We start from the raw sequence: 55,570 nt of genomic DNA on the forward strand, positions 1-55,570 counted from the left end.
TCAAATTTAGTGTTTAAGGCACAATGCTTTAGGTTGGGTGGGGCGTTGTTCACCCCTTAATTGGGCGTTATGTGCTTTTCGGGAAAGGTTAGATGGAAGAAGATAAAAAGTTGGTTGCTGCGATTTGTGGTGACGGGGCTGAGTACTTTGTAGCGTCTCAAATCATGCTTAATCTGAGGCTGTTAGTAAGTATCGCTCCTACATCTKCACCTAGTTGGGATTTAGAAGTTACGCATCCGCTAACTGGAAAATCTGCAAAAATTCAGGTGAAATACCGCTCTCGTATTGAGAAAAGCACTCCGCATTTGAGGCTACGAGGTGGTGTCAATTTTGACTTCCTTGTATTGGTTGAAACANCACCTAGTTGGGATTTAGAAGTTACGCATCCGCTAACTGGAAAATCTGCAAAAATTCAGGTGAAATACCGCTCTCGTATTGAGAAAAGCACTCCGCATTTGAGGCTACGAGGTGGTGTCAATTTTGACTTCCTTGTATTGGTTGAAACACCGTTAGAAGTGAAAGCTGATACTCATGGTCAAGCTTCTAAGCGGTGGTTCGATGGTATTGATAAAGTAGCATTTAATCTGTTTCCTACATGGGTAATTTCAAAGGAAACAGCAGATAGTTTAATGTATGTCAGCACTAATAAGAGCAAGGGAAATATGGTRCGTAGTTTTCGGAAACCAGAGCATTTGTTTAACTGGCAAATCATAAAAGACGCACTTGAATAGCACGCACATAACAAAGCATTTAAGAGTGACTCGCAACGCTTGGCAGTTTCGCTTCGCTCAAGTATAGCCAAGCGCCGCTCACACCTTAATGCGGCGTTATNACCAGAGCATTTGTTTAACTGGCAAATCATAAAAGACGCACTTGAATAGCACGCACATAACAAAGCATTTAAGAGTGACTCGCAACGCTTGGCAGTTTCGCTTCGCTCAAGTATAGCCAAGCGCCGCTCACACCTTAATGCGGCGTTATGTCACTTCGGAGAAACTGTAATCGCGATGGTTAGTAAAATTTATATACAAATTTCTCTATATGTAATAGCTATATGGGTAGCATTTTCTGTAGACGATAATGTGTTTAATGGTTTCGAGTTTATTGCTTTGGTTAGCTTGGTATGTCTGTTGATCGGTTTAATTGTATATAAACGGAAGAGCCCGTCAAAATTTTATCTTGAAGGAGAAGAGCACCGTCCTTTCTTACGTAGACAAGTTCCTTTTACTTACGCTGCAAGCGGTGTCATTTTGTCTGGAGTGACTGCACTCTATGGTGTTGTTGGTGAACCTTTTGAGATCATTGGCTATGTTGAACAAAAGCATCAGAGTCGTGGAAAAGGAGGTATTACTCATGTTTTGGGTATCAAGCATGAGCTCTATGGCGTCATACGTAGCCGCACCTCTGAAAAGCTTTGGTTGTCACAAAGTACCGGTTCTCCCTTACTGTTGAAAATTCAAAGAAATTTTTTTGGGCAACATGTAATTGTAAGTGTTAAGGCGTTGGACTCAAAGTGACATAACCAAGCGTTCAATTGGACAGCCAACGCTCGGCAGTTTTAGTTCATAGTTTAACATTAGTGTTTATGTCGCAATGGTTTTAGTATGTGGTAGCGTTGGCTGCCCATTAACACGGCGTTAGGTCGCTTTAAGCTTGTACGGTTTTTTAGTTTAGCGCTCAGCCACTTCAATAATCTTGTTTGTCGCGAATTTCAGCATCTACGTGGCTCGAACATTTTCATGTGAAAGTTTTATTCAACTGGCAAGTTTTGACGTTAGTGATTGAGTATTTTCTGTTTTTAAGTGCTTTTGTCCAAGCCTATTCACTGGAAGTTTGTTCTCTCAATTTGGCTAGCTTTTTTGTTTCAGCGAACCACCGCAAAAATAGTGACGTGGTTGTTGTCCGGCTTTGGTGGTTATTGCGGTGCATTGAGCTTTGTAGTTTCATGGCTTAGTCCTATAGTTCAAGCTAGCAAAGGTGTTTGTAGTGAGCATACCTAACAATCAGCTCAAGACGGACAACCAACGCTTTGCGGTTTTGTGTCTGGTTTGGTGCGGTGTTTACGGTGGTTTGTTTGAGTTTTATGGTATTGTTGGTAGCCGCTTAGCAAGGGCGTTATACGCCAATCGATGTTTAGGTCTAAGGGGTAAATATGATCAAGCGTTACGGGTTTATCATAAAGGCAGAAAGTTATAGTCATGTTCGTGATTCTACGGATTTGAATGCGCCGGAATTTTCGACTCATGTCGTTGGTGTGAGTAGTGATGATGAGGCTATTGTTGTGGCAAAAGCGATGATTGAAAGTGGAATACAGGTAATTGAACTGTGTGGTGGCTTTGGTGCTGACAGTGCTAGTTACATTATCGAGAGCTTAGATACCAATGTACCGATTGGCTACGTCACGTTTTCAGACCAAGAGATAAATAAACTAGAGCAGTTGCTAAAATAGCGTTCTGGCGTATAACAAACTGCTCAAGGTGGACTGCCAACGCTCGGCAATTTTGGCTCTAGTTCGATACAGTGTTTACGGTGGTTTGTTCAAGCAGAGTAGCTATGCGTTGTCAGCCACTTAGCAAGGGCGTTAGCCGTCATGGTTTGGAGGATAAATGGGCGAAATTACACAATCTTTTGAATTGAACACTAGCGATGAAAATAAGCATCGCCTGTATTGCAAGGAATGCAATGGTATGACTTTGCATTCGATCGTTTCATCCTTTGACGAAAATGGAAGTGAAGATTGTGGTGGTGGCCACTCAGTGGATTGGCACTGCAAAAATCAGACAATTCAATGTTTGGGTTGCCAAACAGTATCGTTCCGTACCGTATCGACTTTCTCCGAAGACTTTGAGTTTGATTATGAAGGTGTTTACCATCCGGAAACAATCAAGTATTACCCTGGGCGAGTTGAAGGGGTTAAGTCGTTGGAGTCGCATTTATTACCTTATACCATTCAGCAAATATACAAAGAAACCGTACTTTCACTAGAAAACGATCAGTTCATCCTCGCTGGTATTGGTATTCGTGCGATAGTTGAGACTATATGCAAAGATCTCGAAGCCGAAGGGCGGGATTTATACAGTAAAATCAACACGCTTAAAGATAGATCGATTGTGACTCAAGAAGGTGCTGATACACTTCATAAACTTAGGGTGCTGGGTAATTCTGCAGCTCATGAAGTTAAAGCTCACAACTCTCAGCAATTAGAATTAGCTCTTCAAATTATCGAACACATGCTTGAAGGTACGTATATTATTCCAAGTAGTGTTGAGTCTGTTTTCCCAAAAGACGGCTAACAAGGCGTTTAAGAGGGATTCACAACGCTTGGCACTTTTAGTTTGAATCAGCTTTAGTGCTTACGGCGCAATGGTTTAGGTTGGGTGGTAGCGTTGTTCACCCCTTAACGCAGCGTTATGTGGAAATGAGGAGTATCGAATTGAGTCTAACAAATCATGAATATGTAAGGTTAGCACTACTAAACTTAGGAGGTAGCGCTAACTTATCTGATATCTATAGTGAAGTTCTCAATATATTAAAGCGAGAGGGGAGTGATTATAAGCCTAGTAGGGCTACTTTAAGAGATGCAATGCATAAGTTTTCTCGCGATGTTCCCTCTAAATGGAATGGTAAAGCAGATAAAGAGCTATTTAGACAAGTCGTTCCTGGTGAAAGAACCGGAAATACTCACCACAATTGAAGATGACATACATATTATACAGAATTCTCCAGAGCTAACTAATACAGAAAAGCAGCAAGAAATATCTGTAAGAATGGTGCAAGGGAAATTTAGACAAAATTTGATCAAAAAATGGCGTGGTTGTGCTATTACTGGTTGTAAAGAAACATCGCTATTGGTTGCAAGTCATATTAAGCCTTGGCGGGATAGTAATAGTCGGGAACGATTAGATATAAATAATGGCTTGCTTTTGATTGCAACGATAGATAAAGCGTTTGACAGTGGTTTAATTACTTTTGATGAAAACGGGGAAATAATAATTTCTCCTTATTTTAAAGATTATGAGGTATGCAGTATCAAGCCTGGAATGGCAGTGAAAATTAACGAATGTAATAAACGTTATTTAAGCTACCATAGGGAGCATATTTTCAAATCCACATAACAAAGCATTTAAGAGTGATTCGCCACGCTTGGCATTTTTGGCTTGGGTTTAGTTTAGTGATTGCGGTGGTAAAATTAGGTTCAGTGGTCGCGTGGCTCACACCTTAATGCGGCGTTATGTGCTTAGGAGTAAAATGGAAATTACGAAAGCGAAAGTAGGTCATCAAGACCAGTTTAAAGACTATGTTGAGTCCTGCATTGCTGATGGCTTAGAGCTTTATGAAGAGGCAAAAACTGACAGTAGTGCGTATCTAAAGAAGAGAATCGCATACTCCAAAGGTTTAGGGTTGCCTGACGGTTGGGCTCCAATAACAACTTATTTTTGTATGGAGTCAGGTGTAATTCTCGGGTCAATCAGAGTTCGACATGGTACAAACGAGTACATTGAAAATGTTATAGGTCATATTGGTTATGAAACCAGACCGACAGCTCGTGGTAAAGGGGTCGCCTCATTTCTTCTCGCTTGGGTTCGTGACAATGTTGTACCTGACTCTGCTATTGTGACCTGTTCAATCGAAAACTCAGCATCACAAAAGGTCATCGAAAGCTGTGGTGGTGTATATCTGGGCAACTACACAGATGAAAGTGAAGGTACAGTAAGGCGCTACCGTTTGGTACGCACATAACAAGCAATTTAAGAGGGATTCACAACGCTTGCCATTTTCAGTTTGATACAGCTTTAGTGTTTACGGCACAATGCTCAGATTCGGTGGTGGCGTTGTTCACCCCTTAATTGGGCGTTATGGTGCAGCAAGGCTTAGTTCTTATTTGGCTTGTTGGTTCAGCGTTTGCTGCGAGCTTAATGGCCATTCTTACATGTCGATTAGGCTCAAAATCTTTATCTCTGGTGAAAAGCCGCTTTGGGTATTTAGTTCTGGCTAATCTGCCGTTTGCATTTGGCTCTCAAGTGGGTTTGTTGTAGCGGCAATTAGCTGGTGTATGGCTCCAGTGGGGCGGCCCTTCTTTGTTCTAGTTAGCTTTATCGTTGTTGTTAGGTTCCTTCTTTGGACTTCATTGGGTTGCTGCATACTGGTTTGTTGAGTTTTGTGGTTGCAAAGCGCTCGTATTTTGCGGTGAGTGTAGTGGTTGTCTTAGGTTTCCATAACCAAGCGTTTAATCGGACAACCAACGCTTGGCAGTTTTGGCTCACAGTTTGGTCTTTGTGTTTATGGCACAATGGGTTAGGTTTGTGGCCGCGTTGCTTGCCCATTAACGCGGCGTTAGGTTGCTTTTATATTGTACGGCTTTGTGGTTAGACCTCAGCCACTTCGAATCTTTCCTTGTCGCTAGTTCCAGCGGTCATGTGGCTCGAACATTTTCAGGTGAAGGTTTCATTCAACTGGCAAGCTTTGATGTTAGCGATTGAGTACTGCCTGTTTTTTAAGTGCTCTTGTCCAAGTCTATTCATTGGAAGTTCGTTATCTCAATCTGGTTGGTTTTTTGCTTCAGCGAACCACCGCAAAAATAGTGATTTAGTTGTTATTCGGCTTGGGTGGTGATTGCGGTGCAGTTGGCCTTGGTGTTTCATGGGCTGGCCTTATAGCTCAAGCTAGCAAAGGCATGTTTGATGGGCATACCTAACCATCCGCTCAAGACGGACAACCAACGCTTGGCGATTTTTTGTCTGGTTATGTTTAGTGTTTACGGTGGTTTGTCTGAGCTTTGTGGTATTGTTGGTAGCCGCTTAGCAAGGGCGTTATGTGAATAGGGGAAATCGATGATTACTGAGGCTGCTACGATTGAGAGCTTAGCAAACTATATAGAATCAATGGAAATAGCTCCATTGTTCGGACACAAAGTTTTATTTAGAGGGCAGCCAGTTAAACGTAACTTACTTCCAAGTATTGCGCGTAACGATAGAACTAAAGATACAACTAGCATAGAGAAGCACTCCCTTGAACAAATGCGGTTGATTGGCTCTAATTTGTTAACCTCAAAAGATGAGGATGATTGGCACGCTATTGTTAAAGCACAGCACCACGGACTAAAAACACGTTGTTTAGATTGGACATCTAACCCAATGGTCGCGTTATGGTTTGCTTGCTCAAATAGTCCAGATGTTGACTCTTATGTTTATATGCTAGTGGCTGATGGTGGCGCTCCTCCGGATAGAACCAAGTCCCCGTTTGAGCAGGAACATACTTGTATCTTACAGCCAAGTTATGAAAGTCCACGAGTGAGTGCTCAGCACGGTTGGCTTACAGTTCACAACTATAAAAATGGGCAATTTACATCATTGGAAGATAGTCAGAACGAGCAGTTGTGGGTCTGTGAATACCTCATTCCAAAGGAAATCAAAAGTGAGCTAATTAACAGCTTAAATAGGTGTGGTATTAACCAGAGCACTATTTTCCCTGATTTAGACGGGTTGTGCGGACACCTGAATCAGAAATTCACATAACAAAGCATTTAAGAGTGATTCGCAACGCTTGGCAGTTTCGCTTCGCTCAAGTATAGCCAAGCGCTGCTCACACCTTAATGCGGCGTTAGGTTGCTTTAATTTTTGTGCGCTTTTTTAGTTGAGCGCTCAGCCACTTCTATTGTTTTTTGTCATGAATTTAAGTGGTCATGTGGCTCGAAGGTTTTCATGTGAAAGCTTCATTTAACTGGCAAGTTTTGACGTTAGTGATTGAGTGTTTTCTGTTTTTAAGTGCTCTTGTCCAAGTCTATTCATTGGTAGTTTGTTCTCTCAACTTGGTTAGCTTTTTTGCTTCAGCGAACCACCGCAAAAATAGTGACGTGGTTGTTATTCAGCCTCGGTGGTTCTTGCGGTGCAGTTAGCTTTGGTGTTTCATGGTTTAGTCCTATAGCTCAAGCGAGCAAAAGCATTTGTAATAAGCATACCTAACCATCAGCTCAAGACGGACAACCAACGCTTGGCGGTTTTGTGTCTGGTTATGTTTAGTGTTTACGGTGGTTGGTTTGAGTTTTGTGGTATTGTTGGTTGCCGCTTAGCAGGGGCGTTAGGTTGCTTTAAGCTTGTACGGCTTTTTAGTCTTGATATCAGCCACTTCAATAATCTTGTTTGTCGCGAATTTTAGCGGCTACGTGGCTCGAAGATTTTTAGGTGAAAGTTTCATTTAGTTCGTAAGCTTTGACGTTAGTGGCTGAGGCTTTCCCGTTTTGAGTGCTTTTAGCCAAGTTTGTTCGTTGAAAGTTCGCTATCTCTATCCGGTTAGTTTTTTTGCTTGAGTGAACCACCGCAAAAAAGTGATGATTTTTATTCAGTTTCGGTGGTTATTGCGGTGCAATTGGCTTTGGTGTTTCATGGCTTCGCCCTATAGCATCAACGAGCAAAGGAACTCGAAATGAGCATACCTAACAATCCGCTCAAGACGGACAACCAACGCTTGGCGGTTTTGTGTCTGGTTATGTTTAGTGTTTACGGTGGTCTGTTGGAGTTTTGTGGTATTGTTGGTAGCCGCTTAGCAAGGGCGTTAGGTTGCTTTAAGTTAGTACGGTTTGTAGTTTTGCAATCAGCCACTTTGAATCCTTTTGTAGTCACTAGTGTCAGTGGTCATGTGGCTCGAACTTTTTTAGGTGAAAGCTTTCTTCAATTAGCTAACTCTGGCTTGGATGACTGAGTGTTTTCTGTTTTCAGTGCTCCTGCCCAAGTTTATTCATTGGAAGCTCATTATTTCAATGTGGTTAGCTTTTTTGCTTCAGTGAACCACCGCAAAAATAGTGACGTGGTTACTATTCAGTTTCGGTGGTGATTGCGGTGCAGTTGGCTTTGGTGTTTCATGGCTTAGTCTTATAGCACCAACGAGCAAAGGCACTCAAAATGAGCATACCTAACCATCCGCTCAAGACGGACAACCAACGCTTGGCGATTTTGTGTCTGGTTGAGTTTAGTGCTTACGGTGGTTTGTTGGAGTTTTGTGCTATTGTTGGTCGCCGCTTAGCAAGGGCGTTAGGCTTACCTAGTCTTGCGACAATAGTTTAATTATGGGGCTATAGTTGTTCTCAGTATTGGATTTGTAGGGAAACTGCTATGCAAAGAATATTGCTTCTACTTCTATTGGTACTAGCACCATTATCCATTGCTTCAGGATCAATTTCCGAAAGTTTTCTTCTAGTTCAGATCGAGGAATATAAGCCGAATAGTGTTAAACGTAGAATAGAAAGTCGTAACATCATTGCGTCTTGGGTTGTTCGGAAAACAGATGAAATTCAACACCCTTTTATGTGTTCAACGCTGCTAGCCGGCTATTTAGACTCAGAGAAAGCGAAGCGTCAAAATATTACTCGGTTACGAAAAATGCTGTCTGAATCAGAAGGTGTCACAAAACTATTTACTAACAGTGAAAGTACGGCTCTTATGCTGGACTCAAGTCGCAAAAAAGTAGAACTGAAAATTAAAAATATTGATCAGTTTAGCTACAACGTTAACTGTTTAGAGATTTTGCCTAACTCAGATATTAAAAAATACTTTAACTTTGGTGATGAATAAGAAGCCTAACCAATCGTTCAAGGGGACATCCAACGCTTGGCAGTTGTGGCTCACAGTTTGATATTAGTGTTTATGTCATAATGGGTTAAGTGTGAGGTAGCGTTGTCTGCCCATTAACGCGGCGTTATAAGCTTCGAGGAAAATTATGGAAAGTATCATCAAACAAGCAATTGAATTGCGGAAACAGGGTAAGTATCAAGAGTCGAGAGCTTTGCTAAAAACGCTGCTAAACGATGAAACTTGTTCTGCTAAAGCTCATTTGCAAATTGCTTGGTCATACGACAACGAAGGTAAAGAGCAAGAAGCGATTACTCATTATCTGTCATCTCTTTCAGGTCTTTTATCGTCGGTAGATAGGTTTGATGCTTTGTTTGGGCTAGCGAGTACTTATCGAAGCCTTGGCATGTATTCGGAGGCTTTAAGCTACTTTGAGCAAACTCTAAGAGAGTACCCTAGTTCCATTGAAGTTCAGCCTTTCTATGCCATGTGTCTCTACAACTTGGGACGCCATAAAGAAGCAACATCATTACTACTCGAACTTTTAGTATCAACCACGAACAGTGATGCAATTAAAGAGTACCAGCGAGCTATTTCTTTATACGCAGAAGATTTAGATAGAAAGTGGTAAAACGCAACACGCTTATAACAAAGCATTTAAGAGTGATTCGCAACGCTTGGCAATTTCGCTTCGCTCAAGTATAGCCAAGCGCCGCTCACACCTTAATGCGGCGTTAGTTTACCAATCAAGATCATCACCCTAGTTTTTATTTCGGGTGATGTCTTAGCTACAAGTGGTTTTGTGGGAGTTGTGATTGACTAAGTACAGCCACAACTAAAATAAAACCGTCTTGTTTTGTAAAGTAAGCTGTGTGTTTTCCTACCGGAAAATAGAAACCGCTTGGATAAATCTCATCGCAACTGCGACCTACGGCTGGATTGTCGGCAAGCATTTGAAACCCAGCTAGCAATGTATCTTTATAGTTGTTCCACTGCATTTCAGAAAAGTTGTTGACGGTATAGCTTTTAATTTTTCGTAAATGCGCCTGAGCCAATTTACTTAGTTTGTATTTACTCTTTTGCATAGTGGGTTACAAGGCGCTTAGGAAATCTTCACCATCAACTACATTGCCTTGTGCTAAGTCTTGTTTAGCTGACTCGAAACAATGTTTAAGGTAATCAGTTTTCATTGCCTCTAGTTCTTCATAGTCTTTTATAGACATTACCACTACGGCATCTTTACTGTTTTTGCTAATCTTTACTGGCTCACGTTGGGCGCTTAGAAGCAGCTCACCAAAGTTACGCTTTGCATCATTTGCTGTTAGTGTGTGCATACTCAATCTCCAAACTTGGAATTACAGTAAGATTATAGTTTGTAGCACAAAATGGTCAATATAATTAAATCGTGCGATTTGTATGAAGAGCAAACTAACAAAGCGTTTAAGGCAGATTCGCAACGCTCGGCATTTCCGGTTTGATTCAGATTTAGTGTTTACGGCACAATGGGTTAGTTTGGTGGTTTGCGTTGCTCACTACTTAACGCGGCGTTATGTGTTTTTCATAGTTTTGAGGTATAGATGAAGAAATTTTATACGGTGGACAGGCTTGGAACTCTGTCTAGTGGTACCGTAATTGATATCACAAAATATGATGATGTTAACCCTGAAGTATTACAGTCGCACGTGGATGAGCTCTTTCCAAATGGAGTGTCAGCTCACGGCGAAAACTACCTTCTAAAAAATGGTAGTCATGGGCAAATCTCTAGCTCAGCGATAGAGTTATTATTTGAATACGTCAGAAGAGCGCACTTCCCAGAAATTAAATCTAGATTTGAGTGTTCTTTTGCTTGCGAATCTATAGATGAAGCCATGGCTTTTCGTAATAGATTCGGTCAACCAAGTGACAGGATCTTTGAAGTGCTTTCTGATAAACCATACTTTAAAGGAAATATGGTGCTCTTAGATAACAATCAAACTTCACTTGTCTGTTCATACTTTGCAGATGAATACTGGAAAGGAAATCAAGGACCAATTCCCGAAAGTTTCTGGGAAATTCTGCTTGAGCTACCTGTTACTATCGGTGACCAAGTAGGGTAATAAACACATAACAAAGCATTTAAGAGTGATTCGCAACGCTTGGCGCTTTCGCTTCGCTCAAGTATAGCCAAGCGCTGCTCACACCTTAATGCGGCGTTAGGTTGCTTTAAGCTTGTGTGGTTTGTAGTTTTGCAATCAGCTACTTCAATTGCCTTATTCGTCACAAACTTGAGCGGCTACGTGGCTCGAACTTTTTCAGGTGAAGGTTTCATCCAACTGGCAAGCTTTGATGTTAGTGGCTGGGTGTCTTTTGCTTTAAATGCTCTTGGTCATATTTGTTCGCTGAAAGTTCGTTATCTCAACTTGGTTAGCTTTTTTGCTTCAGTGAGCCACCGCAAAAATGGTGACGTGGTTGTTTTCAGCTTCAGTAGTGATTGCGGTGCAGTTGGCTTTGGTGCTTCATAGTTTATTCCTATAGCTTAAGCGAGCAAAAGTGTTTGTAATGAGCATACCTAACCATCCGCTCAAGACGGACAACCAACGCCTGGCAGTTTTGTGTCTAGTTGGATATCGTGTTTACGGTGGTTTGTCTGAGTTTTGTGGTATTGTTGGTTGCCGCTTAGCAAGGGCGTTAGTTTAAGTTTGGAAAAATATAGGAGATAGCATGAAAAAATATTATTTGGAACTTTGCTTTGTGTTTCATTGGGGGCTCATGCTGCCAGTGATGTTTGGACGAGCGCTAAAATCGACATGGTTTTTGCGGGCTATCCAGATGAAAGCGTCTCGTTTCTACCAATTGAAGGGGCTGAGAATCCTGCGAATTGCAATGAACCAACAGCATACGCAATACCTGCTCCTTATGACTCAAAAGCGGCGCTAAGTGTTTTGCTAGCGGCTAAAATGGCAGATAAGCCTGTATATTTCTCAGTTCGAGGCGATATCTGCCACACCATTCAACAGACCGACGCTAAAGGTATTACTGTTCCAGTAATACAGAGGATAGCTGTGAAATAAACTAACAAGTTGCTTAAGACGGACTGCCAACGCTCGGCGAATTTACTTCAAAGTTTGCCCTGTGTTTACGGTGGCTTGTTTTCGTTTTGTGGCATGTTGTCAGCCACTTAGCAAGGCGTTATGTGTTTGGAGGTGAAATGGTTAGGGAAGCGACAAAAGGTGATTGCGTAAAATTAGCGGCATTGTCCATTAAAGTCTGGCTAGATACATATGCGAGAGAAGGTATCAAAGCTGAATACGCTGAGTATGTCTTGTCTACTTTCACTGCAACCTACTTCTTAGAAATATTGGATAAGATTAATTATCGTGTGTTTGTAAGTGAAGAACAGGAAGTGATCCAAGGCTATGTAATGGTTAATCTTGAATCGCATTATCAAACGTCCAGTAATGGCTTTGAAGTCGAAAAACTATATGTCGATAACACTTTCAAAGGGAAAGGTTAGGTCGAAAGCTTTTGAATGAAGTCGAAAGTCAGTTGGGTAATAAATACTGGCTTTACACTTGGGTTGAAAATGAATCCAATGGATTTTATGAGCATTTAGGGTTGCGTCGAATAGGGCTTCTGACCTTTGAATTTGCAGGGGCTTCAATAGAAAATAACGTGTATCAGTCAGCCCACACATAACAAGCAATTTAAGAGGGATTCACAACGCTTGGCACTTTTGCTTCTACTTCAGCTTTAGTGTTTATGGCACAATGCGATAGGTTGGGTGGAGGCGTTGTTCACCCCTTAATTGGGCGTTAGGTTTATAGAATGTATGAAGTAGTATTCGATATTTCTCAAATGGCTAAACCATGGGCAAATATACTCAATATTATCCCACTGATTTTTTTGCCATTTTTATCTTGGGCACTTTACAGTTCACTAAAAATCAAAGAGGGTAACAATAAATTATTCAAGGCTTTCATCACTTCTTTTTGCCTTGTTGCGATGAGTATAGTTTCAATTAACCTAGTGAGGCCTTTTTATAGTCACAGTCAAGGTGTCAAGAAACTGAATAATGGTGACTATAAGGTTGTTGAGGGGGGTGTTTATGACTTTAAACCGCAAGTAAGCAGTGGTCAAGGAGTTGAAATTTTCAAAGTTGGTAATCGTAAGTTTTCTTATGATTATTATGCATCAACCAGTTGTTTTAATAGAACTAAGGCATTTGGTGGGAAGGTTGAGAACGGAAAAAGAGTTAAAGTATACTTCGATAATAACTGCATCCTAAAAATTGAGATGCTAAAGGTTGGTAAGTAGATAAACCTAACAAACTGCTTAAGACGGACTATCAACGCTCGGCGATTTTGGTTCTAGTCTGGTACAGTGTTTACGGCGGTTAGTTTAAGTATCGTGGTTGCGTTGCTAGCCACTTAGCAGGGCGTTAGGTTGCTTTAAGTTTGTACGGTTTTTTAGTTTGGCAGTCAGTCACTTCAATAATCTTGTTTGTCGCTAGTATCTGTGGCCATGTGGCTCGAACTTTTTTATGTGAAAGTTTCATTGAACTGGCAATTGTTGACGTTAGTGGCTGAGACTTTTCCGTTTTCAGTGCTCTTGGCTGGCCTTGTTCATTGAAAGTTCGTAATCTCAATTTGGTTAGCTTTTTTGCTTCAGTAAACCACCGCAAAAATAGTGACGCGGTTGTTGTTCGGCTTTGGTGGTTATTGCGGTGCATTGAGCTTTGTAGTTTCATAGCTTAGTCCTATAGTTCAAGCTAGCAAAGGTGTTTGTAATGAGCATACCTAACCATCCGCTCAAGACGGACAACCAACGCCTGGCGGTTTTTTGTCTAGTTGGATATCGTGTTTACGGTGGTTTATCTGAGTTTTGTGGTATTGTTGGTAGCCGCTTAGCAAGGGCATTATGTGGTTGGAGAAAATTATGAATCCATCAGCGGTTCTTATTCATGTCCCTGATGTAGCTAAAGGGCTTGAATGGTACAAGAAAGCTTTTCCTGAAGCGGTTCCTGTTTACTACCCTGATTTTGACTTCACGGTACTCGACCTAAATGATTTCTCGCTAGAAATAGTCCAAGCTGACGAAAAGGTTGGTACAGGTAAAAGTGGCACTGTTGTTTACTGGTCAGTAGATAATTTAACTGTTGCTTTAGCTCATTTTGAAACTCTAGGTGCTTATATCTATCGTGGACCAATGGAAATTGAAGATGGGCTGTCGATGTGCCAAGTTGAAGACCCGTTTGGAAACTTAATAGGACTACGTGGGAAAACCACATAACCAAGCGTTCAATTGGACAACCAACGCTCGACAGTTTTGGTTCACAGTTTAGTTTTTGTGTTTATGGCACAATGGTTTAAGTTTGTAGTAGCGTTGTCTGCCCATTAACGCGGCGTTATGTGCTTCAGGCCTTTGAAAGGGAAGTTTTATGTTTCGAGTTGTCTATGAATGGCGTGTGCCAGTTGAGAAAATGGATGAGTTTCAAGATGTCTGGCGCTCGGCGACAGAATTAATTCATGATTCAGTTGAAGGTGCGCTCGGTAGCTTTATGCTTCGCTCCTATGACGTACCTGAAAAGGTTCTGACCATTGCTAAGTGGAACACGCGTGAAGATTGGGAGTTGTTTTGGGGAAATCGTAACCCAGAAAAAATGCGACAGATGCGTAAAATTGCTGAACGTGTTTCGGTTGAAGCATTCGACGAAATAGAAGACAGAACTAAATAGCGGAAGCGGCACATAACAAAGCATTCAAGAGTGATTCGCAACGCTTGGCATTTTTAATTCCATAGTTGAGTATAGTGTTTACGGTGGTAAGGTTAAGTTTTGTGGTTGCGTCACTCACACCTTAATGCGGCGTTAGGTTGCTTCAAGTTTGTACGGTTTTTGGTTTTGTGATCAGCCACTTCGAATCCTTTTATTGTCACTAGTGTCAGTGGTCATGTGGCTCGAACATTTTCAGGTGAAAGTTTCATTCAACTGGCAGACTTTGACGTTAGTGGCTGAGGATTTTCTGTTTTAAGTGCTCTTGGTCAAGTTTGTTCGTTGAAAGTTCGCTATCTCCATCCGGTTGGTTTTTTTTGCTTCAGCGAGCCACCGCAAAAATAGTGACGTGGTTGTTGTTCAGATTCGGTGGGGATTGCGGTGCAGTTAGCTTTTGTGTTTCATGGGTTAGTCCTATAGCTTAAGCGAGCAAAAGCGTTTGTAATGAGCATACCTAACCATCAGCTCAAGACGGACAACCAACGCTTGGTATTTTGTGTCTGGTGAGTATAGTGCTTACGGTGGTTTGTTGGAGTTTTGTGGTATGGTTGGTAGCCGCTTAGCAAGGGCGTTAGGTTGCTTTGGGTTTGTGCGTTTTTTAAGTTTGGCAGTCAGCCACTTCAATAACCTTGTTTGTCGCTAGTTTCAGCGGCTATGTGGCTCGAACTTTTTCAGGTGAAGGTTTCATTCAGCTGGCAAGTTTTGATGTTAGTGGCTGAGAGTCTTCCGTTTTAAGTTGTGGTATTGTTGGTAGCCGCTTAGCAAGGGCGTTAGGTGATGAGGTGCACCACTGAATGACAAGGAACTTAGATGTCAAAACTTAGATTGTGTCTTATACCTATTATCCCACTAATGACAGGTATAATTGTCGGATTATTGTTTCCCTATGCCGAAAAGAACCAGCAGGAAGAAATGGTGTCCTTCATGGCTGATTTTGCGCAAACAGGTCTATTCAACATCTTAGCTCCATTAGCTGTTATTGTATTTGCGATTTATGTCTTCATATTTGGTCAAATCCCCAAAGACATTTCAGGTAAAAGAAAAATGCTGTTACTTTGGCTACCAACAATAGCATTGGGCTGTACATTACCTTTCTTTATTGTGTTGCTCGGTTTTTTCTTAACTTATAACGGTGTTATCGATACAACTAAGTTAATAGTAGTAGGTATCGTTGGTTTCGTTTATTCCATCGTGTTTTTCGTAGGTATGTTGCTACCTGCAGTAGAAGGATTTTGTCCAAAGGATGTATCGAGCAAACGTAAAGTATACGTATTACTTTTGGTATCGTTAGGTTTGGTTATCCTTTGGCAAAACTTCACATAACAAACTGCCTAAGACGGACTATCAACGCTCGGCGATTTTAGTTCTAGTTTGGTACAGTGTTTACGGTGGTTAGTTTAAGTATCGTGGTTGCGTTGCTAGCCACTTAGCAGGGCGTTAACATATGGAGGTCGAAATGGAAACTTTCGGAACAATTTATGCGAAAGCAATTGATGACCAGTCTTCGAAAATATTCATCCCCGTGTTTATTAGTGCGTTATTTGTGGAACTCTCACCGTTACTGCACCCAAAGATGAGCTTCTGGGAAATTTATGCACCGCTTTGTGTGGTTGGTATAGTGATAGCGTCATTAGTCTTGCTGGCGATTTCCTTCGCTGAAGTCTACATCAGAGATTTTCGGACCTACGTTGGTATATTTTGTATGCCACTTGGAGCAATTGGATTGCTTCCACAATATCTCGACGCCGTATCAGTTCCTTATACGCAGGTGACAGGCTTTTCTCTTTTAGTATGGTCATTTGTTTTAGCTAATCCTTTGCGGTTTATTCAGCAATTATTGGATTACTAGCGCATGAAATATATGCATAACAAAGCATTCAATGGGACAGCCAACGCTTGGCAGTTTTATCTCACAGTTTGGTTTGTGTGTTGATGTTGCAATGGTTTAAGTATGTGGTAGCGTTGTCTGCCCATTAACGCGGCGTTATGTTTCCGAAAATACAGAATACTTGACTTACGTATATGAGAACAGAAATATGGTCAGTTTAAAAAATAATGTTCAAATAAATGCAGGAGACATCGTATTGATGAGTACCAATACAGCTCCCGGCTTGCTGATTAAAATAGGGACAGTTTCAACTATCACCCATGTTGCCCTCGCGATATCTCATAGCGAGGTTTTAGAGTCCACTCCAGATAAAACCAATCAAGACTTAAGAAAAGTGCCCATTTCAATAGCTTTGAAAGACGCCAATTCTGCCGTCGTCTTTAAGCGTAGACCCCCCTTAAATCAGGATGAGATAGATATACTTGAAAGGAAGTATCTTGACTTAAAAAAACACCCGAAGAAAAGCCGTTACCATATAGGAATTGCAGGTGCGGCAGGTGTACCTGCTATCGTCAATGTTGTAAGTATTGTGGTTATATCAGGGGCCATTGTAGCTCAAGTAGTTTATGGAGGTGCGCTTCCATATCTCGCGTTTATGGTACCACTTGCGATCTGGGGATTACCAATAGTTCGAAAAGTAGGGCGTGCGTTGTCAAAATCTAAGCCGGATAATTGTTTAACTAAAGAGCTAGAGGGGTCTTATTGTTCAGGGTTCGTTGCGAAACTAGAAGAGGAGATTAAATCCGACATTTGGAAATTCATAGATAAAAAACCATATGACCCTAGACCTAAAGACATAGCGTATGCATGTAGGAAGCACAAGATGCAATGGATTGAGTATAAGTTCAAGGAAACTCCAACTTTAGTTGGAAATGTCTTTAGGGCGTTAAGAGGTGTTCGTTAGTATAACATAACAAAGCATTTAAGAGTGATTCCCAACGCTTGGCATTTTTCATTCCATCGTTGGGTTTTGTGTTTACGGTGGTATGGTTAGGTTTCGTGGTAGCGCTGCTCACACCTTAATGCGGCGTTATGTTTATTTGGAAGTCAGAATATCTAATTTTTTTGAACTATAAACCTGCTACTTTTCTCTTTTGGTATTGCGTTAATTAGTTATTAATAAATAACCTAAAGCTCTTTGGAGAACTTTAGGTTTTGTACTATACTTCCACCGTTAAATTAGTTTGGAAGGATAGTAATTTTGGGATCAATTTGATACCACCCTAACACCTTAATGTTATCACTGTCACTTAAATCAAGTTTCGCTACTTTCAGATAATAAGTAACATCCACTCGTTCCGAAACGTTTTTCACAGTTGTTGTACATATATTATTAGGGAAGGTTACAGCCTGAAAATCTGGTTCTTCATTGGTGTCAAAATTTGAGGTTATATATACGTGACTTGAATTTTGGGTTTTACCTTTTAATTCGGTTAGGCCTCTGTCCCATGATGCTTGATGAGGAATATACATTCCGTAGACTACAATATCGATATCTGGACTTGAGCCTTTGTTTCTTAGTCCTTGAGATATAGGTGTATCCAACCAATTGATAACATCTCCTGGTTTTACAGTGATATGCAAATTTGAGGTCGCATTTCCACCGGTCAGGCCAGAACCTGCATTTGTGATCATGAAAACCTCATCTCTCCAGTGTCGACCACCACCTGTTGGATCGTTAAAAGAACTATGTGGAGCGTTTTCGAATCCGTCTGCCTTGAAAACAGTCAGAATATTATATACAGCCATTGTGTTTTTCCTCTAGTTAGCGAACTGACGCACTAAAGGTATAGTACTGCATTCCTAACCAAACAAAATTAGTCATATAAATCATTGAGTTTATGAAGGTGTCGTCACGCATCTATTGTATCCAAATGTAATTAACACAAATGTCTAATTTAAAATAAAATAAGCACATGGAACCCTCTCTTCAGTTTTATAGAGACATATTGGAATTCACTACGCAAGTGAAGTGACAAGGGAGCTTACTTTGCTTTAGGTTGAATACAAACAGATGATCGAACGACTGAAGGTATAACAAAGCGTTCAAAGGGACAGTCAACGCTTGGCAGTTTTGGCTCTTATTTTGGCATTAGTGTTTATGTCACAAGGGTTTAAGTATGTGGTAGCGTTGCTCACACCCTTAATGCGGCGTTAGGTTGCTTTAAGTTTTTGCGGTTTGTAGTTTTGTAATCAGCCACTTTAATAAACTTGTTTATCGCGAATCTTAGCGGCCATGTGGCTCGAACTTATTCAGGTGAAGGTTTCATTCAACTGGTCAGCTTTGACGTTAGTGATTGAGTGTTTTCTATTTTTAAGTGCTCCTGCCCAAGTTTATTCATTGGAAGCTCGTTATCTCAATTTGGTTAGTCTTTTTACTTCAGTAAACCACCGTAAAAATAGTGATGTGGTTGTCATTCAGCTTGGGTGGTTGTTGCGGTGCATTTAGCTTTGGTGTTTCATGGTTTAGTCCTATAGCTTAAGCGAGCAAAAGCGTTTGTAATGAGCATACCTAACAATCAGCTCAAAACGGACAACCAACGCTTGGTGGTTTTGTGTCTGGTTGAGGTTGATGTTTACGGTGGTTTGTGGGAGCTCTGTGGTGTTGTTGGTAGCCGATTAGCAAGGGCGTTAGCTGGTAGAAGGCTATACGGAGTTTAATACCAACTTTGAGAAGATGAGCTTTGATAATGTGTCTATCAAAGAAGTTTCCAGAGTTGGCTCCAAGGTTATCATGCTCTCAGTGGTATTTTCATCAGCAAACAGCACCCACGTACAAATGGAAGCGACCTAATTGTTCAAAATGGGGGAGATGACTCTATATAACGTGTCTGATGAAAAAAGCCTCACTTGGTTAAATAACATTGCACCTGTCGCCCACGAAACACCAGAGTGCCCGATTGATCAAATTATGAACGCGAAGTTTGATGGCAGTAGATCCCACTTTGAAGGTTTTAAGGAATCGATGCATTGGCATGAGTGGTTTATTCAGGCAACAAATTTCAATTTGGTAGCTTTGGATGTCGTGGAAACGACCAGCTAACAAGAAGAAAACCACGATCATAGGCGTTGCCCTAGCCATTAAGGCGATATAAATAGGTGTTTATTGAAACTCAAAGCTGCTTTCTAATAGAGAACTGACGCCTCAGCAATTTAGGCATTTTTGCCTCAACAATCTCCATGTGTCGTGGTATTGGAATCTTGCAGTGGCCAATTTTAGTTGGCCACTGCATAGAGATAAGCAGTAAGTCTATAGAGCAACCGCTAATGGGTAAATATAGGCAGCTGCTCCTCAGTCAATAAGCTGTCTTTAGCAAAATTGGGATACCAAGTTACTTGGCTAACATTCCAATTGCTAATATCTTGGCTAAAAGCTTTCGCACCAAAAAACATTGACCCCATACGTGTCACATTAGAGGTATCCCAGCGACCTATATCTTGGTTAAAGGCTTTAGCCTCCCAAAACATATATTGCATATTAGTCACATTCGAGGTATCCCACTGACCGATATCTTGATTAAAGGCTTTAGCCTTATGAAACATATAACCAATGTAAGTCACATTAGAGGTATCCCAGTGCCCAATATCTTGGTTAAAAGCTTCAGCACCATCAAACATAGCAACCATACTAGTCACATTAGAGGTATCCCAGCGACCTATATCTTGGTTAAAAGCTTCAGCCTCTTTAAACATGCTATTCATATGAGTCACATTAGAGGTATCCCAGTTTCCTATATCTTGGTTAAAGGCTTTAGCCTCCCAAAACATATATTTCATATTACTCACATTAGAGGTGTCCCAGTGCCCGATATCTTGGTTAAAAGCTTCCGCACCATAAAACATATATTCCATATCAATCACACTAGAGGTATTCCACTGACCTATATCTTGATTAAAAGCTTTAGCACCAAAAAACACTTGGTTCATGGTTCTCACATTAGAGGTATCCCAGTGCCCGATATCTTGGTTAAAGGCTTTCGCCTCTTTAAACATCGAACTCATCCAAAGCACACTAGACGTATCCCAGTGCCCGATATCTTGATTAAAAGCTTCAGCACTATCAAACATCGAAAACATACTAGTCACATTAGAGGTATCCCAATCGCTGATATCGGCATTAAAGGTGGCTCTTTTATAGAACACATGAGACATATTAGTGACTTGGGTGGTACAAAAGCCAATATGGCCTTGCTCTAGGTTATCGAGCATAATTTGGTTTTTAATCAAATCGTTATCGACCACCACATACACCTTGCCGTTTTCGAGTATCACGGAATTGACGGGCTGATCTGGGCATTTGACTGAAATATCGATGGCATAAGCCTGCTGGCTGACGAGCGCCGCCGCCCCAACAAGCAGTGACAGAAGATTCTTTTTCATGGTTATTTCCTAGGTTGAATCGACATTATTAAGAGAAATTAGTGCGAAAATAGCGGCAGGTAATAATTAGGTAGGCCACTTTGCAGGGCGAAGTCTTTATGGCGAGTGACCTTTTCCACCGACCAATTGGATAAATCTTGCTTAAAGCGCGTTGCCCCTTTAAACATACGATCCATATTGGTCACGCGGCGCGTGTCCCATTGACTGATGTCGTAATTAAAATAGGGTGATTGAGCAAATAAATCGCTCATATCAGTGACATGACTTGTACACAGCTCTATCTTGCCGTTGATAAAGTTTTGCCAGTAATCTTGTTGGCGCAATAGCGCATTATCGACCACCACGTATAAACGCTCATCGATAATCACCACACTACCGGGACGGTTAGCATCACAACGAATTGTATGATTTTCTTCGGCAAAACTGGCTGTACTACTCAAAGCCATGCAGGCTAAAATAACAGACGTTATTTTCATGATTAACATATTATTTATTATGATTAGTTTTAATATTATATTTATTTAAATAATCAAAGTTAACGCTATTTTTTATCTTGATGCATGCCAAATATAATAATGATATCAATGTCACGCATAGGGTGTGATTTAGTGTTATTTAAGTCATTTATGGATGATTAAATTTAATATATTAATGACAAGCTATATTGACTTTCTAAAAGTTTACATTTAATCGAACACTTATTAACTCGGCGTTATGTGCATGAGGGGGTTTGTGGCTATTAATAAGCATGAAATACTAAGGGAGGCCGCTAAGTTCAGGTAGCTAATTCAGTCTTGTGACCCAGAGCAGACAGATTTAGTAACGGCTGATTTTCCTGCAATGAATTGCAAACTGACGTCAATGATCCTTGTCTATCATTTCCTCAAACTCTATCCAGAACTTGAAATCAAAAGTATTACAGGTGTTCGACCTGAAAATAGGCTTATCACGCATTATTGGATAGAGATTAACGGTATCGCTGTAGATATAACAGGAGACTAATACAATTTAATCGATGACAATGAATTAGACGACTTTCTTATTGCTCTTAGGCCATGTTCACCTATTCATGTAGCCAAAACTGAAGATAGTTTTTTATATGATGTTTTTGAAAAGTCGTATGTTAATACCTTTGCTTCTGGTCTTCCGGACAAAAAGAGTCTTTCATTGAACGTTTAGAACTCTCATACGGTCAACTGACATCTAACGAAAAATGCACATAACAAGGGGTTAAAGAGGGATTAGCAACGCGTGGCATTTTCACCGTGCGGTGGTTTAAGTGATTAAGGTGGTATGCGGCAGAATCGGTATTGCGTTGCTCACACCTTAATGCGGCGTTATAAGGCTTTGTGCTTTTGTACTCTAATTCTAAATTTTTCCACCTGACCTTCTATCTAGCTAGCCAAATCTCGTTGTTGTGGTCTTGGTTTGTGTGTTGAAATCGATGGTTACTACTGGACACCTTGCCAAGTTTAGCGGTTCACAATTGCTGGCATAGTTTCACTGTGGCGTAGCGGTCAATATTTATCACCGTTCTATCAATGTGTCTTAACTTCTGTACGTACTCGGCTCGAGGGCTCAGCGATGAATCCGGTGTTCTATGCTTCACAAAACTCTCCCAACCACTGTGCGCTGGTTAAAAATCGGTGGCAGAATAAGCCCTTATAACAAGGCGTTCAAATGGATGTCTAAACGCGCTCTGGACTCGTTTGCTCAAGCATCGCGCACGTCTAGTCACCACTTAACTTAGCGTAGCTTTTAAGGTTTTTTAGTATTAATAAAGGGGTAATAATATGAAGAAAATAGCGTTTATCTTTGCTTTATCGATCTTTATATTTGGGTGTAGCGGGCTTGGTCAAAGTGAAGAAACGGCTTCTAGTAGCTTAGTTGACTTCCTCTACCCCAATACTAAAGATTATCAAGAACACCAGCCGACAATTCCTCATTTGGTTTTACCAGTTAACGTTGGTATCGCCTTTGTACCTAGCTCAAAATACGGCAAGTTGGATTTGTCTAGTAAGCGAAAGCATGAAATTTTGTCAAAAGTAAAAAATGAATTTTTAGGGCTCGACTACGTAAACAGAATAGAAATTATATCCGACCCCTACCTAAGAAGTGGCGGTGGTTTTGATAATTTAAAGCAAATTTCTAGGTTGTATGATGTACAAGTTATGGCGCTAGTTTCGTATGACCAAGTGGCGCGTAGTAGTCAAAACAACGCTGCTCTACTTTATTGGACCATCGTTGGTATGTACTTAATCCCCGGAGACCAAAATACAACTCAAACTTTCGTAGATACTGCGGTATTCGATATTAATAGCAGCAAGTTGCTATTCAGAGCTCCTGGCTTGAGTAATGTTGGGTCTTTGTCCACGGCCGTCGGCATTGAGGAGACCTTCTACGAAAACTCTGAAAAAGGTTTTGACTTGGCAGTTACAGATATGGTGAACAATCTTGGTTCGGAACTCGATTTGTTCAAAATCCGTATCAAAGAAGAAAAGGTAGCGAATGTTAGCTACGGCAGTGATTATAGCGGCGGTAACATCCATTGGTTTGTTTTAGTTGTTCTGGCATCACTTCCACTGTTTCGAAAGAAAGCTAACAAAGCGTTCAAGACGGACTCACAACGCTAAGCACTTTTAGTTGCAGATTGAAGTGCAGTGTTTTCGACGGTTTTCTAGAGCATAGTGGGGGCGTTGTTCACCACTTAACGAGGCGTTAGGTTGCCAATGGACATTTGCAACCTGATATTTATTTTATTCAGTCATGGAGCGTTTTATGAGGTGGAAATAAGTCAAACTATGAAATTGGATCTAGACATTGATAATCGACATGCTGTCATCCAACGTTGTTATGAGGCCTTGGGAGCAATCAATGATTTGCTAATAGCGATTTGGTTTTTAGTTGGTAGTCTTTTCTTTTTGAATGAGCCTCTTGGTGAAAGTGGTAATTGGATGTTTGTTATAGGTGGTTGATTTCTCTGCCAATAGATACCCAGTATAGTTGAAAAGATGTCTATGAATCACACCTAATGTGACCCCGAGTCTTGCTGAAGCAGATCACTCAGGCGATGTAAAGTATCCACACTACTTTTAATGAGTTCTGAACTACGTCCCGACATGTAAGCGGTTGTAATAGCGCCTTCTTTTAGCAAACAAATCGCGTTTAGTAACTCCTCTGAGTTTTCACTAAGTTTGTACTGAATAAATTGACGGACTTGTTCTTTGTGAAAGCGGCAATAGCTCGATATTTCACTGTCAGTATCGCGAAACTCCGCAGAGGTATTAATAAAGAAGCATCCATTAAAGTCGCCTAATTCAGGCTCCTTACTATTAAACCAACTCTCTAAAGAAGAAAACAATGCTTCAATCAACTCAGAATTGGTTGTGGCGTGTTCGAGTTTAGACTCCAACCAATACATAAAAGTTTGGTGCCTTCTTTCTAAAGCCTTAAGTATTAAGTCCTCTTTACTATTGAAGTGGCTGTACAGTGTTTTTTTCGCTACCCCAGAAACGTTGATGACTTCGTTTATTCCAATGGAGTTAATGCCATGTCGATAAAACAATTCTAGTGCTGTGCTTAGCAATAAATCTCGCTTCTTGCTCATAAACGGTACCTCAAAAATCGTGTTTTCTATATTGACGCAGGTAGAACAAATTGTCTACCCTAGATAAGTAGACAGAATGGTCTACTTTTGCAATGGAGAGGTTTATATGAATCATTATTTGTCTGCGTTGATATCGGGGGTTGGAGCATCACTTGCCATTGGCTTTCTTTTGGTGCTGGAGAGTAATATAGAAAATGTGATGTTGGTAATTGCTCCATTTGGCGCTACAGCCGTTCTGGTTTTTGGTTTACCGCAGAGTCCGCTTGCCCAACCGAAAAATGTTATTATGGGTCACTTAATCACTGCGATCATTGGGGTGATTTTTTCTCAGTATATGGATGTAAATCCAATGAACTTAGCTATCGCCACTGGGCTGGGAATTACATGCATGCTGGTCTCTAAAACGACGCATCCACCAGCTGGAGCGAACCCTATCTTAATCATGCTGGCTGGTTATGGGTGGTCGTTTTTAATTACGCCTGTTTTGGTCGGATCTATCGCTATCGTGTTTATGAGCAAAACTCTTCAAAAAATCCAGTCATACAGCTTTAACACGGAGCGTTAACAAAGTAATCAAGTCACGTGATAGTGCCGCAGTGGCGTTGATGAAACATCTTTTAGTGAAGGGCTTTGTCATCGCCAAATATTGTTTTGCTTTGCCCCTTAGGAGCTCTATACCAAACACTAGATTGTGAGTGAAAAGTTGCAGGTATATGCTCTTTTGTAAATAAAATGTTACTTTTGTTTTTGTCTAATTATTTGTTTCTAATGCTATTTTTTTTATTTTCCTGTCTTGTTACGCTTTGTTTACAAAATCATGCGTTTGACTTTTAAAATCGATTTAGAGTGAGCTTATTCCCTTAGTGGTCAAGTTGGTTCAAGTTAATTAGGAAAGGACGTAACTAATCACTGAGGGAAAAACAATGACTCAAGCATATAACCCACTTGGAACTGATGGATTTGAATTTGTCGAGTACACCGCTGCGACAGATGAAGGGATCGGGCAGTTGAAGGATTTGTTTGTTTCTCTAGGGTTCGCGGAAATTGCCAAACATCGCTCAAAAGAAGCGTGGCTATACCGCCAGGGAGACATCAGCTTTATTGTCAATGCACAGCCCCATAGCCAAGCGGAAGCGTTTGCTAAGGTACATGGTCCATCTGTGTGTGGTATGGCATTCCGTGTGGCAGATGCTGCCAAAGCCATGGCTCATGCATTAGAGAATGGTGCAGAAGAATACAAGACGCAAATTGGTCCAATGGAGCTTAGCATACCAGCGGTTTATGGTATTGGTGAAAGCTTGCTTTATTTTGTCGATCGTTATGGTAAGCAGAGTATCTATGATGTCGACTTTAATTTCTATGATGATGCTGAAGCGCGTTTGAAGAAAGCGGATGTTGGCATGTACGAAATTGACCATCTGACGCATAACGTTAAGCAAGGTAACATGGACACATGGGCCGGCTTCTATGAGCGTATCGGTAATTTCCGTGAAATCCGTTATTTCGACATCGAAGGTAAGTTGACTGGTCTAGTCAGCCGAGCGATGACGGCTCCGTGTGGAAAGATCCGAATCCCAATTAACGAGTCTTCTGACGACAAATCACAAATTGAAGAATTTATCCGAGAATACAATGGCGAAGGTATCCAGCACATTGCGATGACAACGGATGATATTTACCAAACCGTACAAACGCTGCGCGACCGTGGTATGGACTTTATGCCAACACCGGACACTTACTACGAAAAAATCGATTCGAGAGTTAAAGGCCACACGGAAGATGTTGAGAAACTAAAAGATCTGCAGATCTTGATCGATGGTGCGCCGATGAAAGATGGTATTTTGCTGCAAATCTTTACTCAAACGGTCATTGGTCCAGTTTTCTTTGAAATCATTCAGCGTAAAGGTAATGAAGGTTTCGGTGAAGGTAACTTCAAAGCGTTGTTTGAATCGATTGAAGAAGATCAGATCCGCCGAGGAGTACTGAGCGATGCATAAATGGATTACATTCCCTCACCGGGAGGGAGTGTGCTCCAAACAGGCACATGCTGATTTTCCGGAAGAGGCAATTTATGAGCGCGAAGCAGGTCGAAGTGGATTCTTCGGCCCTGCAGCTCATTTCCATCACCAGCACGCACCAACAGGCTGGACGGAATGGGAAGGGGAGCTAAGGCCTCGCGCGTTTAATTTTAATCTGGTTGAGAAAGCGGCACAGGTTTCACCATGGGCAGTGCCGAATCTTCTGCATAACAATGACTGTAAAATTCGTATCTGGCGTATGGATGACAAGATGGACTTTCTTGTGCGCAACGCTGATGGCGATGAGCTTCTGTTTATCCATCAGGGCAAAGCTGATCTGTATTGCGATTACGGTCATCTAGAAGTTGGCGAAGGGGATTATGTGATGATTCCACGCTCGACCAACTGGCGCCTAGAGCCTTCTGAGCCAATGTTCATTCTGATGGTCGAGAATACCGATGCCGCTTATTCATTGCCTGAAAAAGGTATGGTTGGTAATCATGCGGTGTTTGATCCTGCCGTGTTGGAAATTCCTTCAATTGATGATCATTTCAAAGCGCAATATTCGGAGAAGCAAACTCAAGTGCAGGTGAAAAGACACGAGCAAGTGAGTGTGATCACTTATCCGTTTAACCCGCTTGATGCGATTGGTTGGCATGGAGATCTCTCTGTTGTGAAGCTTAACTGGCGTGATATTCGCCCATTAATGTCTCACCGCTATCATTTACCGCCGTCAGCGCATACGACATTTGTCGGTGCCGGGTTTGTTATTTGTACTTTTGTACCAAGGCCAATAGAAAGTGACCCTGGAGCACTTAAAGTGCCTTTCTATCACAACAACGATGACTACGATGAAGTGCTTTTCTACCATGCCGGTGACTTTTTCAGCAGGGATAACATCGAAGCGGGCATGGTGACATTCCACCCTGCTGGATTTACGCATGGCCCTCATCCTAAAGCATTCAAAGCGGGACAGGAGTATAAGAAAAAGTTTACCGACGAAGTTGCTGTGATGATCGATACCCGACATGCGTTAAAGTTCAGCGATGAAGCGCATGCTGTAGAGAACCCAGAATATGTTTATAGCTGGAAAGCACATCCAGAAAAATAAAAGGGAACAATGATGAAGTTAGCTACCCTGAAAAACGATACTCGAGATGGTCAGTTGGTTGTTGTCAGCAAAGACCTGACGAAATGTGTGGCAGTTGCAGACATTGCTGCGACTTTGCAGTCTGCGCTCGATCAGTGGTCAAAAGTAGAACCTCAACTTACCGAAGTTTACCAAGCCTTGAATGAAGGCACGCTGGTTGCTGAAATGCCTTTCGAACAGAGCCTGTGCGAGTCTCCTTTACCGCGTGCTTATCAGTGGGCTGATGGCAGTGCGTATGTCAATCACGTTGAGCTGGTGCGTAAGGCCCGTGGTGCCGAAATGCCACCGAGTTTCTGGACTGACCCACTTATGTATCAAGGAGGTTCTGATGCGTTTATCGGTCCTAGAGATGATATTCCTGTAGGCAGTGAAGAGTGGGGGATTGATTTTGAAGGTGAGGTGGCTGTGATCACTGATGATGTCCCTATGGGGGCGACTGCGGAAGAAGCAGCGAAGTCGATCCGCTTACTGATGTTGGTGAATGATGTTTCATTGCGTGGGCTGATCCCTAATGAGTTGGCAAAAGGTTTCGGTTTCTTTCAGTCAAAACCTTCCTCTGTCTTCTCTCCAGTTGCTGTAACGCCAGATGAATTAGGTGATGCATGGGATGGGGGGAAAGTCACTTTACCTCTGTTGTCGTTCTATAATGACGAAGCATTCGGTTGCCCCAATGCAGGGGTTGATATGACATTTGAATTCCCTGACCTAATAGCTCATGCTGCAAAAACTCGTCCGTTATCAGCAGGGGCTATCATAGGCTCAGGAACCGTCTCCAATAAGCAAGGTACAGAATATGGTACTTCTATTGAAGAGGGAGGAGTAGGTTATTCATGTATTGCAGAAGTTCGTATGATCGAGACGATTCGGGATGGTAAACCTTCGACTGGCTTTATGAAGTTCGGTGACCGAATCAAAATGGAAATGAAGGATGCCTCTGGCGCTTCCATCTTTGGTTCGATAGATCAAAAAGTGGTGAAGTACTGATGTCTGATTTGACATTGTATGGGTACTGGCGTTCATCGGCAGCTTATAGAGTTAGAATCGCTCTGAATCTCAAGCAGTTGCCGTACATACAGAAGTCTATTCACTTGGTGAACAATGGCGGAGAGCAACACTCCGCCCAATTTCAAGCCCTGAATGCCAGCGAACTGGTCCCAGTGCTGATTGATGGTGATGTTAGGTTGAATCAATCACTAGCTATTATTGATTACCTTGATGAGCAGTACCCTAGTTATCTTCTGACGCCACTGGATAAGCAGAAACGCTATATCGTGAAAGCGTTGGCGCAGGATATTGCTGTAGATATCCATCCTATCAATAACTTGCGTGTACTGCAGTACCTAAGTAAAGAGCTGTCGGTTGTAGAGGAACAAAAGTCTCAATGGTATCGTCATTGGATCGATGTGGGCTTTCATAGTTTGGAAAAGAAACTGGCGCAAACACATGGTGCTTATTGTGTTGGTGATGATATCAGTCTAGTCGATGTTTGTTTGGTTCCACAGGTTTATAATGCAGAACGATTCAGTGTGGATTTGAGCCGTTATCCTCTTATTCATAAAGTGACAATGTCACTAAGGGAGCATCCAGCCTTTATTTCCGCAGCGCCGGAACATCAACCCGATGCAGTGACGAGCTAAATAATTACCCTCACCACAAAAACAAAGCCACCGCGAAAACGGTGGCTGTTCTATTTCTTCTCATAGAGCATGGCAACAGCGGATACTATGATTGTGCAAGGCGCTCCCGTTGCTGGGTTTCTGCGATATTGAATTGGCGAACGTCTAATTTGGCTAGATCGTTACACTCTATACAGGAGTGGTGGCAAAGGCCGTCAATATACTCATGTTTGGTAACTAGGCTAGGCTTTTTGCACCAATCGCAAATACCTTCGATAGTAAACATAGATTTCTCCTCACCTTGTTTTACCAGGTGTTATTTTCGGCGAAGAGTATGACATACATGATGAAGGTAAGTTAACTTTTTGTTACTTGAAGTGGGAGGGAGATCGATTGCGTAAGTGAGTGAAACTAAGGGGCCTGTCTGTTTTAAATTCAACGAGTTTTAAATTGTAACTATCTATTAACATTAGCAAGGATGACTTTTAATGCATTGTTAAGGCGTTTCATTTCCTCATCACTGCCCTTCAAATCTGGGTGGTAAATTTTACATAATTGCTTATATCTGACTTTGATGTCTTTTTCAGCAGGAATGGCCTCTACTTTGAAGCCAAATAGAGCGCACGCGAGCGAGAGTTTTTGTTCTGTAACGAGAGTATCTGACTTGTGTTTAGGTATGTGTTGTGCTTGAGACGATTGCATCTTCTTAAACTGGCGATACAAGGTTTCCAGCTGTTTTTTTTGTTGTCTCAACAGGTTATCTTTGTCTTTTAGTTTAGACTCTAGTTTGCGTTTCTCACCAGACAAATCATCATGTGAGAGCTTTGAATATGCTTTTAACTTACGTACTTTGCGACCCAGCCAGAATGCTAATACTGATAATGCACCTGAAATGATCATCAATGCATAAATGATGTCATTACTCCGGTTACTGGCACGGGACTTACTTTTAGCGACAGGGCTTAGCTCAATAGTCGAATTATCAAAAGCGACGTCTAACTGGCCGATCGATGACACTTGTTTCGCTCTTTGGGCATTGAATTTCTTTTCCAGTACCCTGGCATAGGCTTGTTCTGCCTCTTCATTGGCTGATGAGGCCGTACGGTACCAAACTTCGGCTAGATCCAAATTTTCAGGTGAGTCAGGCATGTTCTCGTAAACCTTGCCCAGATTGAATTGAGCTTGGGTATTTCCGGATACAGCGAGTTTAGTGAGCCAATATATGGCTTCTTGGGTATCTTTAGTCTCATTTTGAAGATAAAGAGAGGCGAGTTGTACTGCAGCTTCAGTGCTGCCGTTGTTGGCTGCTTGTTCGAGCCAGTAGAGTGCGTCTTCTTGTGAGGGTTGAACATCTTCACCGTTAAGGTATTGGTTGGCTAGTTGTATCTGTGCTTCTACGTCATTGCTTTGAGCTTTATTCGTTAAAACTTCGATAGACTCGGCCAAGGTGATTGGGGAGAGCATTAACAATAAAAGGCTGATAAATTTCAAGATATTCCCCAAACCATTAAAAATGACTACCTGATCTATAGTGTAATGTATTTATCTAACAAATAAAAAAATGGCTTCTAGAGAAGCCATTTTCATCGATAGAATCCCGAGCCTTATTTAAGAGGCAGAATCTTAATTTCTACTCTTCGATTGCAAGCTCGACCGTCTGAAGTGCTGTTCGAGCATAGCGGGAAACGTTCGCCGTTGCCTCGTGCAATCGCGCGGCCAGCCGCAACACCTTGTGATAATAGATAAGAGCGAACAGACTCAGCTCTGCGTTCAGATAATACCTGATTAGTCGTATCGCTACCTGTGCTGTCGGTATGTCCTTCAATGACTAAGCTGGTATCTGGATACTCAACCAGGATCTTAGCCACGCCGCGTAGGGTATTGTGGATGCTAGGGTCTAGGTTGTACGAGTTGGTTTGGAATCCGATACCATTTTCCATACGAAGCAATAACTGATTTTCACCAACACGCTCAACCTGAACCCCTGAATTGAGCAACTCTTTTCTAAGAGCCGCTTCTTGTTGATCAAAATAGTAACCTACACCACCGCCGACGGCGGCTCCTCCGGCAGCACCTATTAGTGCATGTTGTCGGCGCTCTGTTGCATCATCACCTGTCGCTAACCCGACTGCAGCGCCTGTCAAAGCGCCGAGCAGTGCCCCTTTGGTAGCTGAATTTGTCTCGGATTCACCGGTGGTCGCATTCTGGCGCTGTGTTGCTTGACAGCCAGTGAGTGCGATCGCTACCGCAAGTGCTAAAGTCATTTTTTTCACGAAAACATCTCCATGTATTCTTTCACTTTCATTGTCAGCATAAGTCAAAACTGACCTGTGGACTTATACGGGGAGTAGAATTAACCCTCTAGTGTTTGTTATGTCAATTAATTATACATCAATTGACTGAATGTTAACGTTGGCTGAACGTAACTGGTGAGAATTCAGCCTAGTTAATTTAAGAGAGGGGAGAGTTTATCGTAGCATTTTAGGGGCTTGGGCCCCATCAATTGGACGACTGACTGAGACTGAACGACCTTTCTTTAGGCCGACTTCATAGTCTTCTGTGAGGTTTTTCATTGCTTCGCGAAGTTGCTTTTTGAACGTTTCGCGATCAATGTTTTTGAATTCTTTATCGATATAGTCGTCGATTTTTTTATTTGAGTCATCATCAGGGCTGATGATCGGCAGTTTCTCAAGCGCCCCTTCAACCCAACCCGAAACGAAGGAATTGACCCGACGAGAAACCTCACCAGTAGACGTGCCTGTACCCGCAAAGCTGTTGCGAAACTTACCTGTTTGCTCATTCATCTCACGATAGATGATATCGAATGCAAAAGCTGCAAAGATGGCGCGATCAGCCTCACCAATGAATTCAGCACGCTTGAGGCCTTTGTGGTTGGTTAAGACGGCTTCTACACCAAATTTGGTATTAATCCCGCGAATAATACGGAGTAGGGTAGAGCTAATGTTAGAAGGCAGTAAGTTTGTCGATTTAGTTTTGCCCATTTTGATGAATTCAATGTCATCTTTATCTAAGCCATATTTGAGCATGAGGCGATGCGCCATTTTTATCGCGTTCGCCGCTTCATTAACATTGGCTGAGTTACCAAGTTCTAAACACTTAGCAATTTTTTTGAGGGCTTTTTGTTTATCCATCGACAACAGAAAATCTCACTGATTTTTACAAAGTCGACCATTTTAACGCTTCTGACATCAAAACGAAACTCTTGGCTTGCCAGAGGATAAATTTTGTTTTGAAACTATATATTCAAAAATAAAAAGCCGCTGAAATTACAGCGGCTTAGTCAGATTTAGTTGAGAAAGATTAGATACCTAGCTCATCTAACAAATCGTTGCCGTTATCGGCCTGTTCTTTTGGCGATTCTTTCTTAGATTTCAGCTTTTGTTGTGCTTGTTCAAGAATCGAATCTGGTGTTTCATCTTCGTGAGTTTCAAACTCTTCTAGTTGAATGAACTCCGTTTTGTCCATAGCAAGCTCAAGATAGAAAATGTTGCCGTTTTCGGTTGAGAAGGTCACACGGCGAGCCTGAGGGCGGTCTAAGTTCGTGTCAACGGAAAGGATGACTTGCTTATTCAGCGTCAGCATCTTAGGTTGGTTCTGCGTAATATGTGTTTGCAGGGCTTTCCTCACTTGGTTGGTGAAGTCACCGACCAACTGGTTCATCAGCTCTCCAAGCACATCACCTACCTCATCTGAAGTATGTAGGACGGCCAATTCTTCCTCAGGCATACCCATGTTGCGCATGTAATTGGTATAAATCTCCAAAGCGGCTTTTGAAGTAAAGTTGATGACAACCAGCCCAGAGAAACCACCATCAAACAGTACAAAACAACCGAAGTCAGGTTTGAGACTCGTTTTGGTGATTTTTTGTACCATAGCGGAATAGCTGATATCAGAACTGGTTGCTGAAGTCAGCACACTCGATACGGACTGGCAAAGCTTTAAAAGGATATCTTCTGTGGTAATGACTTTATTTTTTTTCATTGATGATTCGCTCATGAAAGACACTTACTAATTTTAGGTATAATTACTAAGTGTGGATAAGAATTGCAATTAGTGCCATTCTGACATTGCATTTCTGTTTTATTCACCCTTTCAAATGTTGTAAAGTGACGAAAATCAAAAAAATATTACTCATTATATTGAACCCAATGCTGATAGGATCAGCGCAGTAGGGGCAGGAAGCAAATGTTACCAAGATTACACTCTCAATCTGATGTGGATCCCGTCGTACTCAGTTTTTTGGAAGATCTCAGACAATCGGGTTTTACCGGAGATATCGAAAGCCAATACTCTAGCCGCTTGGCTGTCGCGACGGACAATAGTGTTTATCAACAACTCCCTCAATCAGTCGTTCACCCTAAGTCTACTCAAGATGTTGTTCTCATTGGCAGACTCAGTACCCAATCTCAATATGAGCGTATTACGTTTTCACCACGTGGTGGAGGCACAGGCACCAATGGTCAGTCGTTGACCAAGGGTATCGTGGTGGATTTATCACGCCATATGAACAAGGTGCTGGAAATCAATGAGAAGGAAGGTTGGGTACGCGTTCAGACTGGTGTGGTGAAGGATCAGTTAAACGATGTTATCAGGCCTTATGGCTATTTCTTCTCGCCTGATCTTTCGACCAGTAACCGTGCGACTCTAGGCGGTATGATCAATACTGATGCTTCCGGACAAGGCTCTCTGAAATACGGAAAAACGTCTGATCACGTATTGTCTTTACAAGCCGTTTTTGCTGATGGTTCAGTGCTTGAGTCGGATATGTCACAAGGTCGCCCTCAGGAGGGAGAGTACGCATACCAAGCATTGCAGGTTACAGAGCAAGTTTGCCGTAGCAAGCGTGAGCAAATCAACGCGAAATTTCCCCCTCTCAATCGCTTTCTAACGGGTTATGACTTAAAGAATGCAATTGATGAAGAGACACAGAGCTTCGATTTAACTCGAGTATTATGTGGCGCGGAAGGCTCTTTGGCATTTATTACAGAGGCTAAGCTTAACCTCACTCCAATCCCTAACGCTCGCACGTTAGTGAACGTGAAATACAACAGCTTTGATTCCGCACTGCGTAACGCCCCATTTATGGTTGAAGCTAACGCGCTTTCAGTAGAAACCATCGACTCAAAAGTACTCAATTTAGCTAAGCAAGACATTGTCTGGCATACCGTCAGTGATTTGCTGACTGATGTGCCCGGCAAAGATATGCAAGGCATCAATATGGTGGAGTATGCAGGCCAAGATGTTGAGGAAGTCGAGCAGCAGGTCGAGGCGCTGACCAAACGTTTGGATCAAATGATGGAAGCCGAGCAAGCGGGCATTATCGGCTATCAGGTGTGCAGTGATGTGGCCAGTATTGGTCGTATCTACAACATGCGTAAAAAAGCGGTTGGTTTGCTTGGCGCTGCGAAAGGAAGAGCTAAGCCTGTCGCATTTGCAGAAGACACTTGTGTCCCGCCTGAAAACCTTGCTGACTTTATTGTTGAATTCCGAGAGCTACTGGATTCCAAATCTCTCAGCTACGGTATGTTTGGTCACGTTGATGCAGGCGTTCTTCATGTTCGACCTGCGTTAGATTTGTGCGATCCTAAGCAAGAAGCCTTGATGCATGAAGTGTCTGACGAAGTCGTTAAGCTCGTCGCCAAATATGGTGGTTTGATGTGGGGAGAACACGGCAAAGGCTACCGCTCAGAATATGGCCCTGAGTTCTTTGGTGACGAGCTGTTTACTGAGTTGAGAAGAGTTAAAGCGGCGTTTGATCCTCACAACAAGATGAACCCAGGTAAGATCTGCACACCACTAGAGAGCCAAGAAGAACTAGTCAAAGTCACAGATACAAAGCGCGGCTACTTTGATCGCCAGATCGACGTTGAAGTGCGAGACAGCTTTAAGCAGGCGATGGAATGTAACGGTAACGGTCTTTGTTTTAACTACGATACATCTTCGCCAATGTGTCCTTCGATGAAAGTGACGGCAGATCGTCGCCACTCTCCTAAAGGTCGTGCTGGCTTGGTTCGTGAGTGGCTGCGTCAGCTTACAGAGCAGGGTGTGGATATTCTCGATTTGGAGAAGCAGGCTTTAGAAGAAACGTCATCCATCAAGTCGATGCTGGACAGAGTGCGTAATTCTTTAAACAAGCGTCATGAGTATGACTTTTCCCATGAAGTCTACGAAGCGATGAATGGCTGTCTAGCCTGTAAAGCTTGTGCCAGCCAATGCCCGATTAAAGTCGATGTACCAAGCTTCCGTTCAAGGTTCCTCAATATTTATTACTCGCGCTATCAGCGTCCTGCAAAGGACTATTTGGTTGCGAATATAGAATCAGTTTTACCTGTCATGGCGAAAGCACCAAAGTTAGTAAATGGTGTCCTCAACCAAAAATGGGTCCAAAGCCTTACGGCTTCTGCGGTGGGGTATACTGATGCGCCATTTATGTCAGTGCCAACACTCAAGTCGAGATTGCAGCACCATCAACCTTTTGATCTGCAATACTTGGCGGCTTTGTCTAAAGAAGATAAAGCGAACCATGTGGTGATCGTACAGGACCCATTTACTAGCTACTACGATGCTGAAGTGGTGGAAGACTTTGCTAAGTTGCTGACTAAACTTGGTAAAACGCCAGTTTTGCTGCCTTTCAAACCTAATGGTAAGGCTCAGCACGTAAAAGGTTTCTTACAGCGTTTTGCCAAAAGTGCTAAGAGCACAGCGATGTTCTTACAACAAGTGGCCGATCTAGAAGTGTCTATGGTTGGTGTCGACCCGGCGTTGGTGCTCTGTTATCGCGATGAGTACAACGAAGTACTTGGCGATAAGCGTGGTGATTTCGAAGTGTTGACGGTTCATGAATGGCTGCAACCTAGGTTGGGTGAGTTCGAGGCCTCTGGTACGAGTGAAGAAGAACCTTGGTATCTTCTGGCTCACTGTACAGAGAAAACCAAAATGCCAAACGCAGAGAAAGAGTGGGGAGCAATATTCTCGCACTTCGGTTCTCGCTTGAATACGGTACCTGTTGGCTGCTGTGGTATGGCAGGAACGTTCGGCCATGAAGTTGATAAATTGCAGATGTCGAAAAACATTTACGGGCTGAGCTGGAAGCCTCAACTAGAACAATTGCCAAAAGATCGTTGCCTGATAACAGGCTACTCCTGCCGAAGTCAGGTGAAGCGCTTTGAGGGAGTCAAAGTGAAGCATCCTTTACAGGCACTACTGCAAATTGTGTGATTAGACCTAGCCCAGCGTTGAAAGCTGGGCTATTTTTTATGAACACCTGCAAAGCTCTTGAAGATTATGGAAAAGTTAGAAAGAAAAATCCCACCTGTCGCGCTGTTTATCCTTATTGGAGTGTTGATGAATCATACTGGCCATGAGTTCCACACTTTTTCAATTGGTTTGCCACTACCTTGGATAGTTTTATTGGCGTGCTTCGTTATTTCAGGGTTTGTTGGGCTATCTGGCGTCTATGAGTTTCGCAAAGCGAACACGACTGTCAATCCAGTCAAAGTCAAAGAAGCTTCAAAGATCGTGGATAGTGGTGTCTTTGCTTACTCAAGAAACCCGATGTATTTGGGGCTATTTTTGTTGCTGTTTGGTTTCGCTTATTGGCAACAAAACTTGTTGTGTATTGTGTTCGCTTTCGGATTTGTTCTATATATGAATCGATTTCAAATTCGTCCTGAAGAGCGCGCCCTTGAAGAGCTTTTTGGAGCCGCTTATTTAGACTACAAGCAACGTGTCAGACGCTGGATATAAAAGAACCCCGCTCAAGTGAGCGGGGTTCTTTTGAGAAATCTAAGGTTATGCGGCTTTGTTGAACTGCGCTAAGAATGCCTCTTTGCGCTCGTTAAAGCGAGCGACCAAGCAGTCGATGTCTTCTTGGTTGTATGGTTTCAAACCACTCGCAACCATGCGCTTAACGCCTTTACCGACAACCTCGTCGCCTTCTTTAAAGTCGAAATTTAAGGTGACGACACCACGTTTGCCTTTAACATCAAACGTTGCGCCTGCAAACTCGACTTCTGGATGTGAGAGATTTAAACGAGTGAACTCCACTTCCATGCTCTCGTAAATGACTAATGGGCGCTGGCAGTTGATCATCATCTGCTGTTCTTCCATTAATGGAACCATGATGTGTGGAAAGTTCATGCCTGAGAACTGAACGTAATTTGTTACGACATGCTCAATAAATGCGGCATCACGATTCACTTCGCCTTCGCGGTTCATGTGTAGGTATTCTTTACCGTTTTCGTCAACAACAGCGGCTTCTTTGTCACACTTGTTTTCAATGTGCAGAGCAACACCGTCACTGACCATACCTGAGAAATCAAAACGCATTTTCTGGCTGACGCCTTCTTTCTGTAGCAAGACAGCGAAAAGCAGGTCGCCTGGAACGCAGAAGCGTTTATTATCTTCATCGTGAATAGGGTTGAAATCACCCGCGACCATCTTTGCAAAATGGCTTGCTTGCTGACGAGTGAACTGGAACTGCTTGTCGTTGTTAGAAAAATATGGTTTTAAAAACATAATTTACGGTAAATAGCCAAAACTGAAATGGATTATATATGACGATTCTTTTTGAATGGTCCATCCAGTCGAGTTGTAACTGAATAATGATGATAAATTCAAGAAAGGGCTCCGAATAGGAGCCCTGCAAACAGTGATCAGAGACTAGGTAAAATCGAATCTGGCATCAGATGATTGTGCACGGCAAGCTTGAGTAAACTGTTTGCTTGCTCAATGTCTGGCGCAAAGTAACGGTCTTTATCGTAGAACGGTACTTTTTCACGCAAGATCTGTTTTGCTTCTTCGACTTTCGCAGACGACTTGTTTGGAGCACGGAAGTCTATCCCCTGAGCGGCCGCAAGATACTCAACCGCTAAAATGCCGCGAGTATTCTCTGCCATCTCACGCAGACGGCGCCCAGCAAAGGTTGCCATCGAGACATGATCTTCTTGGTTTGCCGATGTTGGCAAGCTATCAACAGACGCAGGGTGAGCTAGCGTTTTGTTTTCACTTGCTAATGCGGCGGAGGTGACCTGAGCAATCATAAAGCCTGAGTTAACACCGCCGTTGTCGACTAAGAAAGGTGGTAGCTTACTCAGCGCGCTGTCGATCAACAGTGCCATACGACGCTCAGAGAGGCTGCCAATCTCAGCAATGGCTAAAGCTAGGTTATCTGCTGCCATGGCGACAGGCTCAGCATGGAAGTTACCACCGGAGATGATGTCACCGTCTTCAGCAAAAACCAGAGGGTTATCAGAGACAGAGTTGGCTTCCACCTCCAGAATGTCTGCGGCGTTACGGATTTGTTGTAAACACGCGCCCATAACTTGAGGCTGACAGCGCAGCGAGTATGGATCCTGAACTTTCTCACAACCTGTGTGTGAGTCACCGATTTCACTATTGGCGTCCAAAACGTGGCGGTACGCTAGTGCAGCGTCCATCTGACCTCGATGACCACGCACGCGGTGAATACGAGGGTCGAATGGACGGCGGCTTCCTAGTGCCGCTTCTACAGACATTGCGCCACAGGTTGTTGCTGAAGCAAACAGATCTTCAGCCGCAAATAAGCCTTCAAGTGCGAAGGCAGTTGATGCTTGAGTGCCGTTAAGCAGCGCGAGGCCCTCTTTGGGTGCAAGTGTAATTGGTTCAAGGCCAGCGATTTTTATCGCTTCCAGACCTGAGATGATCTTACCGTTGTGGCGTGCCTGACCTTCACCAAGTAATACGGTACTCATGTGCGCTAGTGGTGCGAGGTCACCAGAAGCACCCACAGAGCCTTTTTGTGGCACACATGGATAGACCTGAGAGTTCACTAGGTCAATCAGCGCCTGTATGACTTTAAGGCGAATACCTGAGAATCCACGAGCAAGGCTGTTGATCTTAAGTACCATCATCAGGCGAACCGTTTCATCTGACATGAACTTGCCGATGCCGGCCGCGTGCGACAACACGATACTCTTTTGCAGCGTCTCGAGATCTTCTGGGGCAATACGAGTGTTAGCAAGCAGACCAAAGCCAGTGTTGATGCCGTAGACAGTGCGGTCTTCGGCGATCACTTGTTCAACCACTTTAGTGCTTTCATCGATAGCAGGAATGGCTTCTGGATCCAGAGTCAATCTTGCAGGAGAGCGGCTCACCTGACGGAGTTCTTTTAAGCTAATATTTCCCGGCTTTAGCGTTAAATTTAACATCTTTGTCTTTCCTTTCTTCAGGTTTGCTTACTTAAGCTTCTTCAGCTCTTCATTGAGCATAGGTAGGTCGAGCCCTTGGTCTGCTGCGCATTGCTTGGCGATATCATAGCCAGCATCTGCATGACGCATCACGCCTGTGCCTGGGTCATTGTGAAGAACGCGAGCAATTCGCTCAGACGCATCATCGCTGCCATCACAACAAATAACCATACCAGAATGCTGAGAGAAGCCCATTCCTACACCGCCACCGTGGTGGAGTGAAACCCAAGTAGCACCGCCTGCTGTATTTAGCAGAGCATTCAGCAGAGGCCAATCCGATACGGCATCAGAACCGTCCATCATGCCTTCTGTTTCACGGTTAGGGCTGGCTACTGAACCTGAATCTAGGTGGTCACGGCCTATGACAACCGGCGCTTTAAGTTCGCCATTTTTGACCATTTCATTGAATGCTTGACCTAGACGCTCACGATCTTTCAATCCAACCCAACAAATGCGAGCAGGTAAGCCTTGGAACTGAATACGCTCGCGAGCCATGTCTAGCCAGTTGTGCAAGTGTGGGTTGTCTGGAATTAACTCTTTGACTTTCTGATCGGTTTTGTAGATATCTTCTGGGTCACCGGATAGTGCAGCCCAGCGGAATGGACCAATACCTTCACAGAAGAGTGGGCGAATATAAGCTGGAACGAAACCTGGGAAGTCAAACGCGTTCTCTACGCCTTCTTCTAGGGCCATCTGGCGAATGTTATTACCGTAATCTAGAGTCGCTGCACCGCGTTCTTGAAGCTCAAGCATCGCTTTAACTTGAATCGCCATCGATTCTTTGGCTGCTTTGACAACAGCTGCTTCATCTTGCTTACGCATGTCGGCTGCGTGTTCCATCGACCAACCAATTGGAAGGTAACCGTTGAGTGGGTCGTGTGCTGACGTTTGGTCTGTCACGACATCTGGCGTGATGTTGCGCTCAACCAGCTCAGGGAATACATCTGCCGCGTTTGCTAGTAGGCCGACAGACACAGGCTCTTCAGATTCATAAATGATTGCCAGTGCTTCATCTAAGCTGGTGGCCTTTTTGTCAACGTAGCCTGTACGTAGACGATAATCGATACGAGACTCGTCACACTCAACCGCGATCATAGAGAAGCCCGCCATGGTGCCAGCCAGAGGTTGAGCGCCGCCCATGCCGCCAAGGCCACCGGTTAGAATCCAACGTCCGTTTGCTTTACCATCAAAGTGCTTCTTCGCAACAGAAACAAACGTCTCATAAGTGCCTTGAACAATGCCCTGTGAACCGATGTATATCCAGCTACCAGCGGTCATCTGGCCGTACATCATCAAGCCTTCTTTATCCAGCTCATTAAAGTGCTCCCAGTTCGCCCAATGCGGTACTAGGTTTGAGTTTGCAATAAGAACACGTGGTGCATTTTTGTGTGTCGGGAATACACCAACAGGTTTACCAGACTGAACCAGCAAGGTTTGGTCGTCTTCCAAACGCTCTAAAACTTCAACAATCTTGTCAAAACATTCCCAGTTTCTCGCTGCACGGCCAATACCACCGTACACAACCAGCGAATGAGGATGCTCAGCGACGTCAGGATCCAGATTGTTCATTAACATGCGAAGCGGGGCTTCAGTCAGCCAAGATTTTGCTCTCAGATCCGTGCCATGTGGGGCACGAATAGTGCGGGTTGTATCGAGACGCATATCTTCTACTTGGCGTTCCGTCATGGTAAGACTCCTTGTATTTCACGTTTTCAGGTTGAAAGCGGGTGACGCAAGAGCAAAGCTCTCACGCAATCTAATCGCTTTCCTTTCTGGTTTTTCTATTTTTCGGAAAAGGCGTTAGCGATATCCCAACAAAGCCTTGCAGCTAACCGCGCCGTCTGACTGTCAACGTCATAAGTAGGGTTGTACTCAGCGATGTCGGCAATAACCAACTTCTGTTTGTAGTGTAAAATTCGATCTAAAAAGAGTGCCAACGTATCCATACTAACGCCTCTGGCGGCAGGGGCACTGACGCCCGGAGCTGTCGCAGCAGGGAAGACATCAAGATCGATGGTGAGATAGATGTAATCGCAATTATCGATGAAATGCTGCAACTGGGTCAGATGATAGATGTGGTTTAAATGCGCGAGATCTTTGTCCTCGACGAACCACACGTTGAGCTCTTTGGCTCGCTCAAACAAGGCCTGTGTGTTACTGGCTCTGCTGACACCTAGGCAGGCATAATGGAATGGCCAGTCGTGCTTCTGACAGTAATCATAAATTTGGTTAAATGGTGTGCCAGAGCTGGGTTTTACGTCAGCGTTATTGCTTTCAAACGCACGTAAATCAAAGTGAGCATCAAAATTGATGATACCAATCTTAGGCGGCGTTACTGGGTTTAAGTACTCGAAGTAGCGCGCAAGTCCTTGAAAGGAAGCCCAAGCCACTTCATGACCGCCGCCTAGTGTGATAACTGGAGTAGAGCGAAGCGCTGCGGCGATGACATCGGCACATTCTGATTGGTATTGTTCCAGCAAGTCATCTTCACAGACGACATTACCTAAATCGATAAGTGCGCTTTCTTTATGCCAAGCCATGTTGGCAAGTGCTCGTCTAATCAAATCAGGTGCTTTTTTAGCGCCGACGCGACCTTTGTTTCGCGCAACACCTGCATCGCAGGCGAAGCCCAAGACGCTCACAGCGTTTCGATAAGGTTCGAGATCCTGTACTTGCAGCTGTTTGATAACGTGATGGACGCGTTTTCCCATCGCACCATCTTCAGCGTCATGGCGTCCTTGCCAGTGAAAATCCTGGTTAGTCGTTGGTAGGTTAGACATATTCCAGTTCTCCGTTTACCACGCGAGCAGATAAGCGTGACAAACCCTGCTGATAACTGAAATCGGCAGGGTGGCTCACGTCCCAAATAGCAAGATCAGCATCATAGCCCGGCTGAATTTGCCCTCGGCTGTTACCGAAGCCTAGCGCTTGAGCTGCATTGCAAGTCACGCCACGCAATGTTTCCTCAGGTGTTAGGCCAAAAAGTGTACAGCCCATATTCATCATCATAGTCAAATCTGAGAAAGGCGAGGTGCCTGGGTTAAGATCTGTTGCAATTGCCATTGGAATATTGTGTTGGCGAAGTAGCTCAATAGGCGGTAATTGGGTTTCTCGTAAGAAGTAAAACGCTCCAGGTAGCAGCGTGGCTACCGTTCCAGATTGGGCGAGTGCTTTTACGCCTTCTTCATCGAGATATTCAATATGATCTGCTGACAGTCCTTGATAGCGAGCGGTTAGGGCTGTGCCACCTAAGTTAGACAGTTGCTCAGTATGACCTTTTACATGCAGACCATATTGTTTGGCAGCAGCGAAGACTTTTTCGGTTTGTTCCAAGTTGAAGCCAATCGATTCACAGAATACATCGACGCTGGTGGCTAGCTTCTCCTCAGCGACAAGAGGAATAATCTCTTCGCATACCAGTTTAATGTAGCCATCCGCTTTACCGGCATACTCTGGAGGAAGGGCATGTGCGGCGAGTAGCGTTGTGGTGATTCGAATCTTACGGTGATCTTCTAGTGCTTTTGCTGCACGAAGCATTTTGATCTCGTCTTGTACAGTCAGACCGTAACCCGACTTTACTTCTACCGATGTGACACCAGTTCGAATCAAACCGTCCAATCGTGGCAGGGCGAGGTTAATTAAAGCTTCTTCACTTGCTTCTCGCGTTGCGCGAACGGTCGATAGAATCCCGCCACCTTGCTTGGCAATCTCTGGGTATGGGACACCATTAAGACGCATTTCAAACTCATTGGCGCGATTGCCTGCATATACTAGGTGAGTGTGGCAATCAACAAATCCAGGTGTGACCAACTGGTTTTTACAATCATAAGAGTTGGCGCAAGAAAGCTCGGAGCCACCGATTTGCGCGACCTTTCCACCCTTAATAAGAAGGCTACTTGGCTCAGAAACGGAATACCCTTGCGATCCAGCGACCATAGAGACCAGTCGTGCATTAGTTAGCAGCAACTCTTGGCTGTCGTTGTTTAAGGATGAAGAAGCGCTTCCAAGCATGTAATTGAGTCCATAAAGTTCAAATGTATATACAAATAATTGTTCAGGTATAACAATTGATCAAGTGGCTTGTTGCAAAAATGTGATCAGTAAAAAGTATGAAATGCTTTAACCGAGTAATATTTTGGAGCTTAATTTGTAGCGAGTGCCCGGGTGATAAAGCAATGCAGAACTCACGAGCTTATCTTGGCTCCATGTCCTTCTGTTCAGTAGCAGGCAAGGTTCGTTAGCCCCTAGTCTCAAGGCGGTACGCACCTCATCATCTGCAACGATGGCTTCAACGGTATGTTCGATAGCGCTCAGTGGGCAGTTCTCAGACAGATATTGATTTGGGGTGATTTGGGTAAAGTCTTGTTCAAGATAGTCAGGCGCGTATGCACTGTTGACCCAGCGAAGTTCATATTGAATAGGAGAATTATCTTCAAAGTGAATGATTTCACTATAGAAAATCGGGCTGTTCAACATCACCCCTAACTTTATTGCTACAGTTTCATCGGCGAGCATCGAGGCTTGTTTAATTACCTTACTAGAGTATGTTTTACCCCGTAATTTCACTTCTTCAGCAATGTTTTGGATATCCAGTAATGGAGATTCCGCTTTATCATCGGGAGCGCAGACAAAAGTGCCTACTCTAGGTCGTCTTTGAAGCTTTCCTTCGGCGACCAAATCACGAATCGCCTTATTGACAGTCATTCGGCTAACCTTGAATTGTTCTGTTAGCTCCAGTTCAGTCGATATACGATGGCCCACAGGCCAATGTCCAGAATCAATTTTGTCAGTAATATATTGTTTTATTTGAAGATATAATGGCGATTGGCTCATGATGATTTAATAATTATTTATTTGACTATACAAATGGTGGTTCATTTGTCATGAAATTGCAACTCTGGTTGCGGATTAAGCAGTCTAAACGATGGTTTACACATTATTCAGATAAATGTCTTGCGACTCGATAACGCCGCATGTTAATCAGAAACAATAACGACATAGAAAGTAAAAGGAAACCTTATGTTTGGTAAGTTAAAGGCGTCACTGGGAATTGGAGCTGCAAAAGTGGATACGGTTCTGGAGAGTATGTCTGTTTTTCAGGGAGAAACTCTGAAAGGTATTGTCCATATTCAAGGGGGCGATGTTGAGCAGCAAATTGACGCTATTAATCTTAAACTTTGTACTGAGGTCAAAGTCGAGAATGATAACGGTGCTAGCTATCAGAGTTTCACCATTGGTAGCCTTCAGGCAGTACAACCTTTCACTATTCAGCCGCAGGAAAATAAACAGGTTCCTTTCGAATTTAAGTTAGATGATGAAACACCGATTACGGCGCTGAATGCAATGAAGAATCAGTGTCATGTTTGGGTAGAAACAACATTAGATATTGATTTCGCGATCGATCCTAAAGATCGTGACTTTGTTGAAGTGAAAGCATTACCGGTGGCTTCTAAAGTAATTTCGGCGATAGAGCAGGCTGGCTTTGCAATGGTCAAGGCCGATGTGGAAAAAGGGTATTTGCGAGGCAGCAACTTCTCATCTAAATCTGGTTGCTATCAGGAGATAGAATTCCGCAACAATGGCTTTATCAACAAGAAAGAAATAGAATTGTCATTCATCCTTGATGGCAGTGTTATGCATTGTTTAGCTGAAGTTGACCGTTCGCTTAGCATGCGTGGTGACCAGTACGTCTCTTTCTCTCTGAGTCTTAACGCCAGCGATGCTGAAATCAGCTCTGCGGTTAGCCGAGTGCTTTCAGTTTAAGCTTGGTTATCTGAACCTCCAAAGCGGTACCGATATCCTATTCCAAAGGCGATATCGGTGCTGTTATCTGCGTTAAACATGTTTTCCACTGCAGTCAATTCAATGGCTGAATTCTCCATCTGATAGCGATAGCCAAAGGTGAATTCGGTCGACGGCTTGGAAAATTCATCCTCCCCATCTGATATACCCTCATGAAAAGCGATTTGCCCAATAAGATGGTGCCTTTCCAATAGCTGGTAGCGATAGCTAGCTCCAACCGTCCAGGTGCTAGAGCGATAGGGCATATCTTTGAATACTGTTGGTGTATTGCGAAAAGTGATAGCAAGTAGGGTGTCTAGGGAGTGTTTGTCGCGGCGGTAGCCGTAGTTTAGTTGAATACCTTGCTCGAACTCTGAAGAACTGAAAATGCCATGCTTAGTGTCGTTATAGTAAAGAGATGCACCGACTGAAAGCCCGTAATGTTCTTTATTGATAAATTGATATTGCATATAACTGGTGATTGCGTGACTTAGGCTTTCTCCACGGAAGTCTTCCAATTCTATTCCATAGTCAGGCATATTAATTACAAAGCGATCATTGTCCACACTCTCACGGCCATTTTGGTCAATACCGAACCAGTCGTGAAAAGCGATGGTTAATCGATCAAGGTGATTGTTACCAGCGTAATTCCAGCGATAGCTCAGTTCCCATTGCCAATCGGTAGTGAACTGCCATTTCCCACCTACGGCAATTTGATTCTGATAATAGTCTAATTCGTAATCTGACGTGACGGCCCAGATACTTGAAATAGTGCCGGTACCATAAACTTCCACTTCATTTCTATCCATCGAAAACCCAGAACGAAGCTGAGGTGACAAACTATTGGTATGGAAAGGGGACTGCGTATAGCTTTGCACAGGTCCGTAGTCGATTTGTGCCCACGCAGCGTTAACGATTACCAGAGGAATGAGAGAGAGGAAAAACTGCCTGCAAAGGATCATAGATTCATTTCTTATTCTTATGTCACTGATAAAAGGATAGTTTATGATTTTATCATGTGCCGAATTTATGATCGGATATGTGCTGAGGGATGTCTGGCTAACCCTCAGCAGTCGGTCTGGGTGAGCTTTACAGTGGATACACTTTTTCGAATCGTTCTAGTACCAATTCGGACTGTAAATCGAATTTGGCGCCAATCTCACCAGCGTACTGAGTAAAGAATCTAATGTGCGCGTCACGCCACCATTCATAGCTCAGGTCACCTTCTCCTTCTGAGCGGGCAAACTCTTCAGTTACTTGATCGAAAGGGCAGATAGAAACTTCTGTTAGGCGAATGATACAAACCGGCTCTTGCTGCCAGTTAAGCACCACTGTAATGCGACCTACCTGAGGAAGAGGTTCTTGTTCAATATCATAGCCTTGTTTCAAGCTACAGGACGCTCGCTTTGTACCTTCGCTAATCAATTTGGCGCATTGGTTGGCATTAAACTCGTCAGCGCAAAAATATTCAGCGATGGTGTCTGGTATCGCTTCTCGCTGTTGAGGTGCGAGGGTGGTGAGGTATTCGTTTAGATACGCTTGTTGCTGTGGGGTCATCATCGTCCTTGAAAAGAAGCCCCTTCAATAATAAGGGGCTGTCGCATTTAGTTAGGCCTAGGCAGCACTTAGATGGGTGGTAATATAAGGTTGCCATGCTTGTTGGTAAAGCGCTTTCGACTGAGCTCGCATTGACTTAATCTGAGCGAATTCAAACTCACTGATGTGGCGGCCTTCTGAAGCCGCTTGACGTTCAATTTTCTGAATACGTTCGTACAAGTCATGCTCTGGACCACTTTTTACATCGGCAATGGCTTTAAGGTGTAGCTGGACTTCAGCAATCAAGTTGGTCTTTGGAAGCTGGACCAATAGATTTAGGTCACGATAGCCTGATGCACCAGGTTTCTTAAAGCGGTTTTTTACTTTTACCACAGTGGTTTCACGATTCAACACTTCGTAAGCTGACATCAAGCCTTCGATGTCATCGGCAACAATCGTCGCACGGGCAAGGTCAGTAATACGCTCAGCATCACCATCAAGTTCATAGGCGATCTTTTGCTTTGCTCGCTCTGCAGATTTCACACCTGCAAAGTGGGCGTTTGTTGAAGTTAGCATTGCAGTGCTCTTACAGATCATTTCTAACTCAGCCTGAGCTTGGTGTGCTTTGCTGTATAGAATGTCGAAGTCAGAGTAGGGTTGAAGTGGAGTTGTTGGTGTGGATTGGATGCCATACAGGCCACTCAGGTTGTGTTTGAATGCTTTGGAACAAACTTCGTTCTGGTTAGTCGAACGATTTTCCTCACTACCGGGTGCTGTTGGAATAGCGGCGAAAGCTGGCGCGCGGCTGAGCATTAAAAGCATCAGGGCCGTAGTTCGCAAAAATAGGCTCATTCACGCTCCTTAGATTCGTAGCGTCTTGGGTAAATGGTGTAAGAAAAGATTCAACAACCAAGGCATACCAATCTCTAATTTATATATGAGGGCTAGTCCGATAATTACAATGTAGGAATATCCTTGTAATGTAATTGTATGAGCTAACTCCCAATTTGTTTGAGTGCCCGATTTCCTTATGGTTCATTCTCAATTTGTAAATCAGTATAAACGCTTTATCTGAACCCAATCTGAACGGTTTATAAAGCTTGAGGGATACCACTGAGAAACGCTTTCGTATAGGCTATGAGGCAGTCACGTCAGGTAGGGAATAAAAATGAAAGATCCAGAATTTTGGCACAGTAAATGGGCATCAAACCAAATCGGTTTTCACTTAGAAGATGTAAACCCGCTGCTGGTTCAGTATTGGTCCGAAACCAAACCGAGAAGAGAAGATAAAGTGTTTGTCCCTCTGTGTGGTAAAACGGAAGATCTAGTCTGGTTAGCGACCAAGCATGAAGATGTTCAGGGAGTGGAACTAAGCAAAATTGCAGTACGTTCATTTTTTGCTGAACATTTTTATACGCCTACGGTGATCCCTGTAAATGGTCAGCACGAATTGTATCAGTTTGATGAGCTGTCTGTTTACACTGGCGACATCTTTACCGCGCCCGTTCAGCCAGTTGAGATTGTGTATGACCGTGCTGCTCTGGTCGCTTTGCCAGAAGAAATGCGTGCAGATTACGTCCAGCGTATTAAATCTCTGCTGAAACCGGGCGGAAGAATTCTGTTAGTTACGTTGGATTATCCGCAAGCTGAAATGGCGGGTCCTCCATTCTCTGTGACCGAAACAGAAGTACGCTCTTTATTCTCAGAATACCGCATCACGAAACTGTATCGTGATGACGCAGATGAAAACCATCCTAAGATAGCGAAGAAAGGTTTATCCAGCTTCGCAGAAGAAGTGTATTTGATTGAAAGTTAATGATGAAAGCCCCTGAATAATCTCAGGGGCTTTTGTTTTAATAAACGATTTTTACCTTATCTGCGCTGGCAACAGCGCCTTCAATCGCTTGCTCAATGGTCTCTCTACGAGCGATGCTCACTCCTAAGCGTCTGCGTCCATTTATATCAGGTTTTCCAAATAAACGAAGTTGAGTTTGTGGGGCAGCTAGAGCGTCTACCATTCCTTTAAACTGAAGGTTATCGGATTGGCCTTGTCCCAAAATTACCGCTGATGCGGTAGGCCCGTACTGGGTGATACCTGAAATAGGTAGGCCAGTGAATGCGCGGACATGAAGTGCGAATTCAGAACTGTCTTGAGACATTAGAGTGACTAGGCCAGTATCGTGCGGGCGAGGGGAGACCTCATTGAAAATGACGGTGTCACCTTTAACGAACAGTTCTACGCCGAAGATACCTCGGCCTCCTAACGCATTTACAACTTTGCTAGCGGCGTCTTGAGCGGCAGATAGCGCAGCATCAGACATCGCTTGAGGTTGCCATGACTCACGATAGTCACCGTCTTCTTGGCGATGTCCAATCGGAGCGCAGAAGTGGATACCATCAATAGCTTTAACCGTTAATAGAGTGATCTCATAATCAAAATCAATAAAGCCTTCGACAATAACGCGTCCTGCACCTGTGCGGCCACCTTCTTGTGCATATTGCCAAGCGGCCTCTATATCCGCTGCTGATTTAATAACACTTTGACCCTTGCCTGAAGAGCTCATAATTGGTTTGCATACACATGGGGTGCCAACAGACTCAACGGCTTGGGTGAATTCTTCATAGGTACTAGCAAAATGGTAAGGTGAAGTGGTGAGGTTGAGCTCTTCTGCTGCCAGTCGGCGTATTCCTTCTCGGTTCATTGTGAGGCGAGTTGCATTTGCTGTTGGTACAACATTTAATCCGTTGGCTTCAAGCTCAACGAGTTTCTCTGTGGCAATGGCTTCAATTTCAGGTACAACGTAATCCGGTTGTTCTTTGGTGATAATTTTTTCTAACGCTTCGCCATCAAGCATATCTAATGTGTAGCTTCGGTGCGCCACCTGCATGGCAGGAGCATTTTCATATCGGTCACATGCAATGACTTCTAAGCCTAAACGTTGACATTCAATCGCAACTTCTTTTCCAAGTTCCCCGGAACCTAGCAGCAACACACGTGTCGCGCTATTGCGGGTAGCAGTACCAAACATAAATAACCTTTCACAATTAATGGAGATTGAAATTGATACGAATCATACTGATATAAACAGAAAAGGCAAACGTTTGCCTTTTCTATGAGAATTACATCTGGATACTGTAGAACCACGTATTATATACGTTCAGTGGATGATTTTACTTGCTCTATGCTGCCGAATGAGGTTGTTATGACTTGTGTATTGAACGGAAGAGAGTGAATTGAATGTGCATCGTTAAAAATCTTAATTATGTGACATATCAGTAGAGTGAATGCTTAAGTAAAGTGATAAGTTTGTGATTATAATTTATAAAACTACAGAAATCACAATAGTTGTCATAGTCAATAGATGAAGTACGATCCAAACAACTCCATAAAGGTTCCGATTGATACATTAATGGTTGGGATGTTTGTTACGGCAATCGAAGATAGCAAGCGCGTCAATTTGGCAAATGCGGGTAGAGTTTCTTCTAAGAAAGCCATCCAGCAACTCGTTCAGAATGGGATCAAATTCGCTTGGGTAGATAAAAGTCTGTCTGCTAAAGGGAGTGTGTTTAAACCTGTGGTTGAAGCCAAGCCCAAGGTGAACGAAGAGTCGCCACCAACACCGATTAAACGCAAGCCCATAAGCCGTTTTTCTAAGCAAAAGAAAGCGTCAAAAATCATTCGTGAAGCCAAAGGTCTTGCGCAAAAAATTCTTAATCAGACGTTTGATGATAAGTCGATTCATGTTGATGAGTTAGATGGTTGGGCCAATGATCTTATAGAAGCGGTATTGATTGATTCCGATGCATTGCACTGCGTCTCTGCACTAAGAAGTAAAGACGAGTATTTGCTTGAGCATTCAGTCAATGTCGCTACTTTATTGGTGACTTTTGGCAAACACCTTGACTTGCCGAAAGAGACACTAAAGCAACTAGCTATCGGCGGTATTATTCATGATGTCGGCAAAATTAAGGTGGACGATAAAGTTCTGCACAAGCCTGGTAAGCTCACCCCTGAAGAGTTTGAGCATATGAAATTGCATCAAGTCTATGCTGAAGAGATTATTTTTACTGTCGAGGGGTTAGGTAGCATCAGTCGTGATGTTTGTCTGATGCATCATGAAAAATTAGACGGCAATGGCTACCCGAAGGGGCTCAAGGGTGATGAAATACCATTACATGGGAGAATGAGCTGCATTGTGGATATCTATGATGCCTTGACCGCAGATCGCTGTTACAAGAAAGGAATGAGCTCGGCCGAAGCGTTTAAGATCATATTGAGTTTAACGCCATTTCATCTTGATCGTGACTTGGTTTATAAGTTTATTAACTGTATCGGCGTCTATCCAGTCGGGGCGTTAGTCGAACTGAATGACGGTAGGGTTGGCATTGTTTGGACATCGAATGCGGATGAACCTCTAAAGCCAGAAGTGAAGTGCTTTTACTCAAGAAAATATAAGCGTTTTATTGATGTCAGTTTCGTCGATATCAAGAACAGTCAATATAAAATTGCGAAGGCGATTGCGCCAAGTAATCTTGAAGTAGATCCCGCCCCATTTTTTGATGTGTGAGAAAATAATAAAGGCGCTAACTCAGCGCCTTTTGCGAATATCACCTTATTAGATAGCCAAATAAGATACAGGGATATCGGGGTTGATTGCTTCCAGCGTTGACTGAGTATCGGCAAGGTGGCTGATTGTGCCTTCAGACATCTCAACAAGTGCTGCTGTGGCAATATTATCGAATGACTCACCATCAAGAAGTAATTGGATCAATGCTACTTGTAGCGGAGGTAGGCTTGGGTTGAAGGCTGCATTTTCTGCATAGGCACCTTGATACACTTTTCCACTTTTTAGCTTGATGCTAACACCACTTAAATTGTGAGTGTAAGGCGCATAGCTTCTATTCAACGCACTTAATGCTTTGAGGACGACTTCATCAGACTCGTCACATCGCTTTCCATGGTCAACGGCTGCCATTAAACCTGATTCGATACCGAGATCACTAGGCCCAAATGATTCAGGCAAATACTCTTGAAGGGTTTTTTCATCACGTTGAGGAAGTTGGATCGCCAACTCACCAGCTGTCGTCAATTCATTCATAAATTGTCGACAGTGGCCACAAGGACTGAAGTTGATTGTAATGTCCAAGATACCTTGTTCGCCTTTCATCCACGCATGACTAATCGCTGATTGCTCTGCGTGTACGGTCTGACCAAGTTGTGCGCCTAAAATTTCAACGTTTGCACCGAAGTAAAGTCTTCCTGACAGGCCACGAACAATTGCACCTACATAAAAATTTGAAATCGGAGCATAAGAATAAGCCGCGGCGAAGGGAAGCAGTGCCACTCTCAGCTCATCATCTTGTAGATCAGAAATAGCGAGTAGCTCTGCAAACTGTTCAGAAGAGAGGGTTGCATCAAAATCATCCGCTAACAAAATAGGAGAAAGGAACTTTGCGACTTTATCTGGCGCTTCAGACAGCGCTTGTTCTATGCGGCTTCTCATATTGAATCCTTGTTTTAGCAATAATGAATATCTTTGGGTCTGCCTGAGTTACTTTTAGAGTGGCTTACCCTGATACTGGTATTTCATTTTATGTAACGCAGAAAACTTTACTGAGATCATTATCACAATAAAAATTGCAATGGATTTTATTGTTACACAATTAGAGTGATGTCACACATGATAACGATTGCAGTGAGGGTTTAGGTGATGTACGTCGGAATGCGTAGATACGCTATCCGACGCGGAGGTTTATGCAGCGAGCCAGATCGCGAGAGCGAAGAATGATGGGGCCAGAATTGAGGTAATTACGCCACAGACCACGAGTGCCAATGAGCTGAAGGCTGCATCTTGTGCGTCCTTTTCTGCACAGGTTGCGGTCCCCAATGCATGAGAAACGGTGCCCATGGTGAGGCCTTTGGCAATGGGATGAGTGATGTTCAATACATTATAAATAGGGTAGGCCAGAATCGCACCAAACAACCCAACCAATAGCACCAAAATAGCGGCAATAGCAGGTTCGCCACCTAAATGGCTTGATACTTCCATTGCGATTGGCGTTGTTACAGATTTACCTAATAAGCTGGCGATCAATGAGAGGTCTGTCTGCATGTAGGATGCGATAACCGTGGCGGTCAGCATCGACATGACACTACCGACACCACAGGCCAGAATGATGATTCGCCAGTTAGCTCGTATTTGAGGAAGCTGTTCGTATAGGGGATAAGCGAGGGCAACAACGGCAGGCTGTAGCAGAAAATTAATCCACTCATTATCCTGGTAATAAGTTTCGAACGGTACTTTGAGCTGGGTGAGTAAAGGGATCATCACTGCCAGGCTGAGCAGTAGAGGATTCATAAACGGACTAGTGATCTTTTGGCAGAGCCAGCGTGCAGACAGGAAAACGACAATTGTTACGAGTAGCCACATTATTGGTCACCTCGCTTGAGCATTCTATCCAACATGAGTCCTAATAAAACCAGTACGATGAATGTGCCACCTACTGCACTAGCAAGAATCGGAAGCGCGTTGTTGAGGAGTAGATCAAAGTGTTCCATTAATCCAACACTGATTGGAACAAAGAGCAGCACCATGTATCGAATAAACAGAGTGGCGCTAGGACGTACCCATTCCACTGGTACTAGCCCGCTGGCAAGAAGTGAAAACAAGATTAACATGCCAATGATGCTGCCCGGAATTGAGATATCTAGAAGGTTTTGAATATTAATGCCTGCCATGAGGCAAAGAAAAATCAGCCCCATAGATACGACGTATTTAAGCAAGGTTTTCGCCATAGGTGGTGTCGTCCAAATTTAATCAACTTTTGCATATGTGAATACACTGAAACGTAGGTTCAGTGTATTCACAGGCCTCAGCAAGGTGGTATTTTTATAGTGTGATGAGGCCCAACTGTTATAGGGTGCAGGCAATAAGTTGTTTAAGATACTCGCTTTTGAACGTATTGGTAAACAGATTTTAAGATAGCTATCTTTTTTTCGTCACTTTCATACTCGTGAACTAAGTTTTCCAAATTCAACATATAATCTTCAATTCGGCTTTCAAAGTACTCACGGCAATGTGCCGCCCATTTTTGTTGCTCACTCTCGTCCAATGTCCACGGAAAATGTCTGGCGCGATAGCGAAATAAAAGCGGAGCAATTCTGTCGTCACTGAATGAGATATCAAGGGCGGATAGATTCTCCGGATCCGTTTCGCGGATTATTGCCATTGATGTTTTATCAGCTGGAGAGAAAAAACCATCGTAAAGCATGGTATCGACATCATCGTTCTTTTCGTATTCTCGTTCGATACTGTATAGCGAATTGAGTTTTTCTCTTATTTCTGGGTGTTGTCTAAGTCGCTCAAGGTTTTGTAAGCACTTTTCTCTGTCAATGCCTATGTTAGCTGCATTCTCAGCAGTTAATGTTTTGGCTGGGGCCAAAATAGGGCACTTGTTGAGGTGGACAAGTTTGATTGGTACGGGCAGTTCGTCTGGGCCAAGTTCAGAATGTTTGGTGTAGAGACGCTCATTAAGCTGTTCTACATCTAAATCCAACAACGGCTGAGGATCTTTCGCCAAATCAACCACGATGACTGCGTTTTGATTGGTTGGGTGCCAAGCGACCGGAACTACCCAGCTAGTATAATTGCATTCACGCCCCAACATACCCGATACGTGCATAAGCGGTGTCATCTTTACGATATCGACAAGATCATTGAGTTTACGCTTGTGGCGCATACTCAGGAAGTAATCGAAAAGCTTTGGTTGCGCAGCTTTGACCTTTTTCGCCATCTCAATGGTGGCGATAACATCGGCCATCGCATCGTGTGCATTCGCGTGTTCAATGCCATTTGCAACGGATAAGTGTTCCAGCTTAAAACTGATGAAGCCTTCTTCATTTTCTGGCCAATTGATGCCTTCTGGGCGAAGAGCATAACAAGCTCTCATCACATCAAGTAAGTCCCAGCGAGAGTTGCCGTTTTGCCAGCTCCACGCATATGGATCGATGAAATTCCGGTAACAGGTGTATCGAGTCACTTCGTCATCAAATCGAATGCTGTTGTAACCTAAGTTGATGGTGTTGGGGGTGGATAATTGCTCATGAATTTTGGCGATAAAATCAGGTTCTGGCAGGCCTTTCGATTCCGCAACTTGAGGTGTAATACCTGTGATCAGCGCAGCTTCTGGTGAAGGAAGATAATCTGAGGGTGGTTGGCAGTAGATAACAAGAGGTTCACCTATGATATTGAAGTCCATATCGGTACGTACTCCCGCAAACTGAGACGGTCTGTCTTTTGCTGGGCTGGTTCCCCACGTCTCATAATCGAAGAAAAAAAACGTAGGTTGATGCTCTTGTTGCATTATCTCTTTACCAAGTCTTTGAAATTCACTCAGGTATTAGACCACTGAGGATGAGACAAGGCAAACAGGAAGCGCTGGATTGCAGGAAATTTGTTGGCTTAGAAAAAGCCCCGAGTGGTTAACTCAGGGCTTTGCTATGTTAGGCTTGTTGAGTTTCAAGCTCTTCGTCGGTGAGTTTATCACCAAGAATACGACTTGTGAGGGTGCCTGCTGTCATGGCACCTGAGACGTTAAGAGCGGTTCGTGCCATATCAATCAAAGGTTCAATTGAGATAAGTAGCGCTGCGATGGTTACTGGTAATCCCATTGCAGGTAATACAATCAAAGCAGCGAAGGTCGCACCGCCCCCTACGCCGGCGATACCGAATGAGCTCACCACGATAATCGCGACTAGGGATAGGATGAAGTTGATATCTGTTGGATCGATACCCACAGTTGGAGCAACCATCACGGCCAACATTGCAGGGTAGATTCCCGCACAGCCATTTTGTCCTATGGTTGCGCCAAATGATGCTGAAAGGTTTGCAATTGCAGGTGGCACGCGCAGCTTGTTGATCTGTGCTTCTACGTTAAGTGGAATCGTTGCTGCTGAGCTGCGTGACGTAAATGCGAATGTCAGCACCGGCCAAATCTTCTGGAAATACTCTTTAGGACTAACACCAACAAAAGA

General features: G+C 43.3%; 65 protein-coding genes and 1 pseudogene (1 of these 66 cut by a window edge). 38 read left to right on the plus strand and 28 right to left on the minus strand.

Features of this window, described 5'->3' with window-relative positions; genetic code table 11:
- The first annotated feature begins 920 nt into the window (after positions 1–920).
- The 6 genes from L1D15_RS11115 to L1D15_RS11140 all read left to right on the plus strand — a co-directional run bounded on the left by L1D15_RS11115 (position 921) and on the right by L1D15_RS11140 (position 4,740).
- Positions 921–1,517, plus strand: a complete 597-nt coding sequence (locus tag L1D15_RS11115; RefSeq protein WP_239875625.1) for a hypothetical protein — start codon at positions 921–923, stop codon at positions 1,515–1,517.
- Between the two features lie 469 nt (positions 1,518–1,986).
- Positions 1,987–2,196, plus strand: a complete 210-nt coding sequence (locus L1D15_RS11120; RefSeq protein ID WP_239875626.1) for a hypothetical protein — start codon at positions 1,987–1,989, stop codon at positions 2,194–2,196.
- A complete protein-coding gene (locus L1D15_RS11125; protein ID WP_239875627.1) occupies positions 2,153–2,449 on the plus strand; it encodes a DUF6506 family protein in 297 nt (98 codons plus the stop codon). Before L1D15_RS11120 ends, L1D15_RS11125 begins: the two co-directional genes overlap by 44 nt.
- Before the next feature lie 238 nt (positions 2,450–2,687).
- A complete protein-coding gene (locus L1D15_RS11130; RefSeq protein ID WP_239875628.1) occupies positions 2,688–3,293 on the plus strand; it encodes a DUF4145 domain-containing protein in 606 nt (201 codons plus the stop codon).
- A gap of 369 nt (positions 3,294–3,662) precedes the next feature.
- Positions 3,663–4,115, plus strand: coding sequence for an HNH endonuclease (locus L1D15_RS11135; protein WP_239875629.1), 453 nt, complete (start codon positions 3,663–3,665; stop codon positions 4,113–4,115).
- A 133-nt stretch (positions 4,116–4,248) separates the two neighbouring features.
- Entirely contained in the window at positions 4,249–4,740 is a 492-nt protein-coding gene (locus L1D15_RS11140; RefSeq protein WP_038164533.1) for a GNAT family N-acetyltransferase, read from the plus strand.
- A 365-nt stretch (positions 4,741–5,105) separates the two neighbouring features.
- On the opposite strand, the gene L1D15_RS11145 is transcribed toward L1D15_RS11140, so the two are convergent.
- A complete protein-coding gene (locus L1D15_RS11145) occupies positions 5,106–5,324 on the minus strand; it encodes a hypothetical protein (RefSeq protein ID WP_239875631.1) in 219 nt (72 codons plus the stop codon).
- Positions 5,325–5,681: 357 nt separating this feature from the next.
- Between L1D15_RS11145 and L1D15_RS11150 the strand changes: the two genes are divergently transcribed.
- From L1D15_RS11150 to L1D15_RS11175, 6 genes are all read left to right on the plus strand, one after another.
- Complete coding sequence (locus tag L1D15_RS11150) at positions 5,682–5,822, plus strand: hypothetical protein (RefSeq protein WP_239875633.1); 141 nt, start codon at positions 5,682–5,684, stop codon at positions 5,820–5,822.
- 9 nt (positions 5,823–5,831) lie between these two features.
- Complete coding sequence (locus L1D15_RS11155; protein ID WP_239875634.1) at positions 5,832–6,515, plus strand: FRG domain-containing protein; 684 nt, start codon at positions 5,832–5,834, stop codon at positions 6,513–6,515.
- Between the two features lie 907 nt (positions 6,516–7,422).
- Entirely contained in the window at positions 7,423–7,698 is a 276-nt protein-coding gene (locus L1D15_RS22105) for a hypothetical protein (protein WP_345779256.1), read from the plus strand.
- A gap of 200 nt (positions 7,699–7,898) precedes the next feature.
- Positions 7,899–8,060, plus strand: coding sequence for a hypothetical protein (locus L1D15_RS11165; protein WP_239875635.1), 162 nt, complete (start codon positions 7,899–7,901; stop codon positions 8,058–8,060).
- 48 nt (positions 8,061–8,108) lie between these two features.
- Complete coding sequence (locus L1D15_RS11170) at positions 8,109–8,567, plus strand: hypothetical protein (RefSeq protein ID WP_239875637.1); 459 nt, start codon at positions 8,109–8,111, stop codon at positions 8,565–8,567.
- 145 nt (positions 8,568–8,712) lie between these two features.
- Positions 8,713–9,195, plus strand: a complete 483-nt coding sequence (locus tag L1D15_RS11175) for a tetratricopeptide repeat protein (RefSeq protein ID WP_045986705.1) — start codon at positions 8,713–8,715, stop codon at positions 9,193–9,195.
- Between the two features lie 157 nt (positions 9,196–9,352).
- On the opposite strand, the gene L1D15_RS11180 is transcribed toward L1D15_RS11175, so the two are convergent.
- Positions 9,353–9,649, minus strand: a complete 297-nt coding sequence (locus L1D15_RS11180; RefSeq protein ID WP_239875638.1) for a type II toxin-antitoxin system RelE/ParE family toxin — start codon at positions 9,647–9,649, stop codon at positions 9,353–9,355.
- A 6-nt stretch (positions 9,650–9,655) separates the two neighbouring features.
- Positions 9,656–9,898, minus strand: a complete 243-nt coding sequence (locus L1D15_RS11185; RefSeq protein ID WP_045957228.1) for a type II toxin-antitoxin system Phd/YefM family antitoxin — start codon at positions 9,896–9,898, stop codon at positions 9,656–9,658.
- Between the two features lie 243 nt (positions 9,899–10,141).
- On the opposite strand from L1D15_RS11185, the gene L1D15_RS11190 reads away from it, so the two are divergent.
- From L1D15_RS11190 to L1D15_RS11215, 6 genes are all read left to right on the plus strand, one after another.
- Positions 10,142–10,660, plus strand: coding sequence for a DUF2441 domain-containing protein (locus L1D15_RS11190; protein ID WP_239875639.1), 519 nt, complete (start codon positions 10,142–10,144; stop codon positions 10,658–10,660).
- 180 nt (positions 10,661–10,840) lie between these two features.
- Positions 10,841–11,065 (plus strand): hypothetical protein, encoded by a 225-nt coding sequence (locus tag L1D15_RS11195; protein ID WP_239875640.1) that lies wholly within the window; start codon positions 10,841–10,843, stop codon positions 11,063–11,065.
- 37 nt (positions 11,066–11,102) lie between these two features.
- Positions 11,103–11,240, plus strand: coding sequence for a hypothetical protein (locus L1D15_RS11200; protein ID WP_239875641.1), 138 nt, complete (start codon positions 11,103–11,105; stop codon positions 11,238–11,240).
- 62 nt (positions 11,241–11,302) lie between these two features.
- A complete protein-coding gene (locus tag L1D15_RS11205) occupies positions 11,303–11,614 on the plus strand; it encodes a hypothetical protein (protein ID WP_239875642.1) in 312 nt (103 codons plus the stop codon).
- A gap of 137 nt (positions 11,615–11,751) precedes the next feature.
- Positions 11,752–12,057 (plus strand): hypothetical protein, encoded by a 306-nt coding sequence (locus tag L1D15_RS11210; RefSeq protein ID WP_239875643.1) that lies wholly within the window; start codon positions 11,752–11,754, stop codon positions 12,055–12,057.
- A gap of 311 nt (positions 12,058–12,368) precedes the next feature.
- On the plus strand, positions 12,369–12,857 hold the full coding sequence (locus L1D15_RS11215; RefSeq protein ID WP_239875644.1) for a hypothetical protein: 489 nt from the start codon (positions 12,369–12,371) through the stop codon (positions 12,855–12,857).
- Between the two features lie 124 nt (positions 12,858–12,981).
- On the opposite strand, the gene L1D15_RS11220 is transcribed toward L1D15_RS11215, so the two are convergent.
- Positions 12,982–13,290, minus strand: coding sequence for a hypothetical protein (locus L1D15_RS11220; protein ID WP_239875646.1), 309 nt, complete (start codon positions 13,288–13,290; stop codon positions 12,982–12,984).
- Between the two features lie 39 nt (positions 13,291–13,329).
- Here L1D15_RS11220 and L1D15_RS11225 point away from each other — a divergent pair, with 39 nt between their 5' ends.
- From L1D15_RS11225 to L1D15_RS11250, 6 genes are all read left to right on the plus strand, one after another.
- Positions 13,330–13,482 carry a hypothetical protein gene (locus tag L1D15_RS11225; protein ID WP_239875648.1) on the plus strand — a complete coding sequence of 51 codons (153 nt, stop codon included), beginning with the start codon at positions 13,330–13,332 and terminating at the stop codon, positions 13,480–13,482.
- Positions 13,479–13,832 (plus strand): VOC family protein, encoded by a 354-nt coding sequence (locus L1D15_RS11230; protein ID WP_239875650.1) that lies wholly within the window; start codon positions 13,479–13,481, stop codon positions 13,830–13,832. The genes L1D15_RS11225 and L1D15_RS11230 overlap by 4 nt, the downstream gene beginning before the upstream one ends.
- A gap of 148 nt (positions 13,833–13,980) precedes the next feature.
- The gene (locus L1D15_RS11235; protein WP_239875651.1) at positions 13,981–14,277 is read left to right on the plus strand and encodes an antibiotic biosynthesis monooxygenase; all 297 of its coding nucleotides are present in this window, start codon (positions 13,981–13,983) and stop codon (positions 14,275–14,277) included.
- A gap of 846 nt (positions 14,278–15,123) precedes the next feature.
- The gene (locus tag L1D15_RS11240) at positions 15,124–15,636 is read left to right on the plus strand and encodes a hypothetical protein (protein ID WP_239875653.1); all 513 of its coding nucleotides are present in this window, start codon (positions 15,124–15,126) and stop codon (positions 15,634–15,636) included.
- A gap of 133 nt (positions 15,637–15,769) precedes the next feature.
- Complete coding sequence (locus tag L1D15_RS11245; RefSeq protein WP_239875655.1) at positions 15,770–16,162, plus strand: hypothetical protein; 393 nt, start codon at positions 15,770–15,772, stop codon at positions 16,160–16,162.
- A gap of 187 nt (positions 16,163–16,349) precedes the next feature.
- Positions 16,350–17,105: a hypothetical protein gene (locus tag L1D15_RS11250; RefSeq protein ID WP_239875656.1), complete on the plus strand. Its 756-nt coding sequence runs from the start codon at positions 16,350–16,352 to the stop codon at positions 17,103–17,105.
- A 275-nt stretch (positions 17,106–17,380) separates the two neighbouring features.
- On the opposite strand, the gene L1D15_RS11255 is transcribed toward L1D15_RS11250, so the two are convergent.
- Positions 17,381–17,950, minus strand: coding sequence for an AidA/PixA family protein (locus L1D15_RS11255; RefSeq protein WP_239875658.1), 570 nt, complete (start codon positions 17,948–17,950; stop codon positions 17,381–17,383).
- Positions 17,951–18,703: 753 nt separating this feature from the next.
- Between L1D15_RS11255 and L1D15_RS22110 the strand changes: the two genes are divergently transcribed.
- Positions 18,704–18,862: a hypothetical protein gene (locus L1D15_RS22110; protein ID WP_345779257.1), complete on the plus strand. Its 159-nt coding sequence runs from the start codon at positions 18,704–18,706 to the stop codon at positions 18,860–18,862.
- 151 nt (positions 18,863–19,013) lie between these two features.
- A complete protein-coding gene (locus L1D15_RS11265; RefSeq protein ID WP_239875660.1) occupies positions 19,014–19,244 on the plus strand; it encodes a hypothetical protein in 231 nt (76 codons plus the stop codon).
- A gap of 221 nt (positions 19,245–19,465) precedes the next feature.
- Here the strand turns inward: L1D15_RS11265 and L1D15_RS11270 are convergent, their stop codons facing one another.
- Together L1D15_RS11270 and L1D15_RS11275 are read right to left on the minus strand one after the other, a co-directional pair.
- Complete coding sequence (locus L1D15_RS11270; RefSeq protein WP_239875662.1) at positions 19,466–20,581, minus strand: BspA family leucine-rich repeat surface protein; 1,116 nt, start codon at positions 20,579–20,581, stop codon at positions 19,466–19,468.
- Between the two features lie 38 nt (positions 20,582–20,619).
- Positions 20,620–21,057, minus strand: coding sequence for a DUF285 domain-containing protein (locus L1D15_RS11275; protein ID WP_239875664.1), 438 nt, complete (start codon positions 21,055–21,057; stop codon positions 20,620–20,622).
- A gap of 1,317 nt (positions 21,058–22,374) precedes the next feature.
- Here L1D15_RS11275 and rhlP point away from each other — a divergent pair.
- Positions 22,375–23,214, plus strand: a complete 840-nt coding sequence (rhlP, locus tag L1D15_RS11280) for a rhombotarget lipoprotein (RefSeq protein ID WP_239875666.1) — start codon at positions 22,375–22,377, stop codon at positions 23,212–23,214.
- A gap of 156 nt (positions 23,215–23,370) precedes the next feature.
- A pseudogene (locus L1D15_RS11285) lies at positions 23,371–23,550 on the plus strand (YrhK family protein); the annotation flags it as partial.
- Positions 23,551–23,609: 59 nt separating this feature from the next.
- Here the strand turns inward: L1D15_RS11285 and L1D15_RS11290 are convergent.
- Positions 23,610–24,188, minus strand: coding sequence for a TetR/AcrR family transcriptional regulator (locus tag L1D15_RS11290; protein ID WP_239875669.1), 579 nt, complete (start codon positions 24,186–24,188; stop codon positions 23,610–23,612).
- Between the two features lie 106 nt (positions 24,189–24,294).
- Here L1D15_RS11290 and L1D15_RS11295 point away from each other — a divergent pair, with 106 nt between their 5' ends.
- The 5 genes from L1D15_RS11295 (at position 24,295) to maiA (ending at position 28,993) form a co-directional block, all read left to right on the plus strand.
- Positions 24,295–24,753 (plus strand): HPP family protein, encoded by a 459-nt coding sequence (locus tag L1D15_RS11295; protein ID WP_239875671.1) that lies wholly within the window; start codon positions 24,295–24,297, stop codon positions 24,751–24,753.
- 358 nt (positions 24,754–25,111) lie between these two features.
- Positions 25,112–26,185, plus strand: a complete 1,074-nt coding sequence (hppD, locus tag L1D15_RS11300) for a 4-hydroxyphenylpyruvate dioxygenase (protein ID WP_239875673.1) — start codon at positions 25,112–25,114, stop codon at positions 26,183–26,185.
- Positions 26,178–27,317, plus strand: a complete 1,140-nt coding sequence (locus L1D15_RS11305) for a homogentisate 1,2-dioxygenase (RefSeq protein WP_239875675.1) — start codon at positions 26,178–26,180, stop codon at positions 27,315–27,317. Before hppD ends, L1D15_RS11305 begins: the two co-directional genes overlap by 8 nt.
- Positions 27,318–27,329: 12 nt before the next feature.
- Positions 27,330–28,340, plus strand: coding sequence for a fumarylacetoacetate hydrolase family protein (locus L1D15_RS11310; RefSeq protein WP_239875868.1), 1,011 nt, complete (start codon positions 27,330–27,332; stop codon positions 28,338–28,340).
- Positions 28,340–28,993 (plus strand): maleylacetoacetate isomerase, encoded by a 654-nt coding sequence (gene maiA / locus L1D15_RS11315; protein ID WP_239875677.1) that lies wholly within the window; start codon positions 28,340–28,342, stop codon positions 28,991–28,993. The genes L1D15_RS11310 and maiA overlap by 1 nt, the downstream gene beginning before the upstream one ends.
- A gap of 85 nt (positions 28,994–29,078) precedes the next feature.
- Here maiA and L1D15_RS11320 read toward each other — a convergent pair whose 3' ends face one another.
- The 5 genes from L1D15_RS11320 to L1D15_RS11340 form a co-directional block, all read right to left on the minus strand.
- Positions 29,079–29,258: a hypothetical protein gene (locus L1D15_RS11320; protein ID WP_239875679.1), complete on the minus strand. Its 180-nt coding sequence runs from the start codon at positions 29,256–29,258 to the stop codon at positions 29,079–29,081.
- 170 nt (positions 29,259–29,428) lie between these two features.
- On the minus strand, positions 29,429–30,463 hold the full coding sequence (locus L1D15_RS11325) for a J domain-containing protein (protein WP_239875680.1): 1,035 nt from the start codon (positions 30,461–30,463) through the stop codon (positions 29,429–29,431).
- A gap of 113 nt (positions 30,464–30,576) precedes the next feature.
- Positions 30,577–31,245, minus strand: coding sequence for an OmpA family protein (locus L1D15_RS11330; protein ID WP_239836540.1), 669 nt, complete (start codon positions 31,243–31,245; stop codon positions 30,577–30,579).
- Between the two features lie 195 nt (positions 31,246–31,440).
- On the minus strand, positions 31,441–32,124 hold the full coding sequence (locus L1D15_RS11335) for a DUF2786 domain-containing protein (protein ID WP_239866699.1): 684 nt from the start codon (positions 32,122–32,124) through the stop codon (positions 31,441–31,443).
- A 169-nt stretch (positions 32,125–32,293) separates the two neighbouring features.
- Positions 32,294–32,974, minus strand: a complete 681-nt coding sequence (locus tag L1D15_RS11340) for a DUF3334 family protein (protein ID WP_239836538.1) — start codon at positions 32,972–32,974, stop codon at positions 32,294–32,296.
- Between the two features lie 204 nt (positions 32,975–33,178).
- Between L1D15_RS11340 and L1D15_RS11345 the strand changes: the two genes are divergently transcribed.
- Together L1D15_RS11345 and L1D15_RS11350 are read left to right on the plus strand one after the other, a co-directional pair.
- A complete protein-coding gene (locus L1D15_RS11345; protein ID WP_239875681.1) occupies positions 33,179–36,211 on the plus strand; it encodes an FAD-binding and (Fe-S)-binding domain-containing protein in 3,033 nt (1,010 codons plus the stop codon).
- A 66-nt stretch (positions 36,212–36,277) separates the two neighbouring features.
- Positions 36,278–36,739, plus strand: coding sequence for an isoprenylcysteine carboxylmethyltransferase family protein (locus tag L1D15_RS11350; protein WP_239875682.1), 462 nt, complete (start codon positions 36,278–36,280; stop codon positions 36,737–36,739).
- Between the two features lie 45 nt (positions 36,740–36,784).
- On the opposite strand, the gene L1D15_RS11355 is transcribed toward L1D15_RS11350, so the two are convergent.
- The 6 genes from L1D15_RS11355 to hutC form a co-directional block, all read right to left on the minus strand.
- On the minus strand, positions 36,785–37,510 hold the full coding sequence (locus L1D15_RS11355; protein WP_239875683.1) for a DUF3581 domain-containing protein: 726 nt from the start codon (positions 37,508–37,510) through the stop codon (positions 36,785–36,787).
- Between the two features lie 137 nt (positions 37,511–37,647).
- A complete protein-coding gene (gene hutH / locus L1D15_RS11360) occupies positions 37,648–39,180 on the minus strand; it encodes a histidine ammonia-lyase (RefSeq protein ID WP_239875684.1) in 1,533 nt (510 codons plus the stop codon).
- A 27-nt stretch (positions 39,181–39,207) separates the two neighbouring features.
- Positions 39,208–40,905 (minus strand): urocanate hydratase, encoded by a 1,698-nt coding sequence (hutU, locus tag L1D15_RS11365; RefSeq protein WP_239875685.1) that lies wholly within the window; start codon positions 40,903–40,905, stop codon positions 39,208–39,210.
- Positions 40,906–41,000: 95 nt separating this feature from the next.
- Complete coding sequence (hutG, locus tag L1D15_RS11370) at positions 41,001–41,999, minus strand: formimidoylglutamase (RefSeq protein WP_171353390.1); 999 nt, start codon at positions 41,997–41,999, stop codon at positions 41,001–41,003.
- On the minus strand, positions 41,992–43,230 hold the full coding sequence (hutI, locus tag L1D15_RS11375) for an imidazolonepropionase (RefSeq protein WP_239875686.1): 1,239 nt from the start codon (positions 43,228–43,230) through the stop codon (positions 41,992–41,994). Before hutI ends, hutG begins: the two co-directional genes overlap by 8 nt.
- 108 nt (positions 43,231–43,338) lie before the next feature.
- The gene (hutC, locus tag L1D15_RS11380; RefSeq protein ID WP_029236085.1) at positions 43,339–44,052 is read right to left on the minus strand and encodes a histidine utilization repressor; all 714 of its coding nucleotides are present in this window, start codon (positions 44,050–44,052) and stop codon (positions 43,339–43,341) included.
- Between the two features lie 186 nt (positions 44,053–44,238).
- Here hutC and L1D15_RS11385 point away from each other — a divergent pair, with 186 nt between their 5' ends.
- On the plus strand, positions 44,239–44,982 hold the full coding sequence (locus L1D15_RS11385; RefSeq protein ID WP_239875687.1) for a sporulation protein: 744 nt from the start codon (positions 44,239–44,241) through the stop codon (positions 44,980–44,982).
- Here L1D15_RS11385 and L1D15_RS11390 read toward each other — a convergent pair.
- The 3 genes from L1D15_RS11390 to L1D15_RS11400 all read right to left on the minus strand — a co-directional run bounded on the left by L1D15_RS11390 (position 44,979) and on the right by L1D15_RS11400 (position 47,388).
- Positions 44,979–45,962, minus strand: a complete 984-nt coding sequence (locus L1D15_RS11390) for a DUF3187 family protein (protein ID WP_239875688.1) — start codon at positions 45,960–45,962, stop codon at positions 44,979–44,981. The two genes, L1D15_RS11385 and L1D15_RS11390, sit on opposite strands and share 4 nt — an antisense overlap.
- A gap of 127 nt (positions 45,963–46,089) precedes the next feature.
- Positions 46,090–46,557, minus strand: a complete 468-nt coding sequence (locus L1D15_RS11395; protein ID WP_239875689.1) for an ASCH domain-containing protein — start codon at positions 46,555–46,557, stop codon at positions 46,090–46,092.
- 57 nt (positions 46,558–46,614) lie between these two features.
- Positions 46,615–47,388: a phosphoribosylglycinamide formyltransferase gene (locus L1D15_RS11400; protein ID WP_239875690.1), complete on the minus strand. Its 774-nt coding sequence runs from the start codon at positions 47,386–47,388 to the stop codon at positions 46,615–46,617.
- A 316-nt stretch (positions 47,389–47,704) separates the two neighbouring features.
- On the opposite strand from L1D15_RS11400, the gene L1D15_RS11405 reads away from it, so the two are divergent.
- A complete protein-coding gene (locus L1D15_RS11405) occupies positions 47,705–48,352 on the plus strand; it encodes a thiopurine S-methyltransferase (protein ID WP_239875692.1) in 648 nt (215 codons plus the stop codon).
- Between the two features lie 37 nt (positions 48,353–48,389).
- Here the strand turns inward: L1D15_RS11405 and purT are convergent, their stop codons facing one another.
- Positions 48,390–49,565 (minus strand): formate-dependent phosphoribosylglycinamide formyltransferase, encoded by a 1,176-nt coding sequence (gene purT, locus L1D15_RS11410; RefSeq protein ID WP_239875694.1) that lies wholly within the window; start codon positions 49,563–49,565, stop codon positions 48,390–48,392.
- A gap of 333 nt (positions 49,566–49,898) precedes the next feature.
- Between purT and L1D15_RS11415 the strand changes: the two genes are divergently transcribed.
- Positions 49,899–51,104 carry an HD-GYP domain-containing protein gene (locus tag L1D15_RS11415; protein WP_239875695.1) on the plus strand — a complete coding sequence of 402 codons (1,206 nt, stop codon included), beginning with the start codon at positions 49,899–49,901 and terminating at the stop codon, positions 51,102–51,104.
- 48 nt (positions 51,105–51,152) lie between these two features.
- Here L1D15_RS11415 and cdd read toward each other — a convergent pair whose 3' ends face one another.
- The 5 genes from cdd to L1D15_RS11440 all read right to left on the minus strand — a co-directional run.
- Positions 51,153–52,040, minus strand: coding sequence for a cytidine deaminase (gene cdd / locus L1D15_RS11420; RefSeq protein ID WP_239875697.1), 888 nt, complete (start codon positions 52,038–52,040; stop codon positions 51,153–51,155).
- 249 nt (positions 52,041–52,289) lie between these two features.
- Positions 52,290–52,967 (minus strand): CidB/LrgB family autolysis modulator, encoded by a 678-nt coding sequence (locus L1D15_RS11425; RefSeq protein ID WP_239875698.1) that lies wholly within the window; start codon positions 52,965–52,967, stop codon positions 52,290–52,292.
- The gene (locus L1D15_RS11430) at positions 52,967–53,332 is read right to left on the minus strand and encodes a CidA/LrgA family protein (protein WP_239836522.1); all 366 of its coding nucleotides are present in this window, start codon (positions 53,330–53,332) and stop codon (positions 52,967–52,969) included. The genes L1D15_RS11425 and L1D15_RS11430 overlap by 1 nt, the downstream gene beginning before the upstream one ends.
- 143 nt (positions 53,333–53,475) lie before the next feature.
- On the minus strand, positions 53,476–54,900 hold the full coding sequence (sbcB, locus tag L1D15_RS11435) for an exodeoxyribonuclease I (protein WP_239875699.1): 1,425 nt from the start codon (positions 54,898–54,900) through the stop codon (positions 53,476–53,478).
- A 139-nt stretch (positions 54,901–55,039) separates the two neighbouring features.
- On the minus strand, positions 55,040–55,570 hold the 3' portion of the coding sequence (locus tag L1D15_RS11440; protein WP_239866656.1) for an L-cystine transporter. 843 nt of this gene lie beyond the right edge of the window; 531 of the gene's 1,374 nt are visible here — the last part of the coding sequence; its start codon lies off the right edge, out of view; its stop codon occupies positions 55,040–55,042.

It is taken from the genome of Vibrio sp. Isolate25, from assembly GCF_022398025.1.
Taxonomy (GTDB): Bacteria; Pseudomonadota; Gammaproteobacteria; order Enterobacterales; family Vibrionaceae; genus Vibrio; species Vibrio coralliilyticus_A.

Bases quoted from the DNA above. Each gene is read 5' to 3' on its own strand.
- L1D15_RS11125 (WP_239875627.1), top strand. From the start codon at position 2,153: ATGATCAAGCGTTACGGGTTTATCATAAAGGCAGAAAGTTATAGTCAT.
- L1D15_RS11130 (WP_239875628.1), top strand. From the start codon at position 2,688: ATGACTTTGCATTCGATCGTTTCATCCTTTGACGAAAATGGAAGTGAA.
- L1D15_RS11140 (WP_038164533.1), top strand. From the start codon at position 4,249: ATGGAAATTACGAAAGCGAAAGTAGGTCATCAAGACCAGTTTAAAGAC.
- L1D15_RS11145 (WP_239875631.1), bottom strand. From the start codon at position 5,324: ATGGGCAAGCAACGCGGCCACAAACCTAACCCATTGTGCCATAAACAC.
- L1D15_RS11150 (WP_239875633.1), top strand. From the start codon at position 5,682: ATGGGCATACCTAACCATCCGCTCAAGACGGACAACCAACGCTTGGCG.
- L1D15_RS11155 (WP_239875634.1), top strand. From the start codon at position 5,832: ATGATTACTGAGGCTGCTACGATTGAGAGCTTAGCAAACTATATAGAA.
- L1D15_RS22105 (WP_345779256.1), top strand. From the start codon at position 7,423: ATGAGCATACCTAACAATCCGCTCAAGACGGACAACCAACGCTTGGCG.
- L1D15_RS11165 (WP_239875635.1), top strand. From the start codon at position 7,899: ATGAGCATACCTAACCATCCGCTCAAGACGGACAACCAACGCTTGGCG.
- L1D15_RS11170 (WP_239875637.1), top strand. From the start codon at position 8,109: ATGCAAAGAATATTGCTTCTACTTCTATTGGTACTAGCACCATTATCC.
- L1D15_RS11175 (WP_045986705.1), top strand. From the start codon at position 8,713: ATGGAAAGTATCATCAAACAAGCAATTGAATTGCGGAAACAGGGTAAG.
- L1D15_RS11180 (WP_239875638.1), bottom strand. From the start codon at position 9,649: ATGCAAAAGAGTAAATACAAACTAAGTAAATTGGCTCAGGCGCATTTA.
- L1D15_RS11185 (WP_045957228.1), bottom strand. From the start codon at position 9,898: ATGCACACACTAACAGCAAATGATGCAAAGCGTAACTTTGGTGAGCTG.
- L1D15_RS11190 (WP_239875639.1), top strand. From the start codon at position 10,142: ATGAAGAAATTTTATACGGTGGACAGGCTTGGAACTCTGTCTAGTGGT.
- L1D15_RS11200 (WP_239875641.1), top strand. From the start codon at position 11,103: ATGAGCATACCTAACCATCCGCTCAAGACGGACAACCAACGCCTGGCA.
- L1D15_RS11210 (WP_239875643.1), top strand. From the start codon at position 11,752: ATGGTTAGGGAAGCGACAAAAGGTGATTGCGTAAAATTAGCGGCATTG.
- L1D15_RS11215 (WP_239875644.1), top strand. From the start codon at position 12,369: ATGTATGAAGTAGTATTCGATATTTCTCAAATGGCTAAACCATGGGCA.
- L1D15_RS11220 (WP_239875646.1), bottom strand. From the start codon at position 13,290: ATGAAACTACAAAGCTCAATGCACCGCAATAACCACCAAAGCCGAACA.
- L1D15_RS11225 (WP_239875648.1), top strand. From the start codon at position 13,330: ATGAGCATACCTAACCATCCGCTCAAGACGGACAACCAACGCCTGGCG.
- L1D15_RS11230 (WP_239875650.1), top strand. From the start codon at position 13,479: ATGAATCCATCAGCGGTTCTTATTCATGTCCCTGATGTAGCTAAAGGG.
- L1D15_RS11235 (WP_239875651.1), top strand. From the start codon at position 13,981: ATGTTTCGAGTTGTCTATGAATGGCGTGTGCCAGTTGAGAAAATGGAT.
- L1D15_RS11240 (WP_239875653.1), top strand. From the start codon at position 15,124: ATGTCAAAACTTAGATTGTGTCTTATACCTATTATCCCACTAATGACA.
- L1D15_RS11245 (WP_239875655.1), top strand. From the start codon at position 15,770: ATGGAAACTTTCGGAACAATTTATGCGAAAGCAATTGATGACCAGTCT.
- L1D15_RS11250 (WP_239875656.1), top strand. From the start codon at position 16,350: ATGGTCAGTTTAAAAAATAATGTTCAAATAAATGCAGGAGACATCGTA.
- L1D15_RS11255 (WP_239875658.1), bottom strand. From the start codon at position 17,950: ATGGCTGTATATAATATTCTGACTGTTTTCAAGGCAGACGGATTCGAA.
- L1D15_RS22110 (WP_345779257.1), top strand. From the start codon at position 18,704: ATGAGCATACCTAACAATCAGCTCAAAACGGACAACCAACGCTTGGTG.
- L1D15_RS11265 (WP_239875660.1), top strand. From the start codon at position 19,014: ATGACTCTATATAACGTGTCTGATGAAAAAAGCCTCACTTGGTTAAAT.
- L1D15_RS11270 (WP_239875662.1), bottom strand. From the start codon at position 20,581: ATGAAAAAGAATCTTCTGTCACTGCTTGTTGGGGCGGCGGCGCTCGTC.
- L1D15_RS11275 (WP_239875664.1), bottom strand. From the start codon at position 21,057: ATGAAAATAACGTCTGTTATTTTAGCCTGCATGGCTTTGAGTAGTACA.
- rhlP (WP_239875666.1), top strand. From the start codon at position 22,375: ATGAAGAAAATAGCGTTTATCTTTGCTTTATCGATCTTTATATTTGGG.
- L1D15_RS11290 (WP_239875669.1), bottom strand. From the start codon at position 24,188: ATGAGCAAGAAGCGAGATTTATTGCTAAGCACAGCACTAGAATTGTTT.
- L1D15_RS11295 (WP_239875671.1), top strand. From the start codon at position 24,295: ATGAATCATTATTTGTCTGCGTTGATATCGGGGGTTGGAGCATCACTT.
- hppD (WP_239875673.1), top strand. From the start codon at position 25,112: ATGACTCAAGCATATAACCCACTTGGAACTGATGGATTTGAATTTGTC.
- L1D15_RS11305 (WP_239875675.1), top strand. From the start codon at position 26,178: ATGCATAAATGGATTACATTCCCTCACCGGGAGGGAGTGTGCTCCAAA.
- L1D15_RS11310 (WP_239875868.1), top strand. From the start codon at position 27,330: ATGAAGTTAGCTACCCTGAAAAACGATACTCGAGATGGTCAGTTGGTT.
- maiA (WP_239875677.1), top strand. From the start codon at position 28,340: ATGTCTGATTTGACATTGTATGGGTACTGGCGTTCATCGGCAGCTTAT.
- L1D15_RS11320 (WP_239875679.1), bottom strand. From the start codon at position 29,258: ATGTTTACTATCGAAGGTATTTGCGATTGGTGCAAAAAGCCTAGCCTA.
- L1D15_RS11335 (WP_239866699.1), bottom strand. From the start codon at position 32,124: ATGGATAAACAAAAAGCCCTCAAAAAAATTGCTAAGTGTTTAGAACTT.
- L1D15_RS11340 (WP_239836538.1), bottom strand. From the start codon at position 32,974: ATGAAAAAAAATAAAGTCATTACCACAGAAGATATCCTTTTAAAGCTT.
- L1D15_RS11345 (WP_239875681.1), top strand. From the start codon at position 33,179: ATGTTACCAAGATTACACTCTCAATCTGATGTGGATCCCGTCGTACTC.
- L1D15_RS11350 (WP_239875682.1), top strand. From the start codon at position 36,278: ATGGAAAAGTTAGAAAGAAAAATCCCACCTGTCGCGCTGTTTATCCTT.
- L1D15_RS11355 (WP_239875683.1), bottom strand. From the start codon at position 37,510: ATGTTTTTAAAACCATATTTTTCTAACAACGACAAGCAGTTCCAGTTC.
- hutH (WP_239875684.1), bottom strand. From the start codon at position 39,180: ATGTTAAATTTAACGCTAAAGCCGGGAAATATTAGCTTAAAAGAACTC.
- hutU (WP_239875685.1), bottom strand. From the start codon at position 40,905: ATGACGGAACGCCAAGTAGAAGATATGCGTCTCGATACAACCCGCACT.
- hutG (WP_171353390.1), bottom strand. From the start codon at position 41,999: ATGTCTAACCTACCAACGACTAACCAGGATTTTCACTGGCAAGGACGC.
- hutI (WP_239875686.1), bottom strand. From the start codon at position 43,230: ATGCTTGGAAGCGCTTCTTCATCCTTAAACAACGACAGCCAAGAGTTG.
- hutC (WP_029236085.1), bottom strand. From the start codon at position 44,052: ATGAGCCAATCGCCATTATATCTTCAAATAAAACAATATATTACTGAC.
- L1D15_RS11385 (WP_239875687.1), top strand. From the start codon at position 44,239: ATGTTTGGTAAGTTAAAGGCGTCACTGGGAATTGGAGCTGCAAAAGTG.
- L1D15_RS11390 (WP_239875688.1), bottom strand. From the start codon at position 45,962: ATGATCCTTTGCAGGCAGTTTTTCCTCTCTCTCATTCCTCTGGTAATC.
- L1D15_RS11395 (WP_239875689.1), bottom strand. From the start codon at position 46,557: ATGACCCCACAGCAACAAGCGTATCTAAACGAATACCTCACCACCCTC.
- L1D15_RS11400 (WP_239875690.1), bottom strand. From the start codon at position 47,388: ATGAGCCTATTTTTGCGAACTACGGCCCTGATGCTTTTAATGCTCAGC.
- L1D15_RS11405 (WP_239875692.1), top strand. From the start codon at position 47,705: ATGAAAGATCCAGAATTTTGGCACAGTAAATGGGCATCAAACCAAATC.
- purT (WP_239875694.1), bottom strand. From the start codon at position 49,565: ATGTTTGGTACTGCTACCCGCAATAGCGCGACACGTGTGTTGCTGCTA.
- L1D15_RS11415 (WP_239875695.1), top strand. From the start codon at position 49,899: ATGAAGTACGATCCAAACAACTCCATAAAGGTTCCGATTGATACATTA.
- cdd (WP_239875697.1), bottom strand. From the start codon at position 52,040: ATGAGAAGCCGCATAGAACAAGCGCTGTCTGAAGCGCCAGATAAAGTC.
- L1D15_RS11425 (WP_239875698.1), bottom strand. From the start codon at position 52,967: ATGTGGCTACTCGTAACAATTGTCGTTTTCCTGTCTGCACGCTGGCTC.
- L1D15_RS11430 (WP_239836522.1), bottom strand. From the start codon at position 53,332: ATGGCGAAAACCTTGCTTAAATACGTCGTATCTATGGGGCTGATTTTT.
- sbcB (WP_239875699.1), bottom strand. From the start codon at position 54,900: ATGCAACAAGAGCATCAACCTACGTTTTTTTTCTTCGATTATGAGACG.